At 59.4% G+C, this 57671-nt stretch carries 44 protein-coding genes and 1 tRNA gene (1 of these 45 running past the window's edge); 24 read left to right on the forward strand and 21 right to left on the reverse strand.

Annotated elements, in window-relative coordinates; genetic code table 11:
• The first annotated feature begins 388 nt into the window (after positions 1-388).
• Positions 389-1279, forward strand: coding sequence for a tetratricopeptide repeat protein (locus tag ACYQ11_RS15425; protein ID WP_459924703.1), 891 nt, complete (start codon positions 389-391; stop codon positions 1277-1279).
• A 25-nt stretch (positions 1280-1304) separates the two neighbouring features.
• Here the strand turns inward: ACYQ11_RS15425 and ACYQ11_RS15430 are convergent, their stop codons facing one another.
• Positions 1305-1964 (reverse strand): TetR/AcrR family transcriptional regulator, encoded by a 660-nt coding sequence (locus ACYQ11_RS15430; protein ID WP_459924704.1) that lies wholly within the window; start codon positions 1962-1964, stop codon positions 1305-1307.
• Between the two features lie 163 nt (positions 1965-2127).
• A complete protein-coding gene (locus ACYQ11_RS15435; protein ID WP_459924705.1) occupies positions 2128-4206 on the reverse strand; it encodes a methyl-accepting chemotaxis protein in 2079 nt (692 codons plus the stop codon).
• A 462-nt stretch (positions 4207-4668) separates the two neighbouring features.
• Between ACYQ11_RS15435 and ACYQ11_RS15440 the strand changes: the two genes are divergently transcribed.
• Both ACYQ11_RS15440 and ACYQ11_RS15445 read left to right on the forward strand, forming a co-directional pair.
• Positions 4669-5679, forward strand: coding sequence for an SGNH/GDSL hydrolase family protein (locus ACYQ11_RS15440; protein WP_459924706.1), 1011 nt, complete (start codon positions 4669-4671; stop codon positions 5677-5679).
• A gap of 281 nt (positions 5680-5960) precedes the next feature.
• On the forward strand, positions 5961-6713 hold the full coding sequence (locus ACYQ11_RS15445) for a DUF6160 family protein (RefSeq protein WP_459924707.1): 753 nt from the start codon (positions 5961-5963) through the stop codon (positions 6711-6713).
• A gap of 38 nt (positions 6714-6751) precedes the next feature.
• On the opposite strand, the gene ACYQ11_RS15450 is transcribed toward ACYQ11_RS15445, so the two are convergent.
• The 3 genes from ACYQ11_RS15450 to ACYQ11_RS15460 all read right to left on the reverse strand — a co-directional run bounded on the left by ACYQ11_RS15450 (position 6752) and on the right by ACYQ11_RS15460 (position 9605).
• Entirely contained in the window at positions 6752-7420 is a 669-nt protein-coding gene (locus ACYQ11_RS15450) for a lysophospholipid acyltransferase family protein (protein WP_459924708.1), read from the reverse strand.
• A gap of 144 nt (positions 7421-7564) precedes the next feature.
• Complete coding sequence (locus tag ACYQ11_RS15455; protein ID WP_459924709.1) at positions 7565-8359, reverse strand: DUF547 domain-containing protein; 795 nt, start codon at positions 8357-8359, stop codon at positions 7565-7567.
• 37 nt (positions 8360-8396) lie between these two features.
• Positions 8397-9605, reverse strand: a complete 1209-nt coding sequence (locus tag ACYQ11_RS15460) for an EAL and HDOD domain-containing protein (RefSeq protein ID WP_459924710.1) — start codon at positions 9603-9605, stop codon at positions 8397-8399.
• A gap of 653 nt (positions 9606-10258) precedes the next feature.
• On the opposite strand from ACYQ11_RS15460, the gene ACYQ11_RS15465 reads away from it, so the two are divergent.
• Both ACYQ11_RS15465 and ACYQ11_RS15470 read left to right on the forward strand, forming a co-directional pair.
• The gene (locus ACYQ11_RS15465; RefSeq protein ID WP_459924711.1) at positions 10259-10753 is read left to right on the forward strand and encodes a 4Fe-4S dicluster domain-containing protein; all 495 of its coding nucleotides are present in this window, start codon (positions 10259-10261) and stop codon (positions 10751-10753) included.
• Positions 10754-10760: 7 nt separating this feature from the next.
• Positions 10761-11618, forward strand: coding sequence for a CoB--CoM heterodisulfide reductase iron-sulfur subunit B family protein (locus ACYQ11_RS15470; protein WP_459924712.1), 858 nt, complete (start codon positions 10761-10763; stop codon positions 11616-11618).
• 9 nt (positions 11619-11627) lie between these two features.
• Here ACYQ11_RS15470 and ACYQ11_RS15475 read toward each other — a convergent pair whose 3' ends face one another.
• From ACYQ11_RS15475 to ACYQ11_RS15485, 3 genes are all read right to left on the reverse strand, one after another.
• Complete coding sequence (locus ACYQ11_RS15475; RefSeq protein ID WP_459924713.1) at positions 11628-14870, reverse strand: AAA family ATPase; 3243 nt, start codon at positions 14868-14870, stop codon at positions 11628-11630.
• Between the two features lie 36 nt (positions 14871-14906).
• Positions 14907-16148 (reverse strand): exonuclease SbcCD subunit D C-terminal domain-containing protein, encoded by a 1242-nt coding sequence (locus tag ACYQ11_RS15480; protein ID WP_459924714.1) that lies wholly within the window; start codon positions 16146-16148, stop codon positions 14907-14909.
• Positions 16149-16307: 159 nt separating this feature from the next.
• Positions 16308-17126, reverse strand: a complete 819-nt coding sequence (locus ACYQ11_RS15485) for a formylglycine-generating enzyme family protein (protein WP_459924715.1) — start codon at positions 17124-17126, stop codon at positions 16308-16310.
• Between the two features lie 309 nt (positions 17127-17435).
• Here ACYQ11_RS15485 and ACYQ11_RS15490 point away from each other — a divergent pair, with 309 nt between their 5' ends.
• The 7 genes from ACYQ11_RS15490 to ACYQ11_RS15520 all read left to right on the forward strand — a co-directional run bounded on the left by ACYQ11_RS15490 (position 17436) and on the right by ACYQ11_RS15520 (position 28027).
• Positions 17436-17900 carry an EVE domain-containing protein gene (locus tag ACYQ11_RS15490; RefSeq protein WP_459924716.1) on the forward strand — a complete coding sequence of 155 codons (465 nt, stop codon included), beginning with the start codon at positions 17436-17438 and terminating at the stop codon, positions 17898-17900.
• Complete coding sequence (locus ACYQ11_RS15495; RefSeq protein ID WP_459924717.1) at positions 17897-19369, forward strand: efflux transporter outer membrane subunit; 1473 nt, start codon at positions 17897-17899, stop codon at positions 19367-19369. The genes ACYQ11_RS15490 and ACYQ11_RS15495 overlap by 4 nt, the downstream gene beginning before the upstream one ends.
• 16 nt (positions 19370-19385) lie before the next feature.
• Positions 19386-20585 (forward strand): efflux RND transporter periplasmic adaptor subunit, encoded by a 1200-nt coding sequence (locus tag ACYQ11_RS15500; RefSeq protein ID WP_459924718.1) that lies wholly within the window; start codon positions 19386-19388, stop codon positions 20583-20585.
• Entirely contained in the window at positions 20582-23692 is a 3111-nt protein-coding gene (locus tag ACYQ11_RS15505; protein WP_459924719.1) for an efflux RND transporter permease subunit, read from the forward strand. Before ACYQ11_RS15500 ends, ACYQ11_RS15505 begins: the two co-directional genes overlap by 4 nt.
• A gap of 145 nt (positions 23693-23837) precedes the next feature.
• Positions 23838-25109 (forward strand): ABC transporter substrate-binding protein, encoded by a 1272-nt coding sequence (locus tag ACYQ11_RS15510; RefSeq protein ID WP_459924720.1) that lies wholly within the window; start codon positions 23838-23840, stop codon positions 25107-25109.
• 13 nt (positions 25110-25122) lie between these two features.
• Complete coding sequence (locus ACYQ11_RS15515) at positions 25123-27438, forward strand: ATP-binding protein (RefSeq protein WP_459924721.1); 2316 nt, start codon at positions 25123-25125, stop codon at positions 27436-27438.
• Positions 27428-28027: a response regulator gene (locus ACYQ11_RS15520; protein WP_459924722.1), complete on the forward strand. Its 600-nt coding sequence runs from the start codon at positions 27428-27430 to the stop codon at positions 28025-28027. The genes ACYQ11_RS15515 and ACYQ11_RS15520 overlap by 11 nt, the downstream gene beginning before the upstream one ends.
• Positions 28028-28309: 282 nt before the next feature.
• Here ACYQ11_RS15520 and cyaB read toward each other — a convergent pair whose 3' ends face one another.
• Complete coding sequence (cyaB, locus tag ACYQ11_RS15525; RefSeq protein WP_459924723.1) at positions 28310-28828, reverse strand: class IV adenylate cyclase; 519 nt, start codon at positions 28826-28828, stop codon at positions 28310-28312.
• A 287-nt stretch (positions 28829-29115) separates the two neighbouring features.
• Here cyaB and ACYQ11_RS15530 point away from each other — a divergent pair, with 287 nt between their 5' ends.
• Positions 29116-30477: a B12-binding domain-containing radical SAM protein gene (locus ACYQ11_RS15530; protein WP_459924724.1), complete on the forward strand. Its 1362-nt coding sequence runs from the start codon at positions 29116-29118 to the stop codon at positions 30475-30477.
• A 66-nt stretch (positions 30478-30543) separates the two neighbouring features.
• Here the strand turns inward: ACYQ11_RS15530 and ACYQ11_RS15535 are convergent, their stop codons facing one another.
• Positions 30544-32448: an FAD-dependent oxidoreductase gene (locus ACYQ11_RS15535; protein ID WP_459924725.1), complete on the reverse strand. Its 1905-nt coding sequence runs from the start codon at positions 32446-32448 to the stop codon at positions 30544-30546.
• Positions 32449-33133: 685 nt separating this feature from the next.
• Between ACYQ11_RS15535 and ACYQ11_RS15540 the strand changes: the two genes are divergently transcribed.
• The 3 genes from ACYQ11_RS15540 (at position 33134) to ACYQ11_RS15550 (ending at position 36427) form a co-directional block, all read left to right on the forward strand.
• Positions 33134-34738, forward strand: a complete 1605-nt coding sequence (locus tag ACYQ11_RS15540) for a hypothetical protein (protein ID WP_459924726.1) — start codon at positions 33134-33136, stop codon at positions 34736-34738.
• A gap of 279 nt (positions 34739-35017) precedes the next feature.
• On the forward strand, positions 35018-35197 hold the full coding sequence (locus ACYQ11_RS15545) for a hypothetical protein (RefSeq protein WP_459924727.1): 180 nt from the start codon (positions 35018-35020) through the stop codon (positions 35195-35197).
• A gap of 12 nt (positions 35198-35209) precedes the next feature.
• Positions 35210-36427, forward strand: coding sequence for an NAD(P)/FAD-dependent oxidoreductase (locus ACYQ11_RS15550; RefSeq protein ID WP_459924728.1), 1218 nt, complete (start codon positions 35210-35212; stop codon positions 36425-36427).
• A 108-nt stretch (positions 36428-36535) separates the two neighbouring features.
• On the opposite strand, the gene groL is transcribed toward ACYQ11_RS15550, so the two are convergent.
• The 3 genes from groL to ACYQ11_RS15565 form a co-directional block, all read right to left on the reverse strand.
• Positions 36536-38164, reverse strand: coding sequence for a chaperonin GroEL (groL, locus tag ACYQ11_RS15555; RefSeq protein ID WP_459924729.1), 1629 nt, complete (start codon positions 38162-38164; stop codon positions 36536-36538).
• Positions 38165-38180: 16 nt separating this feature from the next.
• Complete coding sequence (gene groES, locus ACYQ11_RS15560) at positions 38181-38471, reverse strand: co-chaperone GroES (protein WP_459924730.1); 291 nt, start codon at positions 38469-38471, stop codon at positions 38181-38183.
• A gap of 678 nt (positions 38472-39149) precedes the next feature.
• Positions 39150-39236: transfer RNA gene (locus ACYQ11_RS15565), tRNA-Leu, on the reverse strand.
• Positions 39237-39398: 162 nt separating this feature from the next.
• Here ACYQ11_RS15565 and ACYQ11_RS15570 point away from each other — a divergent pair.
• From ACYQ11_RS15570 to fmt, 3 genes are all read left to right on the forward strand, one after another.
• Positions 39399-40340, forward strand: a complete 942-nt coding sequence (locus ACYQ11_RS15570) for a bifunctional riboflavin kinase/FAD synthetase (protein WP_459924731.1) — start codon at positions 39399-39401, stop codon at positions 40338-40340.
• Between the two features lie 93 nt (positions 40341-40433).
• Positions 40434-40949 carry a peptide deformylase gene (gene def / locus ACYQ11_RS15575; protein WP_459924732.1) on the forward strand — a complete coding sequence of 172 codons (516 nt, stop codon included), beginning with the start codon at positions 40434-40436 and terminating at the stop codon, positions 40947-40949.
• 2 nt (positions 40950-40951) lie between these two features.
• Positions 40952-41887: a methionyl-tRNA formyltransferase gene (fmt, locus tag ACYQ11_RS15580; protein ID WP_459924733.1), complete on the forward strand. Its 936-nt coding sequence runs from the start codon at positions 40952-40954 to the stop codon at positions 41885-41887.
• A gap of 238 nt (positions 41888-42125) precedes the next feature.
• On the opposite strand, the gene efp is transcribed toward fmt, so the two are convergent.
• Together efp and ACYQ11_RS15590 are read right to left on the reverse strand one after the other, a co-directional pair.
• Positions 42126-42689: an elongation factor P gene (gene efp / locus ACYQ11_RS15585; protein ID WP_459924734.1), complete on the reverse strand. Its 564-nt coding sequence runs from the start codon at positions 42687-42689 to the stop codon at positions 42126-42128.
• Between the two features lie 24 nt (positions 42690-42713).
• A complete protein-coding gene (locus ACYQ11_RS15590) occupies positions 42714-43496 on the reverse strand; it encodes a phosphoribosylanthranilate isomerase (protein ID WP_459924735.1) in 783 nt (260 codons plus the stop codon).
• Positions 43497-43755: 259 nt separating this feature from the next.
• Between ACYQ11_RS15590 and guaA the strand changes: the two genes are divergently transcribed.
• The 3 genes from guaA to ACYQ11_RS15605 are packed head-to-tail and all read left to right on the forward strand — an operon-like array spanning position 43756 to position 46477.
• A complete protein-coding gene (gene guaA / locus ACYQ11_RS15595) occupies positions 43756-45288 on the forward strand; it encodes a glutamine-hydrolyzing GMP synthase (RefSeq protein ID WP_459924736.1) in 1533 nt (510 codons plus the stop codon).
• 6 nt (positions 45289-45294) lie between these two features.
• On the forward strand, positions 45295-46035 hold the full coding sequence (locus ACYQ11_RS15600; RefSeq protein ID WP_459924737.1) for a hypothetical protein: 741 nt from the start codon (positions 45295-45297) through the stop codon (positions 46033-46035).
• A 37-nt stretch (positions 46036-46072) separates the two neighbouring features.
• Positions 46073-46477 carry a hypothetical protein gene (locus ACYQ11_RS15605; protein ID WP_459924738.1) on the forward strand — a complete coding sequence of 135 codons (405 nt, stop codon included), beginning with the start codon at positions 46073-46075 and terminating at the stop codon, positions 46475-46477.
• Between the two features lie 16 nt (positions 46478-46493).
• Here ACYQ11_RS15605 and ACYQ11_RS15610 read toward each other — a convergent pair whose 3' ends face one another.
• The 6 genes from ACYQ11_RS15610 to fadR form a co-directional block, all read right to left on the reverse strand.
• Positions 46494-47387 carry an adenylate/guanylate cyclase domain-containing protein gene (locus ACYQ11_RS15610; RefSeq protein ID WP_459924739.1) on the reverse strand — a complete coding sequence of 298 codons (894 nt, stop codon included), beginning with the start codon at positions 47385-47387 and terminating at the stop codon, positions 46494-46496.
• A 96-nt stretch (positions 47388-47483) separates the two neighbouring features.
• Positions 47484-48533 (reverse strand): endonuclease/exonuclease/phosphatase family protein, encoded by a 1050-nt coding sequence (locus ACYQ11_RS15615; protein ID WP_459924740.1) that lies wholly within the window; start codon positions 48531-48533, stop codon positions 47484-47486.
• Between the two features lie 18 nt (positions 48534-48551).
• A complete protein-coding gene (locus ACYQ11_RS15620) occupies positions 48552-49244 on the reverse strand; it encodes an FHA domain-containing protein (RefSeq protein WP_459924741.1) in 693 nt (230 codons plus the stop codon).
• Between the two features lie 172 nt (positions 49245-49416).
• Complete coding sequence (locus ACYQ11_RS15625) at positions 49417-51729, reverse strand: hypothetical protein (protein WP_459924742.1); 2313 nt, start codon at positions 51727-51729, stop codon at positions 49417-49419.
• A gap of 303 nt (positions 51730-52032) precedes the next feature.
• Complete coding sequence (locus tag ACYQ11_RS15630; protein ID WP_459924743.1) at positions 52033-53568, reverse strand: glycerol-3-phosphate dehydrogenase/oxidase; 1536 nt, start codon at positions 53566-53568, stop codon at positions 52033-52035.
• Between the two features lie 23 nt (positions 53569-53591).
• Positions 53592-54281, reverse strand: coding sequence for a fatty acid metabolism transcriptional regulator FadR (gene fadR, locus ACYQ11_RS15635; protein WP_459924744.1), 690 nt, complete (start codon positions 54279-54281; stop codon positions 53592-53594).
• Positions 54282-54458: 177 nt separating this feature from the next.
• Between fadR and ACYQ11_RS15640 the strand changes: the two genes are divergently transcribed.
• Together ACYQ11_RS15640 and ACYQ11_RS15645 are read left to right on the forward strand one after the other, a co-directional pair.
• The gene (locus tag ACYQ11_RS15640; protein ID WP_459924745.1) at positions 54459-56009 is read left to right on the forward strand and encodes an FGGY-family carbohydrate kinase; all 1551 of its coding nucleotides are present in this window, start codon (positions 54459-54461) and stop codon (positions 56007-56009) included.
• A 19-nt stretch (positions 56010-56028) separates the two neighbouring features.
• A protein-coding gene (locus tag ACYQ11_RS15645; protein WP_459924746.1) for an FAD-binding oxidoreductase crosses the window boundary here: on the forward strand, positions 56029-57671 show its 5' portion. Its footprint extends 58 nt past the window's final position; the window shows 1643 of its 1701 coding nt (coding positions 1-1643); its start codon is at positions 56029-56031; its stop codon lies off the right edge, out of view.

A 57671-nucleotide genomic window follows, 5' to 3' on the forward strand; every position in this document is an offset into this window, starting at 1 on the left:
GCCCCTCACCTTATAGACACATCGACAAAGCCATAACCAACCCAATGTCATTTTTTTAAGACCATGATGGGCACGCTTTGCTTTGCCCATCAACTGGACAACGATAATATTTTTAAGTTAATGGCATTGATTACGCGGTTGAAGAGTCTCTGGAACTGGAACCAAGTGCATAACCAGAAAGTCGAATTTCAGACGGCTTCGTAACATGTTCGAGATCAAGGCTTGCGAAGCCCGAGGAATGAGGCGTAACGCAGATATCGGACATTTTACGAAGCCGTCAAGACTTGCAAAAAAAGCCGATTGATGTCATATGCCATGGCATCAATCGAAAACGCTCCTCGCTCGAAAGACGGGGTGATAAATCAGATTCTTTTCAAGCGAGGTCCTGATGGCGACAAACCACAAACAGAACGTCAAGAAGGCGAAAAAGCAGAAAAAACGCCGGGAAACCCTTAAAAAACAGTCCCGGCCGCGTCCGGCCGAGAGGGTCAAAAGCATTGATGAGGACGTGGACCTGGCCCTTGCCATGATCGAGGAAGGGCATCTGAAACCGGCCGGTGAGATATTAACCCGACTCCGGCGAAAACATCCCCGTCATCCCGTCGTGGCTTACGGACTGGGGGTTCTGGCCTTGTGCCGCGATCAGTTTGCTGTGGCGGTGGAACGGTTCGAAGAGGCCGTCGAGGGTGATCCGGATTGCATGGAAGCCCATTTCAACCTGGCCGTGGCTTACCAGGGCACCCACAACCTGCCGGGCATGGTCCTCGCCTACCGGCACGTGTTCGACCACGGAGAGCCCGACAGTGTGATGGTCATCAAAGCGGCGGAAACCCTCAGCCGATTTGAGCGCACGCTTCGGGAAAAGGAAGGGGTGGGCCTGGCCGAATTCCTTGAAGGGCACGACCATTTTCATCGGGGTCTCGATCTCATGAGCGCCGGAGATTGTGACAAGGCCCGGGAGGCCTTTGTCCAATCGCTGGCGGTCCACCCCCGATCTGTTCAGGCCCTGGGCAATCTGGGGGTTTGTCTGGCGGTTCAGGGCAGACACGCGGAAGCCCTGAATGCCATCGACCAGGCCCTTTCCATCAATCCGGATTACGAACCGGCCCAGGTGCACCGGGCGGTAATCCAAAATCTTAAGGAAGGCACGCCTCTGACCACTGAGGTGAGAATCGCGGATTACAACGAGGAGTATGCCAAAAAAGGCCGGTCCTACGTAGAAGACATACCGGGTTCAGTCACGGAGGCCGGATCCCGTTCGGGCGATCCAACGCCCTGAACGCCCGGCTGTGCCGGTCTCCTGTTCACCGGGCGGCCGTTCCCCCGACCAGAGGGATTCCCGCCTTGAACACGTCGACAATGTAACGCACCAGCTTGCGGACCGTTTCATTTCGGTTTTCGTTCTCTTCCTGGGGATGGTTCCTGAAAAACATGATGGCCCCGAGCACCGAGGCAAAAAAGGCCCGGGAGGTGGTCAGATCCGGCTCGTTGACGCCGGACATCCGAAGCACACGGGTTACCCGGTCGTACAATTCGTTTCGGAAATCGTTGAACTTGGTCAGCAGGTGCTCGGGCATGTTGGCCTCGGTGATCAAAAGACTGATCATCTGAAACGTGGCCTCGCTGTTCATCAGATGACTGAGCATCCGATCCGCCAGGGCCTCCAGGGCCTGCTGGTCGGTATTGCCGCCGGCTGCAATCACATTTTCTTCGAGGATCTGGTCGAGATGGGACAGATCGTGGAGAAAGGCTTCGAGAAACAATTCCTCCTGACTGGGGAAATAGCCGTACAGCGTGGAGGTGGAGACCCCCACTTCCCTGGCGATGTCCGCCATGGAGGTTTTGGTAAAGGTTTTCTTTTCGAACAGACTCAGGGCCGAATCCAGAATGATCTTCTTTCTGAGTGCCCGTTCGTTTTCCCTGAATTTCTGAAATGTTTTTTCCTCTTCCACAGCGCCTCGCATCCGATCGTCCATGGGACGGCCAGGAGCCGTCCGGTCAAAAGGAGGGGCTGACCGAAGCCCCCCCCGTTATTGTTACGTGCATGGACGCTATCCTACTCTATTCCGGGCCGCTTGGCAATTCATGTCATGGAAAAAACACACCACTCCGATGCATCGGCACCTGTCAAACCGTGAACGCACCGACCTTGCCGGACAACTGTCGGGCAAGCCCGGTCAAGGTCCGGGCGCACTGATTGATCGTGTCGCTGTGCGTGAGAATCTCCCCCGAAGCTCTGTCCACATCGCTGATTTCATTTGAAATATCCGACGCGGCATCGGCACTCCGGCTGATCGTTTCATTCACGTCCTGAATTCCCTTGGAGGCATGCCCGATGTTCAGGGCGATTTCACGGGTGGCGGCGGACTGCTCTTCCACCGCCGTGGCAATGGTGGCAATGATATCGTTGATCTCGTTGATGATCTCAGAAACCGTGCCGATCTCATCGACAGATTCCCGGGTCACCGCCTGAATGCCGTCGATTTTCTTTTTGATTTCCTGGGTGGCATCGGCGGTCTGCCGGGACAGTTCCTTGATTTCACCGGCGACCACGGCAAAGCCCTTGCCCGCCTCACCGGCCCGGGCGGCCTCGATGGTGGCGTTCAGGGCCAGCAGATTGGTCTGGCTCGAAATGTCGTTGATCGCCTCGGTGACCTTGCCGATGTCGATGGCCGCCGCCCCGAGCCGGTTCATTTTTTCAGAGGCTTCCGCCGACCGCGTGACCGCCTTGCGGGACACCTCCCTTGCTTTTTCCGAATTCCCGGCAATTTCGTTGATGGTCGATGTCATTTCCTCGGTGGCGGCCGCAACCATGTTGATATTGGACGAGGCTTCCTCCATGGCCTGGGCCACGTGACCGATGTTATCACTCATGCTTCCGGCGGCGGCGGCGACCTTCTCGGTCCGGCTGGTGGTCAGCCGGGTGCTTTCGACCATTTTGCCGGCGACGGCAAGAAGCTCGGTCGATGAATCCCCCACCGACCCGGACGTGGTTTTCGTGTCTTTGATCAGGTCCTGGAGTTTTTCCATGAAGGTGTTGAACCATCGGGCCAGATCGCCGATCTCATCCTGCGCGGTCACCCTCAGACGTTTGGTCAGGTCCCCTTCGCCCTGGGCGATGTCCTTCAACCCGTCCACGACCCGATGGATGGGTTTCAAAATCACCGTGGCGGCAATGCTGTAGACGATGGCAAACACCAGGGCAAGCGCAAGGGCCCCGATCACAATGCTTATGTTTCTGATCCGGTGAACCCCCTTGAGCACCTCGTTCAGGGGGATGCTGACGCCGAAACTCCAGGGCGTTACGGTCCGACCCACGGTAAAGGGCGTGTAGACGAAGATGGACTTCTCGCCGTTCACGCGTGAGGGACGGACTTCGGTATAAAGTGTTCCGTTTTTAACGGCCTCGATCACGCCGCTGCCGTAAGGTTTCTCCGGAAGGTCTTTGATGTTTTTTCCCATGCGCCCGGCATCGGGATGGGAAACGAAAAACCCGCCATTGGAGATGAAAAACCCGTACCCCGACCCGTAGGGTTTGACGGCGCCGACCACCTCATAAAACTTGTCCATGGAAAAATCGATTCCCGCAACCCCCACGATCCTGCCCTTGACCCGGATCGGCACGCAGACCCCCACCAGGGTGATGTCTTTCCCGTCATAATTGAACACCGTGGGTTCATTGAGAAAATCCCTGCCCGTGCGAAAGGGAACCCAGTACCAGGCGCCCACAGGATCCGATTCGTCCTGCATCCCGGTGACGTCCAGCTTGATGCTGCTGCCGGATTTGTGCCAGTAAGGCTGGTAAAGACCGTCGCCGTCACTGCCCGGCTCATTTTTGAATTCGGCATCCCGTCCGTCAAAGGCGTTGGGTTCAAAGGCGGCCCATACCCCGTAAAATGCGGGGTTCTCTTCCATCAGACGTTTCATCACGGCATTGGCCGTCGCCCGGTCCGGCACGGCGTCCCCGGCCTTGATGCCTTCAAGGGTATGGGCCAGAGACCGGGCCACCCCGCTGGCCAGATCCAGCTCGGACTTGATCAGATTGCCGTAGCGATAACCGATTTCCACGGCCAGGGTCCGGGCGTCCTTTTCCGCATTGGCCGTGGACGCACGGGTGATGTAGAAAATGGTGACGACAAAGGCCAGAACGACGGCACCGCACACGGAAAACAGCATTTTTTGCTTGAGCGACAGTTGTTTGAACATAGGCACCTTTTCATGATCATGGTTAAGGGTCGAGGCGATCTCACCACCTGCCGCACCTCCGTCAGTCTGTCCGGCACGCGCCCCGAAAGACGGGGACGGGCACAGCCTTTTGCCGCCCTGGGCAGCGGTGCGTCATGGCGGCGAAAGACAAAACGGCGATGTACGGTGAGAGGATCGTTTTTTTGAACAGAAAAGAAAAATAATTCGCATTTTAACACCCCTGGACAGGGTCGTAAACAGTTTAGATCGTTACGATGAAAAAACAGGAAACGGGCCGACGGACCGTGATTTCGATGCCGTTGCCTTTTTCGCTCAATCGGAACGGTATGTCGGCCCCAAAAACGGCCCGGTCTGCCCGCGACAATAATTCCTGTTGCGTTACGACAAAGATCGTGTATAAATCACAGCATATTGCGGCCCGGCAAGGGCTTTATGTCACACATTCAATCGTTTGGGGGAACCATGCGCACATCGACCGCGACCGTCCGTATCAGCATTCTGAGCACCTTGATCGTCCTTCTGGCGTCTGTCGCCACAGCCGATTACGATACCGTGATCGCCTTCGGCGACAGCCTGACGGACCACGGGGGATTGAACGCCCTTGTGCCAAGCGCCCCCGAGGTCTGGTCCAACGGCGACACCTGGGTCGAGTATTTCGCCGATGAACTTAACGCCGCACTCGATAACAACGCCATCGGCGGGGCCATGACCGAAGGCCACGAAGACGCCGGCATCCAGGCTCAGAATCCGAACCTCGGTCTGACAGGACAGGTGGACACCTACATCGCCGGGGGGCCCGCCTACGTGCCGTCCCGGACCCTTTTCACCATCCTGATCGGCGGCAACGATCTTCTGGAATTTCTCCGGGGCGAATCCTGGACCGACAACCCCATCGCCCTGCTGACCGACGCCATGTCCAATATCCAGACGGCCGTCACCGATCTTTACGACGACGGCGCGACGCATTTTCTGATTCTCAACCTGCCGGATCTTGCCGCCACGCCCCGGTTCAACGCGCTGCCCCCCGACGATATCACCAGCGTCCGGGCGCTGACCCTCAATTTCAACACGGCCCTCGTCACCCTGGTCGGCAACCTTCGAAACAATCTGTCCGGGGCGACCATTCATTATTTCGACACCTACGCCTTCGTCAACGACATGATCGCGGGAAGCTATTTCGCAAACAGCGAAGACAGCTGGTTGACCCTGGACGGTACCTATATGCCCACCGGAGCCACTAACGGCCCCGAAGCGGATTACCTGTTCTGGGACGCCATTCACCCGATGACCCGGGCCCACGAATACCTGGGCAGCCGGGCGGCCCGCAGCGTCATGGCCGCCGAGGAGGGGGATGACGATTCCACCTGTTTCATCACCGGGGTGCTTCATCGGTCCGTCGCGACACCCTCATCGGGCATCGTCCTGGTTCTGATGGGGCTGACCGCCCTTCTCTTCGGGAAAAACCGGCCCTGAAGAAAAAAATACCCGGACGGGTCAATTTTGGGTGGACAACACCATGAAGTCTGCTAAGATGGAAGCGTTTGAAAGCGCGTCTAATGAACAAAACAAGCAGTGCCCGGCCCACACGGCCGTCATCTTACGAGACACGATCAAAAACCAGACGAAACATCACGGTTTCACGGCCCGGCCTGCCGCCCGTTGACTGGTATCATTGTTCTGATAGCCATGGGCGGGCAGACGTTTGAGAGCCAATGCCGTGACGGTTCGGTTCATCCCCTGCTGCGGAGGAAACAATGAAAAAGAGAATCGTGACCCTGGTCCTGCTGTCATCACTCGGTTTCTGCCCGTCCCTGTCGGCCATGTTCCTGATGACCGATTCGGAACTGCAGTCCGCCGTCGGCCAGGCCGGGGTAAGTCTCCAGTTCGATCACATCTACTATGAGCAGACCGTGGGGTCCATCGCCTACACCGACGACAACGGCACCACCGGTGAACCCGGCACGGTGGAGATCAGCGATACCCATATGATCAAAATCTACGACGGCATTATTTCAGCTGCCGATTACGCCGCCAAGTTCCAGGCCGCCACCGGCGTGGCACCCTGGGCCGCCTGGGACAAATTTTCGCCCCTGGTGATCGATGTGGGAACCTGTTCGACCCTGTCCGCCATCGTCGACAACAACCTGGCCACCCTGACCCTGTCCGAGCGCAGCGCCATCATCGACGCCGTCACCATGTCTCCGGATCTGGAAAGCGCCGCCGAACTTCTGGTCAGCACCGGCACCGCAGACGCGATGGATGAGGCCACAACCTTTGTCAAGGCTTTTCAATCCGTAACGGATCCCAATGCCCCCATTCCGAGCCAGACCTTCACCGGCGTTGTGGCAGGCCTGCCCACCCTGATGATCAACACCTCGTTCGAGGAATTTGATGTCGGCGTGGCCAAGGAAGGTGCCATCAACGACGGTAAAAAATTCATCCGCGTCAAACGGGAAGCCAACGTCATGGTTATCCTGAGCGGCACCGCCGAAGTCGCGGCCCATTAACGGACGGGGCGGTCGATCAAACCGCCCACCCTCCTTTTTCAACTCATCCGTGATTTCAGTTTTTCCGACTCCACGTACATAACGGCGTCCAGGGATTGACGCTGGGCCTCGAAGTCTTCGGTGGACCCGGCCTTGTCGAAGCGGATCATATCGCCGTATCTCAAAATCACCCGTGAAAACGGTTTGGGCAGCATGAACCGGTCCCAGCTTCTGAAGTACCAGGCGTTATCCGATGCGATATAAAAAGGAACGATGACGGCGTCCGCCTCCCGGGCCATGCGGATGATGCCCGGTTTCACCTTGAAGGCCGGACCCTGGGGACCGTCGACGATATGGGCGGCCAGGCGGTTCTCCTTTACATGATCGATCATCATCTCCAGCGCTTCCTTGCCGCCCCGGGTGGACGAGCCCCGGACCGTGACCCAGCCGGTTCGATTGGCCACGGCGGCGATGATCTCCCCATCCCTGCTCTGGCTGATCATCAGGCCGGGTTTAAAATGTCGGTAGGTCCTGAAATAACGGATCGCCGAAAAAAACTGCTGGTGGTAGACGCACAGGATCACCCGCCCGCCCTGGCGATAATACGCCTGCCAGGGGGCCTCGTTTTCGACGCGCAGCCGGAACAAAAGGGAATAAAGACGGATGAAACGATACAGGAAACCGTGCATCAACGGGGAATAGTACAGTTTTTTCTTAAGGGCTCTCATGATTCTCCTCATTTAAGGGGTGTCCACGCCGCGGGGTGTGCGGATCAAAGGCTATCTGTCATCGTCTTCCGGCCAACACCGGCGCCCACGACTTTAAACAATATCACAGCGGATGTAAAAAGAATTTTTTGGTCCCCGCGCGGCTCAGCGCCCGTTCAGGGACCAGTCGTAGGAAAGAAACGAAATGCCGACGGGATCATGGAGCAGATCCAGTGAGTCGCCGGGAAAGGAAGCGATCGCATCCGCATAGATTCGCACAAAGGCGTCCAGACTACCGTATCTCGCGCTGAAATCAGACGCGTACCATTGAAACAGGGCGGACAGTTCAACGCGTTTTTTTTGCGGGTTGAACCGGTTTTTCTCTCGATCGGCCAGGAAACCGACCAGCGAGGATTCAAGCAGGTCGCCGATGTTTTCATGGGTGACGGCATCCGTCGCGAGATGCGGACAGCCCCGGGACGCTCGAAACAGCAGAAGGCGGAGCCGGGGATCGGGCGCATCCCCGTCAAGGGCCATAAGACGGTGTTCGACCCCGTTCAACGACAGGGTGCCGTCCAGAAGAGGAATAAATTCAATATCAAAGGGGTCGGTAAACCATCCCCCGATATCCTTGATGGATTCCACCGGGTAATGATCGAGAACGAGACGGATCACAAAAACGTTGTAGGCGTTGATCAGAAAGGCGCGCCTTCGGTTCAGGCTCCAGGCGTCAAAGGTTTCCCGGCTGACCGATGTCATCTGATCCATGAACGTACCCATCAGGGCCCTGTCGTTTTTCATCCCCTCATAATTGACCCGGAAACCGCCCGGCCCGCCGGCCGGGGTCACATGCTTTTTCAGAAGAATGTCCCAGAGTCCGTGATGATGATCAAAGGCCTGGGCGGGGCCGGACAGAACACAAAGTATGATAACGGCCGTTATGGTCAGAATCTTTTTCATTGTTATTCCTCGTTGATTACGCGACCAAATAACCGGGTTACAGGTTTCTGAGGGCATCAGCCCAGGCGACGGAGTCCTTGTACAGATCCGGCAAAACGGTCATATCGAAGCCCAGTTTCCCGGCCAGGGATTCCACCTGCTCCCACTCCCCCGTCTCGAACAGAACCGACAGCCGGAGGAGTCCGGCCAGGGGCCCCCGCTGATAAATCAGGGCCTCCTTGATCGTTTCGGATAATGGCAGGGTATTCATGATCTTTTCCATGGGCTGGTCCAAAATGGCATCGATCAGCGAAAAAAGGCCCAGGGTGAACAGCTCCTGATGGGTTCCCGGTTTTCCGCCAAGGTCCCCCAACCGTTCGCAGAACCGGCCCCGCACGCAGGAAGCAATGGCCAGCTCCGGGGTTCGGCTTGCAGAAAGATTCGCCATGATGATCACGGAGACGAAGCGCCGGAGTTCCTGCTGCCCCAGATAGACCAGGGCGTTCTTGATGGACCGTATCTCCTGAACCCGCTTGAAAAAAGCAGAATTGATATAGCGCAACAGCTTGTAGGAAATGGACACGTCCATGGAAATCCGGCGGGTCACCCGGTCAAAATCAATGTCCGGGGTGTTCACTTCCTTCATCATCTCAAGCAACGTCACGGCCCCGGCGGGGACTTCCCGGCCCGAGACGATTTCGGGTTTGCAGAAAAAATAACCCTGAAACAGCGAAAATCCCATATCCCGAGCCGTCCGGAAATCGTCCCAGGTTTCAATTTTTTCCGCAATGAGACGGACCTTTCGGGGCAGCGTTCCGATCTTTTTCCGGATCTCATCGATGGGGGTGGCCATGAAATCGACCTTGACGATGTCGACCACATCGAAAAACCGCTTCATGGAAGGATCGAACACATAATCATCCAGCGCCAGCAGATAACCTTTCTTTTTCAGGGCGGTGCAGGCCGCCATCACCTCGTCGTCCGGCTCGATGGTTTCCAGGATCTCCACCACCGTGTCCTGGGCCGGAAACATCAGAGGGACCAGATCCACCAGGAGTTTGCGGGTGAAATTGATAAACACGTTCCGGCCGCCGGACAGGGTATCGAGCCCCAGATTGAGAAAAGAACTGGACAAGACCGAGGAGGTCGCATGGTCCCCGTCGATTTTGGGCATGTAGTTGTCCATGCTGTCCCGAAACAAAAGTTCGTAAGCGAACACAGCGCGTTTCCTGTCGAAAATCGGTTGCCTGGCCACATAAATCTGCATCGCTCATTCCCTTTGGGCATCTTGTCGTTTGATCTGTCAACGAACGGCCCGACAGGCGGTTCATCACGGTCCGCCCATCATACGCCGTCATCTTTGGCCTGTCAATAATCCCGCCTCGCAGGGCAGTCGTATGGAACATCTGCAGGGCTCTTATCCGTCCCGATCGGTATCGCCATCGCTGTCGAAACGCTCCGATACCTGTCCTCGAAGAAGTCTGGGGCTGTCGTTTTCGTGGACAAGCGCTTCATGGGTTACCCGGCCTCCGTCCCGAACGCCTGTCTCACCAACATCCAGAGACAGATATGTCTCGCAGGACACAGGCCGATCCGAGGGGGGCGCCTGTTTCAGCATCATTGCCCACGGCAACCGCCACGCCGTCCGGCCGTTAAAGGTACAAGGCACAATTATTGCATTTTTTTTGAACACCTGTTTCCAGGGGGATGATCGTATCAACCATGACGTCCCGTGCGCGAACCAATGTTTTGTGTTGTGGTCTGTTCGATTTTCATGTATTGTGCCAAATCTCCCAACAGGGTAGACAAACAGGCTTCAGCCTGAATTTGACCACCTTCCTTGTTTTACAGGTGGTATAAATGTGAGCATGGAAAGAAGGTATCATGAAAGCATGTGATCCAAATTTCGCACAGGAAATCATGGAGAAATCCAAGACCAATGTGAAGAGCTGTTACAGTTGCATGACCTGTTCGAGCGGGTGTCAGTTTCAGCACATCATGGACGTCAAACCCCACGCCGTCATCCGGATGGTCCAGACCGGGTTCAGGGACGAGGCCCTTTCCGCCTCGGGACCCTGGCTGTGTGTGGGATGCAACACGTGCAGCACCAACTGTCCCAACGCCATTGACATCCCCGCGGTCATGGACGCCCTGCGCCAGACCTCCATCACCGAAAAACGCCCCATTCCCGAGCCCAACATCCTGAACTTTCACTCCGCGGTGCTCCATTCGATCAGGCGTTACGGAAGAACCCACAAACTTGAAATCATGATGCGATACAAACTGGTTCAGCGCGATCTGTTCAGCGATGTGGACCTGGGCCTCCGTATGCTGGCCAAACGCAAGCTTGACCTCACGGCATCCAAAATCAAGGAACTGCCCGAGGTCAAAAAATTATTCAACAAGGCAGGTTAGTGTTTCGATGAGCATCGCCAACCCCATAGACGTGTCCTATTTCCCCGGATGTTCCATGAAAACGTCCGCAAAAGAGAACAACGAGTCGCTCAAGGAATTCTTCAAGACCATCGGCGTCAGACTCGTCGAACTCAACGACTGGAGCTGCTGCGGCAGCACCTCGGCCCATTCGGTAAACACCGATCTTGCCCTGGATCTGGCCACCCGGAACCTGGCCATCGCGCCGCCGGACAGGCCCCTTCTGGTGTCCTGCCCCAGCTGTACCCTTCGTCTCAAGCAGGCCCATCTCCATACCAAACACGACCCCGAACTCCAGGACCGCTTCAGAAAAAAATGGGGCAAACCCTTCAATCCCAATCTGAAGGTCATCCACTATTTTGAACTGCTGGAAGAGATGGACTTTGTCAACATGGACAAGGACATCAAAAAACCCCTGACCGGCCTCAAGTTCGTCCCATACTACGGCTGCATGCTGGCCCGTCCCCCGGAAATGCGCCGCGAAAAAAACTACCACAACCTTCTGGAATCCATTCTGGCGTCCCTGGGGGCCACCCCCCTGGACTGGGGCAGCGGCTCCCGGTGCTGCGGCACCTTTCTGTCGGTGGCCAAGCCCGACGCCATCACCCCCATCGTCAATGAAATCATCCAGAACGGTATCAACACAGGGGCCGACTGCCTGATCACGGCCTGTTCCATGTGCCAGCTGAACCTTGAGATCCGCTGTGACCTGAAGCACCAGATCCCCACCCTGCATTTTTCCGAGGTCCTGTCCCTGGCCATGGGAACCAACAAGTACAAACGGTGGTTCCCCCGTCACCTGGTGGATCCCACCCCCCTGTTGACCCGACTGGGCCTGATCGACTGACCTATCCCGTCAGGCCCCCGTGCACCCCGGCCCGGAAAGCACGCTTTTCCCTCCGGAAACCGGGGTGACGGTGATCCGCACGGGAATGCGCTCGTTCAGGGCAGGAACATGGGAAATCACCCCGATCAGCTTGCCGTCGCCGTGCAGGGCCGAAAGCGCGTCGAGGGCCGTTTCCAGGGTATCCTCGTCCAGACTGCCGAACCCCTCGTCCAGAAACAGTGAATCCACGCGGATATTCCGCCCGGCCATGGCCGACAGCCCCAGGGCCAGGGCCAGGCTGACAATGAAGCTTTCGCCGCCGGACAGGTTCCGGGTCGACCGGATGTCGCCGGCCTGGTAATTGTCGATGACGTTCAGAGAAAGGGGCTGATCCTCATCGCGGATCAGGAGGTAACGGTCCGTCATCTTTTCCAGCCTTCGGTTGGCCTGGGCCACCAGCCGTTCGAAGGTCAGGCCCTGGGCAAAATTACGGAATTTTTTCCCGTCGGCCGATCCGATGAGGCCATGAAGCCGTTCAAATCGTCCACATTCCTCCCGCCGGGCCTCGACGGCGGCCTGCTTTTCGCGGATCCGTTCCCGGGCCGACGCATTTTCCGACAGCCGGTGTCTGAGGCCGACCAGCACCTCTCTGACCTGTTTCAACTCATTGTCGACCTCGACACGCAGGGGGTTCAGCTGATCGAGGGTCAGGGGGGTGAGACACCGGGCGTTTTCCGTCGCCAGGCGTTGTTCCCGATCCGTCCGACGGGCCGACAAAGCGGTGCGCCGCTCATCCAGACGCCGGGCATGAACCCTAAGGGCGTCTTTTTCCGTTTGGGAAAGTCGGGCGGCGGTAAAGGCCGTCTCATCGGAAAAACCGGCGCGTCGCAGCGCCGTCTGAAATTCGGTGTCAAGGGCGTCCAGCTCACCACGCCTCGTGCCGATCCGCTCATCCAGCGCCTTCATGGACACCCGGACGGAATCGAGGCGCATTCGTTCCTCGTCATGGGCGGCCCTTTCCCGCTCGTCCAGCCGTTCGGCCCGGGTCAGGGCCTGATCAAGCCTAAGGGCCTCGGCATCCGGATCACGTTCACCGAACATCTGCGTCCGCTCGTGACGAAGCCCGTCGACCTCGGACCTTAACCTGACCAGACGGTCCCGTTTGTCGGCCAGGGCGGCGGAAAGGGTCTCAAGCACGGCGGCACGTTTTTCCAGATCGCGGTCCAGAGCGACCAGCTGCTTTTCCAGCGCCTCCCGCCGGGCCAGATGATCCCGCCACCGTGTCAGACGGGCTCTCAAGTCACTCTGAAGGGCATCGGGGTCCATGGTGTCCGGCGTCACATTACGGCTTGCCAGATTCTGCCGGATCACCCCGGTCAGATGGGCCTCGCGTTTTCCGAGATCATCAATCATCCGGTCAAGGTCGGCCAGGGCCGTTTCAGCGACGGCGACGGCATGGCCCGCATCGGCTTGGCGTTTTTCACTGTCCGAAAGCCGTTTGCCCGCCGCCTGTTCCTCGGCGGCCAGGGACGCGACGACCCCTTCCAGATCCTCGGCCTGACCGATCAGTCGGGTCAGACGGGCAATGGCCGTCTCCGTCTCGTTTTGCGGAGGAACATTTCCCCGGGCGAAAGGGTGATCCGTCGACCCGCACAGGGGACAGGGGCTGCCGTCCGAAAGACGGTCCCTTTCGGACGCAAGGTCGGCGATGGTTCTCAGAAAGGCCATTTCCCGCATCAGGGTGTCCTTTTCCGTTCGATACTCCCGAAGCAGTCGACCGTCGAGCAGCGCGGCCAGTTCGTTTTTCCGATCGACCAGGCGGCGTCCGATGTCCAGAACCTCCCCGCGTCGTGCCTGTCGATCGGCCACGCAGGCGTCTTTCCGTTTCAGGGCAACATCACAGGCCGCCCGGGCAGCATCGCGCCGGACGACAGCCTCCGAGATCTCCTGCCGCATGTCCCGAAGACGGCCAAGCTGTTCCTCGATCCCGGCCAGCCCGTAAGCCAGCCAGGCGTCGTCGCCGTGTTCATCCAGATAACCGTCACGTTCGGTCAGTTCCTTCTCTGTCTTACGCCGCCGGTCGGTTTCCTGCCGAACCAGGGCCTGCTCCCTGTCAATGCGCGCCTCATCGGCCCGGCATTCGGCGTCGGCCTGGTTGACCATCCGGATCCTGTCGGCCAGCCTCTGATCCAGGGCGCGAACGGACTGGATCACCGGCGACATGGTTTTAACGGCGTCCCTGGCCGTCCGAATCTCGTCCCCGGAACGGGTCAAGGCCGAAAGATGACGCTTAACCGACGCCTCCAGATCGGGCAGGGACCGTCGAAGCGACTCGAGCTCCGCGCCGTCGGCGTCCTGTTGTTTCCGGTGCGCCGTCAGTGTGGCGTAGAGACCGTCCAGGACGGCCGCGCCCTCGGCCCTGACCAGGCGTTCCCGTTCGGGCCGGAAGGCTGCCGTTTCGGCATCCAGGGCCTCGGCTTCGGCGTTCAATTCGCCAAGCTCGCGCTTCAGGGTTTCGATGCGGGTCAGCCAGGCGAGGGCACCGTCGATGTCCGCCAGCCGGGCGGCCAAAGCTGTTTCCCGGGCCCTTTCGGAGTCAACCTCCCTGCCCAGAGCGTCCTCGTCTTCGGGGCTCAGCATCACGATCCCCGCCGTTTCGGCCTGAAGCCGGGCAAGGGCCTCCTTTTCCTCCCTCAGGCGTTCATGGACCCGGCAGGAAATCCGGGTATAGATGTCGGTACCGGTGATCTGTTCGAGAATCCGCGATTTATGCTCCACATCGGCTTTCAAAAAGGTGTCGAAGGCCCCCTGGGCCAGCAGCATGGACCTGGTGAACCGATCGAAATCCATGCCGGTTTTTTCTTCGATCACATCGAGAACCCGGCTTTTCATTGTCTCGATGGGTTTGCCGGTCAGGCCGTCGCTGATTTCATGGCGGGCGTCGGCCAGGTTGCCGTCGGCCTTTTTCCGCGCCCGGTGCTGGTAAAAATGGCAGCGGTAACGACCGGCCTGGGATTCAAACAGCACCTCGGCAAAGCATTCCCCGGTCTGCCGGGTCATGATCTCGTTGCCGCCTTTGGTGATACGGCTGAGTCGCGGGGTGGCCCCGTAGAGGGCCAGACAAAGGGCGTCGAGAACGGTGGATTTGCCCGCGCCGGTGGGACCGGTCAGGGCAAAAATTCCGGCCGATGTATAGGCCGGATCGGTAAAGTCGATGCACCACTCCCCCTGAAGGGAATTGAGGTTTTTGAATCGGAGTTCAAGAATCCGCATGATCCGTCCCAATGCCGTTTAAAACGGAGGTTTTTTTCACGAGGCGTTCCGGTCGTCGTCGTCCAGAGATCTTAAAATTTCCCCATAGGTTTCGGCCAGGAGATCCCGGTCCTCTCCCTCGATGCCGTGGGCGTCAAGGCAGCGGTCGAACACCTCGTTCACATCGAGGTCGTCGAGCCGCTCGTCCTCGGACAGGGTCTGCATCACCCGGTCCGTGACCCGCCGGTTCCGGATTCTCCGGATCTCCAGGTCGCTGCCTGACAGGGCCTGCGCCAGGGCGTCGCGCACATCGCCCGCCGATCTCAGCCCGGTGTAGTCGATTTCAAGCCAGGCCCGACTGCCGTCCTCCTTGAGCCGGCCTATGGCCTCAAGAAGGTGGTCCAGATTGCCCGACAGACGCAACAGGGGCTGAAAACAGGGCACCGGGACCAGGCGGATTGACAGACCGGGCGATGCTGTGCCCGTCTCGACGATCACCACGCTTTTCTCCCGGCGGGCCTCTCCAAAGCCCATGGGAATGGGGGACCCGCTGTAACGGATATGCTCCGCCCCGCCCACGACCTGGGGCACGTGCAGATGGCCCAGGGCCAGGTAGTCGATGGCCGCCGGGAACACCTCCGGCCCCACATGGACCAGGGAGCCGACATACAGATCCCGGACCCCGTCGCCGTCCACGGTTTTCCCTCCGGCGGTGAACAGATGACCCATGGCGATGATGGGAATCGCCTGTTCGGACAGATCCCGCCGTTTTCGTTCGGCGGCGGCCGCCACCTCGGCATAGTGCCGGCGTATCCCCGCCGTCATCTTGATGTTTTTTTCATCGACGCTCTCCCCCGGATCCACCAGGCGGATATCCCGGTCTCGAAGGAAGGGCACGGCACAGACCAGGGCGCCGGGAGCTTCCCCCCCCTCGTCCGACAACACGATCACCTGATCGTCCGGCGAATCGGTGATGGCCCCGATTACATGGACGTTCAGCACCCGGAGCAGTTCCTTGGGCGCATCGAGAAAGGTCGGGGAATCATGGTTCCCGGCGATGATGACCACATGGCGGCAGTATCCGCCCGACACCCGGCACAAAAACCGGTAGTACAGTTCCTGGGCCCTGTTGCCCGGTGTACCGGTATCGAACACGTCGCCTGAAACCAGCAACGCGTCGATCTTTTCGGCGCAAAGAAGGTCGGCCAGCCAGTCGAGAAAAGCCTCAAACTCCTCGTAGCGTTTCCGTCCGTAAAGCGACCGGCCCAGATGCCAGTCCGATGTGTGAAGAAATTTCATGACGACCGCTTCATCCTCTGCGGGTTGATGACACGCGCCCTTCGCCCCTTCAAAACAAGCGTATCACTTTGCTGTCCGGCTGCCTGTGGACCGGAACATCCCTTATACCGACCCGGCTAAACCGTTGCAACGATATTCCGCCGTTTACGAAAAAGGCTCTCAGGGCTGCACGTCGAGTACGAGACGAAACCCGTTATGGGGGCTTTTGAGACCGGGGAAATGCCTCCCCCGATAGGCGGACCGGCTGTGCCGGGCTTCGTCGTACCAGCCCCCGCCGCGCAGGATACGGTAGGAGCCGCAGGTTCCGCCCCGGGGATCGGTCACCGAAAAGGGAGGATAGGTGTCGTAGACATCCCGGCACCATTCGTTGACATTGCCGTGCATGTCATAAAGGCCCCAGGCATTGGGCGGAAACGATCCCACCCTCATCGTCGTCCTGCGGAAAAGACCGCCGTCGCAGACGGCATTCTGCCCGTTGACATTGGCCTGATCCGTGGACAGGCAGGCGCCGAAGGCAAAAGCCGTCAGGGTTCCCGCCCGGCAGGCGTACTCCCACTCCGCCTCCGTGGGAAGACGGTAGGCCTCCCTGCCGTCCATGCAATTGAGTTTCCGGATAAACTCCTGGACATCGTTCCAGGACACGCATTCCACCGGCCAGTCGTCATGGCTCCGCAACAGATCGGTGAAGCGCGACGGATTTTTCCCCGTCACCTGTTTCCACTGGCCCTGGGTCACTTCCGTGGTTTGCATGTAAAACCCGCGGGTGAGGGTCACGGTATGACGCCCCTCGTCCCCATCCCGCCCCGGCTCCGATGGCGGGCTGCCCATGGCAAAGGTCCCCGGGGGGATGTAGACAAAGGTCATGTTCAGGTCATTGGTGACGGCCGGCCGTTCGACCGCCGATGCCCGAACCGCAAAGAGAAGACAGGCCGCCGCCAGACAGGCCGGCACGATAACCGCCGTGATCCATCGCGCCATAACACGTCCCGGGTGAAAACGTTTGTAAGAGCCCCTCCAGGCGACCGGATGCGCCCCCGACGCACATGGTGTTCACCCCGCCGGGTAACGGGTGTTTTGTCAAACGAAAGGCCGCCGCCGTTTTCCGAATGCATAACATATGCTGAACCATTGGTAAACATTCAAAAAAATCATGGACTTCATAAAAAAACGTGTCGAAAACGCCCCGTGATGGGTATGATATTCCTCTGATTTTTTAGTGCGTTTGTTTCGACCTTGTGTTACGACGTAACGACACAATCATCCGCATCCGGCGATTGGGAGGTAATCATGAACCACTGGCTGATGAAAAGCGAACCCGACGCGTTCTCCATCGACGACCTGAAGGCCCGGCCCGATGCAACCGAGCCCTGGGACGGGGTTCGGAACTACCAGGCCCGCAACATGATGCGGGATCAGATGGAACCGGGCGACCTGGCTTTTTTCTATCATTCCAACTGTAAGGTTCCGGGCATCGTCGGCATCATGGAGATCGTGCGCGGGGGCTACCCCGACCCCACGGCCTTCGACCCGTCAAACCCCCATTTCGATGCAAAAAGCGACCCGGCCCGGCCCCGCTGGTTCATGGTCGATGTCCGGTATGTCCGCCACACGGACCGGGTCATTCCCCTGTCCGAACTCAAGGACGACCCGGCCCTTGCCGCCCTGCCCCTGGTGCGCAAAGGCAACCGTCTGTCGGTAATGCACGTGTCCGACGCCGCATGGCGTCACATCCTGTCGATGGAAACGAAATGACCCTGTGCCGACGAATTGCCGCCCTGACCGCGGTTGTCCTTTTGTCCGGCTGCGGGGCCATGTTCACGCCCAAGGCCCGGCCCCCGGTCGCCGACACCCTGCCCGGGGCCTATTCCCTTTACACCGACGGCGATCCCGGACCCGGGCCCTTCTGGACGGCCTTCGGCAGCGAGGAACTCAACAGGCTGATCGACGAAGCCCTTTCCTCGAGCTTCGATATCCGGACCGCCCGGACCCGGCTCAATCAGGCCGACGCCGCCCTGCGAAAGGTCGGAGCCGACCTGATCCCGTCGGTCATGGCCGAGGCCGGAGCCGCACGCCGACGGACACGGACCGAAACGGACGGCACCCCGGCCCGCACCGTCGACAGCCGGTCGTTTTCCGCCGGCCTGACCGCCGCCTACGAGCTGGATGTCTGGGGACGCCTTTCCGCCTTGCGAAAGGCCGAGTTCGCGAATTACGAGGCGGCCCGGGAAGATCTGGACACGGCGGCCCTCACCGTGGCCTCGGCCGTGGTCACCACCTGGATCGACATCTTGTCGGCACGACGGCAAATCGCCCTTCTTGCCGAACAGATCACCATCAACCGTCAGCTTACGGATCTCCAGGTGTTCCGGTTTTCCCAGGGCAAGGCCTCGGCCCTTGAGGTGGCCCAGCAGCGTCAGGTTCTGGCCGCGGCAAAGGCCCGCATGCCCCGGCTTCAACTGGTCGAAACCCAGAGTCTCCAGGCCCTGGCCTTTCTGCTGGGACGGTCCGACCCCCGGAGCCTTTCCCTTTCCCCGGGTGATCTTCCGGCCCTGATTCCCCTGCCCCCCACCGGACTGCCCGCCGACCTCCTTTCGACCCGTCCCGATGTGCGGGCGGCGGGACTGAAGCTTCAGGGCGCCGACTTCCGCATCGCGGCGGCCCGGGCAAACCGCCTGCCGTCGCTGACCCTGTCCGCCGGGATCACCTTTGCCGCCGACTCGACCGACCTGGTGTTCCAGAACTGGATCGCCGGCCTGGCCGCCGGTCTGACCGGCCCGCTGTTCGACGGAGGCGCCCGAAAAGCCGAGGTGGACCGGCAGCGGGCCCTGGCCGACGAGACCCTTACCGCCTATGCCAAAACCGTGGCCCGGGCCATCCGGGAGGTTGAAGCCGGATTGTCCGCCGAACAACGCCAAAAGGAATACCTTACCCTTCTGGCCGCCCAGCTCGACGCCGCCCGCCTGACCATGGCCGGGGCCCGATCCCGGTATCTCAACGGCCAAAACACCTATCCGGATTACCTGACGGCCTGGTCCGGGGTCCAGGACCTGGAAATGCGGCTCATTGACGAAAACGCCTCACTGATCCGCAACCGCGTGGCCCTGTACAAGGCCCTGGGCGGAGACTGGGCCCGGACCCTGGTCCGGCATCCCGACAAGAACCCGGCGGACACCGGCGGCGATTCACACCCTGAAACGGCATCAGCACCCGATGCCGACTGATCACACCGTGGAGCACATGATGACGACCGAGCACCCCGACCACCGCACCCGATCCGTTAAGACCGCCCGTGTTTTGATCCCGATCCTGTTCATCGCCGCCGGGGTTCTGGCCTTTGTCGTTTTCAAGGCGTCTGCCCCAGCCATCGTCCGTACCCCGCCCAAACGGGAGATTCCCCGGGTCCGGACGATGACGGTGCAATCCGGCGACGTCACCGTCACGATATCCGCCATGGGCACGGTGATTCCCTTCCGCCGGGTGACCGTCAGATCCCGGGTGTCCGGCGAGGTCGCACAGGTCTCAGGCGCCTTTGTTCCCGGCGGACGGATCGACCGGGGCGGCCTGATTCTTCGCCTGGACGACACCGACCATCTGATCGCCGTGTCCCGTGCGCAAAGCGCCCGGGACAGCGCCCGTGCAGCCCTTTCTCTCGAAGAAGGAAACCAGGCCGTGGCCCGGGAGGAGCTCCGCCTGCTGGCCGACCTTGGCACCGCGCCCGCCGAACCCTCGGAGCTGATTCTGAGAAAACCCCAGCTCGACCAGGCCCGGGCCGCCCTTGCCGCTGCGGAAGCCGAACTCCGTCTGGCCGAACTCAACCTGTCGCGAACCCAGATCACGGCCCCCTTCAACGCCCTGGTGCTGGACCGCCAGGTCAACCTGGGATCCTATGTCAATGCCCAGGACAGCCTGGCCACCCTGGTCGACGCCGACACCTTCTGGGTCGAGGCCGCGGTACCCATAGACGACCTGGCCCGGTTCGGCTCAACACCCGCCGAAGGCGCCCCGGCGCGCATCCGGTCCCAGACCGGGGCAGCCGAGTTTCCGGCCGCAGTGGTCCGGACGGCCGGAAACCTCAGCGGTACCGGCCGCATGGCCACCGTGATCCTTTCCGTAAAAAATCCCCTGGGCGACGGGACACACCGCCTTTTCATCGACGATTACGTATCGGTCTCCATCGAGGCAGGCACCCTCACCGGCGTGTGCGCCCTTCCCCGATCCGCCCTGCAGGACAACGACACGGTCCTTATCTACGAGAATGACCGCCTTTCCATCCGGCCCGTGACGCCGGTGTTCAGGTCGGGTGAGACCGTCTACATCGGCGAAGGCCTGAATGGCGGTGAATCGGTGATCCTTTCCGGCCCGGCCCATCCGGTGGACGGCATGGCCGTGGAACAAGCAGGCGTCGCAGACATGCCCGAGTCGGAGGACAAACGATGAAACAGGGCAAGTCCCAGCACGGCCCCCTGGCCTTTATGGCGGGCAACCAGGTGGTGGCCAACCTCCTGATGGCCCTGTTTCTCGTCGGGGGGGTCATCCTCTTCGGCCGCCTCAAACAGGAGGTCTTTCCCGATTTCACGATTGACGTGGTGACCGTCACCGTGCCTTACCCCGGCGCCAGTCCCGATGAAGTGGAAAGCGGCATCGTTCTGGCCGTGGAAGAAGCCGTCGAAGGCATAGAGGGCATCGACCGGATCACGTCCATGGCCCTCGAGGGTGTGGCAAGCATCTCCGTGGAGGCCATGGACGGCACCGATATGGCCCGCCTCCGCCAGGAAATCACCAGCGAGGTCGACCGCATCACCACCTTTCCCGATGAATCCGAAGACCCCCAGGTCGCCCTGGCCGCCCACAAGCGCGGGGTGATGACCCTGGCCCTGTCCGGCGCCGCCTCCGAATTGACCCTGCGGGCCCTGGCCGATCAGGTTCGCGATGAGCTTTTGTCAAATGAATCGATCACCCAGGTCGACCTGACCGGGGTCCGGGACCTGGAAATCACCGTGGAAATGGCCCAGGCCGCGCTGCGCCGCTTCGGCCTCACCCTGGAGGACGTGGCCGGAACCCTTTCCCGGGCCTCGGTGGACATGGGCGGCGGCCGGCTGAAAACCCCGGGCGGGGACATTCTGGTGCGGGTCAAGGACCGCCGCGACGAGGCCGGTCAGTTCGCACACATTCCCCTTCTGACCGGGCCGGACGGGTCCCGAGTCCTTTTGGGCGACGTGGCCCGGGTCCGGGAGGGGTTCGAGGACAGCAACGTCTGGGCCTCGTTCAACGGCAGCCCCGCCGTGATGATCGATATTCACCGGGTGGGCGACCAGACCCCCACCGATGTGGCCGACGCCGCAAAAAAAACCGTCGAACGCCTGAACCGGTCCCTGCCCCGGGGCGTTTCGCTGACGATCCTCCAGGATTATTCCGACGTCTATATCCAGCGGGCCGAGCTTCTGGTGAAAAACGCCTGGCTGGGCCTGATCCTGGTGTTCGTGTGCCTTGCCCTGTTTCTGGAAATCCGGCTGGCCTTCTGGGTGAGCCTGGGGATCCCCATTTCCTTCCTGGGGTCTTTTCTGGTGTTGTCGGCCGCCGATTTTTCCATCAACATGATCAGCATGTTCGCCTTCATCGTCACCCTGGGTATCGTGGTCGACGACGCGGTGGTGGTCGGCGAAAACATCTACCATTACAGGCAAAAAGGATTGACCCTCTTCGACGCCGCCGTGGCCGGGGTCCGCGAGGTGGCCATGCCGGTGGTGTTCAGCGTGCTGACCAACATGGTGGCCTTTCTGCCGATGATGTTCATCCCCGGCGTCATGGGCAAGATTTTCAAGGTCATTCCCGTGGTGGTCACCGCCGTGTTCGCGATCTCGCTGATCGAAAGTCTGTTCATCCTCCCGGCCCACCTGGCCCATGGCAGGCGCACCTTATCCGTGTTTCCCTTTCCCCTGATTGAACGGTTCCAGAAACGGTTCAGCCTGGCCTTCGAGGATTTCGTGAGAAACGCTTACGGAAAGACCCTGGAGCGCATGCTCGCCCGGCGTTACAGCGTGACGGCCTTCGGCATCGCCCTGATGCTCGCGACCGCCGGGTATGTTTCCTCGGGCCGCATGGGCATGGTGATGTTTCCCGTGGTGGAATCCGATTTCGCCTACTGCGCCGCCACCCTGCCCTACGGGAGTTCCAAAGAGCGCCTGGCCGACGTGGAGCGGCGTCTGGTCGACGCCGCCGCCCGGGTTGTTGACGAACACGGCGGGCCCACCCTGTCCCGGGGCATCCTGAGCAACGTGTCCGACAACACCGTCACCGTCCGGCTGTTCCTGACCGACGCCGAAACCCGGCCCCTGCCCACCGCCGCCGTCACCCGGCTGTGGCGATCCGCAGCCGGCAGACTGACCGGCCTTGAAACCATCCGGTTCGAATCCAACATGGGCGGTCCGGGTTCGGGCAAGAACCTGACCGTCATGCTCAGCCACCGGGACAAGGACATTCTCGAAGCCGCCGGGGAGGACCTGTCCGAACAGCTGGGCTCCTTTGCCGGCGTTCAGGACATCGATGACGGCTCGGCCCGGGGCAAGCGCCAGTACGACATCCGCCTCAAACCCCTGGGCGAACGCATGGGCCTGACCTCCCGCAGCGTGGCCCTCCAGATCCGACACGCCTTCCAGGGCGCCGAGGCCCTCAGACAGCAGCGCGGACGCAACGAAATCACCGTACGCGTCAGCCTGCCCGAAGAAGAACGGGCCACCGAAGCGACGCTGGAAACCCTGATCCTCCGGACCCCCACCGGCGAAGTGGCCCTTAGCGACGCCGTGTCCCTGACCCAGGGCCGGGCGTACACCGCCATCACCCGCACCGACGGCAGGCGGGTCATTTCCGTGACCGCCAACGTCAGCCCCGCGTCCCGAACCGAGGCCATGCTGGTCGAACTGAAAAAAAACCTGCTGCCGGAGCTGATCAGACGCCACCCGGGCCTTTCCTTCAGTTTCGAAGGGCACCAGGCGGAAATCCGCAAAAGCATCGGCTCCCTGATCACGGGCCTTTCCCTGGCCCTGTTCGGCATTTTCGCCCTTCTGGCCATTCCTTTCAAAAGCTACGCCCAGCCCCTGATCATCATGGCCAGCATTCCCTTCGGCATGATCGGGGCCGTCCTCGGCCATGTGCTGATGGGCTATTCCCTGTCGGTGATCAGCCTGTTCGGCGTGGTGGCCCTGGCCGGGGTGGTGGTCAACGGCGCCCTGGTGCTGATCGATTTCACCAACCGGCTGGTCGCCCGGGGCGCATCTCCTGCGGCGGCGGTCCGGGACGCCGGCATCCAGCGGTTCCGTCCCATCCTGCTGACCACCCTGACCACCTTCGGCGGGCTGACGCCCATGATCTTCGAAACCTCCCGCCAGGCCCGGATGATGATCCCCATGGCCATCTCCCTGGGGTTCGGGGTGTTGTTTTCGACCCTGATCACCCTGGTTCTGGTCCCGTCGTTATACCTGATTCTCGAGGATGTCCGGCAATGGCGGCAAAAAAATCAACTTGACTCATCATTGTCCGACGGGTAGTATTTTGAGCGTTCACGACGACACTGAAATCATGACTCACGGCAAGGTCTTGACGTCCATTCCCCTCTGATACCGAACGGTTGCACGTGAAGCAGCCCGCCATGGGATTGACCCGGACATCACCTTGGCCCAAAAGGAGATCCCTGTGATACATCCAGGCCGGGCGGCCCCCGTATTGACTGTTTTTCTTCTCTGTCTGATCCTGACCGCCTGCCCTCAGGCTCCGCCGGAATCCCTGGACGTGACCCTGGCCCACGACAAAGGCAATCTTCCGATGTTTCAGGAAAATTTCATCAAACAGGGCGAAACGGCACGAAAGGCCATTGGTGTGGGGATCCATGCGGTGCCCTCGATCACCCCGGATCTGTTCCGGCATCAGATGATGGCCGGTCTGCCCACGGATCAGGCGCCGGAGCTGTTCGTCTGGTGGTCTTCATTCCGCGCCAGGGAACTGGTTGACCACAATTTCGTCACCGACCTGACGGACGTGTGGGACAAATACGCCGACGATTATTCCCCGGACATGCGGGCCGCCTTCACCGTCGACGGCAAGGTTTACGGCTTTCCCTACGTGGTCGAATACTGGCCGGTCTGGTACAACCGAAAGATCTTTGACCGCCTGGGCCTTCACGCCCCGACCACCTGGCCCGAATTCATCGCCGTCTGCGAACGGTTGAAGGCGGCGGGAGTCACACCGATTCTTTCCTCCCTCCAGAATTCCTGGCCGGCCTTCATCTGGTTCGAGGAAATGCTGATCGGTGAGGATCCGGCCCTGTACGAAGGCCTGTGCCGGGGCACCACGGCGTACACCGATCCCCGGGTCATCAAGGCCTGCCGGGTGTGGAAGGGCATGATCGACAAGGGGTACTTCACCGACCCCTCGGTCAACATGCTGACCAACGGCGGTCACCTGTGGAACAGCGAATCCTGCGCCATGACCCTTTGCGGCACCTGGTATTATTCCAGCGTGCTGACGGCCCAGGGCGTCGACGAGAAGGACATCGGCTGTTTCATTCTGCCCTCTCACAATCCCGCCGCCGGAAACAACATCGTCTTCGAGGTGGGGCCGATCTTCACCGCAAAAAACGCCCCCCATGCCGACGCGGCCCGTCGCCTGGCCGACTGGTGGATGAGCCCCCGGGGGAACGCGTCCTTTGCGACGGTGCACCAGTCCTGCCCGGCCAACCGGAAGGCCGATACGGACTATCTGCCGCCGATCAAGCGTGACCTCCTTGACCGGATCCGGGCCGACGGTTACCGCCTGCTGAACCGCTACTGGGAAGCCACCCCAACACCCATCAGCGAAGCCGCCGTTCTCAAGCTCGGTGAATTCATCCTGAAGCCGGACAGCCTGGAGCAGGTGCTTTCCGACATCGAGACCATCGCCGAAGCCCACCGTGCCGGAGAAACCCCATGACCGGAAACCGTCCATGAAACTCCGCACGCGCTTCATCATCGCCATCGCCTCGGTCCTGACGGGATTTCTGGCCATCTCCGGCCTGACCCTTTTCCTGATTGTCGGTATCGACCGCCTGAATCAGGCCGACACCATCTGCCACCGTACGGTCATGGCCCTCAAACAGCTGCAGCTGACCACCGCCCAGCTTCTGACCACCCAGGAACTGGACAAGACCTTCACATCGTGGAAACAGGCTCACCGCACCTTCGAAGAAGAACTCGAACAGCTGAACGCCTGCCCTTACATTCGGGATTTTTTGGCGGACCAGGACAAAGAGGCCACCATCACGGCCATGAACACCTTCTGGGGATTCACCCGCACCCGGACGGCCCGCCTTGAAAGGGATCTGACCGCCATTCTCAGCCGTCCCAATCCCTCACGGGACGGCCTGATCTACCAGTATGCCGACACCCGGGACCACGCCCTGCTGGAGATGCGGAACACCATCGACAGCGCCCTCTTGTTCCTTGAAGCGGATTTCGAAATCAAACTCAACCGACTGATCACCATCGTCGAGAAGGAAAAATCCGGGCATTTCAGGCGGCTGACCGGCCAGATCACAGGGATCGGGCTTCTGATCGCCGTGATCGTTTCGACGATTCTGGTCACGTTTCTGACCCGCCTGAGAACCTATCTGGCCAGGCTGCACCACACGATGAACATCATCGGCCAGGGCGATTTTTCCCGCAAGCTCCATATCCCGGGGAACGACGAACTCAGCCGCATCGCAAGCGCCATCAACGCCACCACAGACGCCCTGTCGGACATGCACGAGCAGTTGAACCAGCGGGTCGAAGAACTTTCCCTGGCCAAGGAGAAAGCCGAGGCGGCCAACCGGGCCAAAAGCGTGTTCCTGGCCAACATGAGCCATGAAATCAGGACCCCCCTCAATGCCGTCATCGGATTCAGCGAACTTCTGGCGGCCCAGGTGACCGACAAAAAACAGAAAAACTGGCTGACGGCCATACGGACGGCGGGCAAAAGCCTGCTGACCCTGATCAACGACATTCTGGATCTGTCCAAAATCGAGGCCGACAAAATCCACATCCGGGTGGCCCCCTGTAACATCCGAACCATTGTCTTCGAGGTCGAGCAGGTCTTTTCCATTCAGGCGTCCCGCAAAAAACTGGCCCTTGCCGTCGACATCGACGAAACCCTGCCTGAGGCCCTCCTTCTGGACGGCGTCCGCCTGCGGCAGGTGCTTTTGAATATCGTGGGCAATGCCGTCAAATTTACGCGGGAAGGCAGGATCATCCTCTCGGTCCGCCGGATACCCCGGCCCGGATCAGACCGGATCGACCTTCGCCTGTCCGTCGCCGACACAGGCATCGGTATCCCCGAAGGCGACATCGACCGAATTTTCGAAGCCTTCGAGCAGAGACCCGGCCAGGACGCCGGTCTTTACGGAGGAACCGGCCTGGGACTGGCCATCACCCGGCGGCTGGTGGAAATGATGAACGGCAAAATCTGGGTCGAAAGCCGCTTGGATCAGGGCAGTCTCTTCCATATACTGATCCGGGATGTCAGGCCCTCATCCGAGGCCGTTCCTCCGCCGCCGTTGCCCTTCTCACCCCACCGCATCCAGTTCGAGACGTGCACGGTGCTGGTGGCCGACGACATGGAATCCCAGCGGACCCTGCTCACGTCCCTGCTCAGTCAGCTGAGCCTCACCCCCGTCACGGCCGAAAACGGCCGGGAAGCGGTGGATCGGGCCCGGAGTCATAAACCGGCGCTGATTCTGATGGACATCCGGATGCCGGAGATGGACGGGACCACCGCCACGCGCCGCCTCAAATCCGACGCAGCCACCCGTCATATCCCCATCATCGCCGTCACCGCCTCGTCGACCGACGCCGACGCCCTTAGGGACAGAGGGTTTGACGATCATCTGCCCAAGCCCATCGATTTCGATGCCCTCTTGACCGTCCTTTCAAGGCATCTGAAGGTCAGGTCCATGCCGTCGCCCGACGCCTGCCCCAGAGCCGGGACTCTGCCGCCCAGGATTCTGAGCCGCCTTCCCGCCGTTCTCCGGATTCTCGAAAACGAGATCACGGACCTCTGGGAGTCTTTTCGTCACCAGCAGCCCATGGACGCGGTCAAGGCCTTCGGCGAGCAGATTCAATCTTTGGGCCGGAGTCACGAGCTGGATATTCTGACGACTTACGGCGACGACCTGGTTTTTCATGTCGAGGCCTTTGATGTGGCCCAGATGCAGGCGGCCCTCGACGCCTTTCCCGCACTCATCCAAACCCTCAAAACCCATTCAGGAGAAACCCATGACGACTGAGTCGCCCGAAACCCCCTTTTCCATTTTGATCGTCGATGACGAGCCCAAAAACATCCAGCTTCTGGGCAGTCTGCTCCGGGAAAGAAACTATCGGGTGGAATTCGCCCTGAACGGGGCCAAAGCCCTGGCCTGGCTGGATGAAAAACCCTTCGACCTGGTGCTTCTGGATATCATGATGCCGGACATGGACGGTTACGAGGTCTGTCGCCGCATCAAGGACAATCTGACCATCCGGCACATTCCCGTAATTTTTCTGACGGCGAAAACCGAAACCGAGGATATTGTCAAAGGTTTCGAGGCGGGGGGGGCCGACTACATCACCAAACCCTTCAAAACACCGGAACTGCTGGCCCGGGTCAAGGTCCATGTCGAAATGAAGATACTGCGCGGGCTGATCCCCATCTGCGCCAACTGCAAATCCGTCCGCGAAGACAACGGCGCCTGGGGGCGCATCGAAGCCTATATCCAGAACCACTCCCAGGCCCTGTTCACCCACACCCTCTGTCCGACATGCGCCGACGCCATGTACGGCCACGAATCCTGGTACAAGTCCCGGCGCAGCGTGACGGGGGATGAGGAGAAGGAGTGACGGGGGTGTGGGGGTGTGGGGGTGTGGGGGTGTGGGGGTGTGGGGGTGTGGGCACGGACCACGGACATGCACGGACAGACACGGACTTACACGGACCACGGACGTACACGGACGGCGCTAAGCACAATACTCATTTGACAGATACGTCTTCACCCTGCGCCCATGCCGGCAGTCCGTGCCAGTCCCTGGTCCGTGCCAGTCCGTGGTCCGTGCCTGTCCGTGGTCGTCCGTGTCTGTCCGTGGTCCCTGCCCACCCTGCCCACCATGCCCACCCTGCCCACCTCACCCCAAAATCAACTCCAGATAAGACCGCCGCTCGAATCGATCCAGACCGATCCGTCCGGCAAGGGTCAGCAACTCCTGTTCAACGGCTTCAAGGTCGTCGCCTTTCTTTTCAAGCTCCACAAAGGATCCCAGCCCGTCCACCTGATCAAGGCAGACGGTGATGCCGTTCAGATCAAACCCTTCGCGGGTCTTGGTGACGGTCCCCGAGGCCTTAAACCCCAGAAGCTCCAGAATGTCTGACGCCTCGTCGCCGTTATCGACGCCGGTTTCCTTTTCCACCCGGGCCTTGGACGCCCGGCTGAGCTTGGGGCCTTTGTAGGTGAGGGTCACGGTCTCCCCCACCCGACGAAGCCGAAGGGCCTCGTCGGTCCGGCTGAAATCCCTGGCCGGATGGTTGTAATACCGGTCTTCTTCCCGGCAGGTGTTCCGGTATACGGCGCCCAGAGTCTTAAGGATGTCCCGGACCGGGGCAAGGTCCGGGCACCAGGCTTTGATTTCAATTTCAAGATCGTTCATGGTCCGCCTGCAATGAGGGTTGAAGGTTCCGCCGAGGGTTCCGGCGCCCGTGAGGGTCTGTCTCCTGATATCAGACTTCACCGGAAACCGCCAGCGCCGGCTGGTTTGAGAAGTCGTTTGCAATCCGTCTGTACATAAGGTAAAGTCCCCATGAATTCTTTGCCACCATCGATCCCGACCTGACGTTCCACCCCCTCGGGACACCGATCGCACTCCCTGACGATACAGGCGTCAAGGATTACTCCCGCATCGCCCGCAGGCGATGCGATCAGCTCTAAGGATAGTCCATGAAACCATACAAAATCGCCCTGGTCGAGGCGGTGTCCGACCTGACCCACGTCTACAGCCGCACCTGCCTGCCCCGGGTGGGCCTGGCCACCATCGCCGCCCTGCTCGATCAGAACGGCTATGCCTGCGACCTCTGGCTGAACCCCATGACCGACGCGGAAAAACAGCAGCTGGCCCACTATGACCTGGTGGGCGTGGGTTCCCTGTCCAGCACGATCCGGGAAGCCTACAATCTCTGCGACGAGCTGAAACAAAAAGGCGTCACCGTGGTCATGGGCGGCCCCCACGCCTCCTTTCTGCCCGAAGAAGCCCTTGGGCACTGTGACTACGTGATCCGGGGCGAAGGCGAGGCCCCCTTTCTCGCCCTTGTGAACGCCCTTGAAAAAGGGGAAAATCCGAACACCATCGCGGGGCTCTCTTACAAAATCAACGGCAGCGGATGCCGGCACAACGACCGAAGCGACTTTCTGGATCTGTCCACCCTGCCGTCCCCGAATTTCACCCTTTCGCCCCAGATCGGCCGTGATGAGATTCCGCCCATCGTGATCACGTCCCGGGGCTGCCCCCACGACTGCTCGTTCTGCAGCGTCACACCGCTTTTCGGGCGCAAATACCGGTTCAAGACCCATGAGCAGGTGATCGAGGAACTGCGCCCGGTCCAGCATCGCAGTGTCTGTTTCGGTGACGACAATTTCGGCGCCAATCCTGCCAGAGCCAAATCCCTGCTCCGGGAATTGATCAAACAGAAGGCCGTGCCCCTGCGCTGGTCCGGACAGATCTGCGTCAACGCCGCCAGGGACGAGGAACTTTTGGATCTGATGGAGGAAACCCGCTGCCGCATCGTCTATGTGGGCGTCGAATCCGTGGATCCTTCCACCCTCAAAAAATACGGCAAGGTTCACAACGTGGATGCGGTCCGGCAGTGTGTGGAGAATCTTCACAAACACAACATCGGCATTCACGGCATGTTCGTGGTGGACAGCAAGGATTCGCCGGAGGCCCCGAAGAATATCGTGGACTATGCCATTCAAACGGACATGGACACCATCCAGGTATTTTCGATCACCCCGTTTCCCGGCACCCGGGCCCACACGGAAAACAAGGACAACCTTTTGCACAGTCACTGGAACCGTTACGACGGCATGCATGTGGTGGCCAGGCCGGAACAGTGCTCGGCCTATGAGATGCAGAAAGCCATCGTCGATCAGATGAAACGGTTTTACAGCCTGCCGCGTGTGATGACCGCCTACCGGCGCAAACGGGGCTGGCGGGTATCCTACCGTATGGGCGGCAATATCCTGCTGCGGCGATGGATCAAGGAAAACGCGGATTATATGGAAAGTCTCAAAGCCTATGGCTGATGACGGTCGTCACGGGCGGTTCCCCAAAAACCCGGAAACCGCCCGTGATGATCGGGGCACGGCGCATCAGACGCTCGCGACAAGGATCCGGTAGCATCTCAGGCACCGGGCGGCTTCGATGCGGGCCTGAATCGGTGAAAAGCCTTTTTCGACTTCCTGGAAATCATGAATCCGGACCTCGGGATCGACGACGGGTTGTTCTTCCCGGACGGTGCCGCCGGAAAACGTAAACGCGGGCTCATGGTCGAACACCCTGCCGTCGCTCACCAGATGTTCCAGCACATCCCGGTCGGACGGGCGGCATGCGCCGGTCTTCAGATACTGATCGATGAAGGAGGCGGCCTGTCGGCCCGCCGAAAGGGCCGCGATCAATGAGGACGGTCCCGTGGCGCAGTCGCCGCCGCCGAAGACCTCGGGCCGGGCGGACTGAAAGGTGGCCCCGTCGACGATGAGGGTGTTCCAGGACGTCACGCAATCCTCCCCCGAAATCACCTGATTGACCGCGCATTTCTGACCCACGGCGGGAATCACCGCATCACAGTCGATGACATACTCGGAACCCTCGACCGGCACGGGCCGGCGGCGTCCGCTTGCGTCCGGTTCGCCCAGACCCATGCGTTGGCATTTCAATCCCGTGACCACCCCGTTTTCGGCCATGATTTCAAGGGGCGCCACCAGGAAATGGAAGGTCACGCCCTCTTCTTTGGCTTCACGGATTTCATGGTGATCGGCGGGCATTTCCGCCTCGGTGCGGCGATACAGAAGATTCACGTCCAAAAACCCCAGACGACGGGCCGTACGCACACAGTCCATGGCCACGTTGCCGCCGCCGATGACCACCACCCGTTTGCCCTCAAGAGGTTTTTCTCCCCGGGCGGCCCGGGCCAGAAAATCGACGCCCGGCATAAAGCCCTGATAGCCGGAATCCTCACCCGTGCAGCGCATGGCCGAGGATTCCGGGGCGCCCGCGCCCAGGAAAACCGCCTGGTAGCCCTGATCCTCCAGCTCATCGACGGTAACATCTTTGCCCACTTTCACCCCGTACCTGATCTCGGCGCCCAGGGCCTCGACCAAGGCGACCTCGTGGGCAATCACGTCCCGGGGCAGCCGGTAGGAAGGAATGCCGTAGGCCGCCATGCCCCCCGGCCCTTCCTGGGCTTCGAACACCGTGGTCGTATACCCCAGGCGTCCCAGATAATAGGCGCAGGACAGCCCGGCGGGACCGGCTCCGACAACGGCGATCTTTTCCGGTTTCTCCGGCTTTCGGGGCTCGTCGATGCGCAGGTCGCCTGCTTGTTCCCGATCGGCCAGAAAGCGTTTGATGCCCCGGATGGCCAAAGGGGCGTCCAGGGAATTTCTGCGGCAGTTCTCCTCACAGGGCCGCACGCAGACCCGCCCGATGGTTCCCGGCATGGGGCAGCCGCTCCGAACCACGGTCATCGCCTCGACCCATCTACCGTGTTTCACATGCTCGAGGTAGGCCGGAATGTCCACATGGGCCGGGCAGGCGTTGATGCAGGGGGCCGTCAGAAGGCTGTCATAGCGGCCCCGTTCCACCTGTCTTTCGCCCGTGAGAACCGCCTCGACGTCCGATGCGAAAAAATCCAGAATGTCATGGACCGGCTTGGCCACGGTCCGGCCGATATCGCAGCGGGCGGACAGTCCGATGTAGGTCGACAGAACCCGGAGATCGTCCAGATCCGAGGCAGCCCCCCTGCCCTCGCAGATGCCCGTGATGATTTCCCGCATCCGGGCCGTTCCCTCGCGACAGGGCGTGCATTCCCCGCAGGATTCATCGGCCACCCGCTTCAGATACGCTTCGAGCAGGGCCACCTTGTCCACCGACGGGTCACGGATGATGATCCCGGCCCAGCCGATCAGGGCCCGGGGCGCCCGGTCCGCAAATTGTTTTTCCACGGCGCCCGCAAGCGTTTCGCCGTTTTCCCATGTGTTGACATCCGAAACGTTCATCGTCCTGCCGTCTCCTTGTATGGTCTTGTATCTTCGAAGAAAACAAGCTGATGTCATACCGAAGATACCGGCGAATTTCAAGGTTTATGTCAATTCCGACACAAGGATCCAGGGTGATCGCATGTTTCATATCCTTGAAGAAAAACAAAAACGGCCTTCGTGAGAATCTCAGCGGATTGATCTCCGATCAATCCCGTTGACTTAAACACGTCATCCGTGCCGGCAAGAAATACACCGCTTGAGCAAACGACACCCTCTCTGTGACTTTGTGTCTTTGTGAGAAATCACTTGGACCGCCCCCTTCGGAGACGCCGGTTTAATCGCTCTCACAGAGACACAAAGACACAGAGAACGCCGGACATGCCGGCGCATGTCGCACGGCAACGCTCCTGTGGGCATCCCATGCCGTGACGGAAAAGAGCCCCGCCCCTTTTCCGTCATAACCAAACCATTCAACCACCCGGTCGCTGCGCGCCCTGAAGGACACGAAGGGAATGGGGGTTGTCAATTCCTGACACACGGCATATCATGAGCCGCTCCCCACAGGGCATGACCCATGGGTCGTGCGGGATAGACATGCGATTGCCCTGCACAAGGATCAGGACGGTTGAGATTTTTTCCGATCTGTGATTTATGTATTTTTTTATCGAAACCAGCCACCCCAACGTGAAGGAACCTTTGCGCCATGAAGCTGAAAACCTGTGTGAGCCCTGCCGGGCGTTTTGTCTATGGTCTTCACCGGCCTTTTTTTCATATCGAAAACTTCAGGAAAAACGACGGCATCCGCAGTCTGGGCCGGGATGACGATGGGAACGAAGCGGTCAACACGCGGAATTTCCCCACGTCCGCCGTCAATGAGCCCCGGGCCGATGTGATTTACGAGGTTCACAACCCCTTTCCCTTCCGGGGGGCCACCTTCATCAATTCAGTCTGGGCCGATGCCAAAAGCAAAAACCCGGAATCCATCACCCTGCCCCGGCCCAAACCCATGAGTTTTTCGAAAAGCCTGGGCGAAGTCGCCGATCTGGACCGTGTCTTTGCCGCCCTTCCCCAGCCGGTTCTTCTGACCATCGCCTCAGAATCCACGGATCCTGCGGAACTCATCCGACTGGCCCGTCTCTGCTGCACCGTTCAATATCGTGACGGCGTCCCAGACGGCCTTTTGTTCGAAAAAACCGGCCAGGGCCACCTCGTGCCGGTGATCCGGAACCACGAGCTGTTCGAATCCCTGGTCAACAATCCCTGTCTTCCCCAAGACCTGCGCGAGGTGATGGTGCTGCGTCCGGGCATCCAGGGCGGCAGCGAGATCGTGGGGGAGTACGAAAACACGGAGACCGGGGTCCACGTCTACGAATACCTGCGGCGAAACAGTTACATCCCCTGGGGCCATTTCGCGGCCAACATGGCCGAGGACTCGCCCCGTTACGACATGGCCGGGACCCGGGAGGAAGACATCCGGGGCCTTCGCTTTCTTTACTACCAGCGCACCTATTCCCGGGTGGGGGCGATGCTGGGCCTCACCGGCCTCAGCGAACGGACACCGTCATCGGAAAAGGATCTGGAAGACCTTCGCCGAAGAATCATGGACACGCTCATTGCCGGAAAGACCGGCCCCCTGATGTATAACGCCACCCTCTGGGGATGGAACTACGGGTTCCATTTCACGGCGTCGGGCTACAACCTCCACGGTTCCCACCAGCAGATTCACCAGCAGTACGCCCTGATCCCCAGAGAGATCGACGGCTTCAGCAGTTTCGACCATTCGGTCGAAAGGATTCCCACCTACGGGTGCGGGGATCAGGTCCACGCCTTTATCACGGACTACCGCAGGAAAACGGGTCAGGATTTTTTCACCGACTACATCCGGGCCATCCGAAGCAACGCCCGCATGGACGTCCGTGATCCGGATCGGTCCTCGCTGGTGGTCTACGAAGACGAGCACGTGATGCTCTTCGTGCCCAAGGCCCAGACCTCCCAGTGGGAGCTGAACCTCATGCCCAAACAGCCCCTGGCCCATATCCTGGCCACGGACCATGCGGTGCGTCGTTCCCTGGACACCGCCATGTGGCGGGCCATGACCCTTCTGACCACCCTGGGGGCCCGCATGATCACCTGCATCGAGTTCTCCGGGCGGTTTGACGCGGCCGAATGCGGCCAGCACCTGCTCTACGCCTTTCTGCCCAAAATCCCCTACTCCATGGGGGCCTTTACCGAAGCCCAGCTCCGCTTCATCTGCGGCCACTACCCCGAGGATTTCGCCGCGGCCTGCCGCAGTGTTCTAACATCCTGACCCAAAGTGGAACCATAGCGCCACCATGACGCAACGGTGGCGCTATGATTTGCATATCGTAGCGCCACACGCAACTCCGAAAACCATGACGCCCGTTGCAACCATCCGGGGCAGACATATCGGGCATGCATGATTGCCAAGGAAATCAAAGGGGATAAATCCTGTGCCCCCGCACGGGTCCTGCCCCCGGGTTGGCCTTGCCCGTTATTGGCACGTTTCATGAAAACCACTGCAATATCAAACAGCATCGGAGAGGGACGCCTCAGGGGATCGGAACCCTTGGCTACCATCAAACAACATCGCAAAACAGACAAAGGCAAACACATGAACAAAGGCGAAAAACTAATTGTCATCGGGTGTGGCGGCGCCGGCGGACCGGCGGCCATGTTGTCCAAAAAACTGATGCCGGAGGTCGATGTAACGATTATCCGTAAGGAAGCAAACTTCATTGTCAGATGAGCGCTGCCCCATGTGGTGACCGGTCTGGTCACCCCCGAATCCATCATCAACAAGGACAGCATGCTCGAAAATGCCGGGATCAACGTCATCGTCGATGACGTGACCCATGTGGATCCCAAACAAAAACAGGTCACCCTGGCGAAAGGAAAAACACTTTCCTATGACAAGCTGTTTCTGGCCACGGGCTCCAGTGTTTTCAAACCCCCGATGACGGGCATCAACCTTGACGGTGCGATGGGATTGCGTAACCTCGAGGACGCCGGAACCATTATCCAGTATTTCGAACGGCACAACCCCAAAAAAATTGTCTTTCTTGGGGCAGGGTTCATCAGCATGGAAATGGCGTCGATCCTTATGACCCACTACCCCGACCGATACGACATCAGCCTGGTCGAACTGGCGGATCATCCCCTGCCCCTGATGCTCGACGGCGACATGGCCGCAGAGGTGACGTCATACGTCCGACAAAAAGGAATTCATATCCTTACCGGGCAGACCGTGACTGAAATCCTTGGTCGTGACGGCCGTGTGTGCGGTGTCAAATTGAGCACCGGAGAAACGCTGGATGCCGATGTGGTATTCATCAATGTCGGGGTTCGCCCCAATCTGGAACTGGCAAGGCAGATCGGCCTTGAAATCGCCGACTTCGGGATCACAGTCAATGAATACCAGGAAACCTCCGATCCGGATATCCTGGCCGGAGGCGACTGCGTTCAGAAAATCAACGTGATCACCGGAAAACCGGACGCCGGGCGCCTGCGCGGGCCGGCCGTCATGCAGGGCCGTCTCGCGGCCAAGCGCCTGGCCGGATTTAACGTGGCCTATCCCGGTGTGATCAATGCCGGAGGATGCCGGATGTTCGACATGGCGATTTCCTGTACCGGGTTGAACGAAGCGACAGCCCTGCGGGAAGGGTACGACATCATCACCGCCACGGCGGAATCACGCACCAAACACGGAATGATTCCCGGCATGACGCCCTGGAAGCTCAAGCTGATCTTCGATCGGAAAACGACCCGGCTGATCGGCGGCCAGATCGTCGGCTACAACGTGGCACCGGCCCGTGAGATCGATGCGGTGACCGCCCTTATCCTGGGCCAAAAAACCATCACGGATCTGACCACATTCACGGCGGCCTGCAACCCGGACATCTCCTCGGAACCCAGTGCGGAGCCCATTGCCGTCGCCGCTGAACAGGCATTCCAGAAATGGATTAAACGCAGACAATAAGCGGGCCGACGGTCTTTCCCGACCAATCCGGCAACGCTGAGGCATCAAACAAAAAAAACCGCCGGAGCCTTCCGACGGTTTTTTTGTGAACGGGTTGGTCATGAACAATCAGTACATGTCCTCATCCATCATGTCCGGGGTCATGTCGGCTTTTTTCTTCTTTTCCGGGGCGTCGGTGATCATGGCCTCGGTGGTCAGCATCAGACCGGACACGGAAGCGGCGTTCTGGACGGCGAAACGCACGACCTTGGTGGGATCGATGACCCCGGCTTCCAGAAGGTTTTCAAAGGTTTCGCTCTGGGCGTTGAACCCGAAATCACCCTTGCCCTCCAGCACCCTGTTGACCACCACGGAACCTTCAAGGCCGGCGTTGACGGCGATCTGACGCAGCGGTTCGGTCAGGGCGTGCTTGAGGATGGTCACCCCGCTCTTTTCCTCACCCTTGGCCGCCACCTTGTCCAGGGCCTTGAGGCAGCGGATCAGGGCCACGCCGCCGCCGGGCACGATGCCTTCTTCCACGGCGGCACGGGTGGCGTTCAAGGCGTCCTCGACGCGGGCTTTCTTTTCCTTCATTTCGATTTCCGTGGCGGCCCCGATGGTGATCACGGCCACCCCGCCGATGAGCTTGGCCAGGCGTTCCTGGAGCTTTTCACGGTCGTAGTCCGAGGTGGTGTCCTCGATCTGGGTGCGGATCTGTTTGACCCTGCCCTCGATGGCGGCACGGCTTCCGGCACCGTCGACCAGGGTGGTGTTGTCCTTGTCGATCTTCACGGTCTTGCAGGTGCCCAGATCATTGAGGGAGATATTTTCCAGTTTGACGCCGATATCCTCGGACACCACCTGGGCGCCGGTGAGGACGGCAATGTCTTCGAGCATGGCCTTGCGGCGGTCACCAAACCCGGGGGCCTTGACCGCAGCCACCTTCAGGGTGCCGCGAAGCTTGTTGACGATAAGGGTGGCCAGGGCTTCGCCGTCCACGTCCTCGGCGATGATCAGGAGGGGTTTGCCGGACCGGGCCACGTTCTCCAGAAGGGGCACCAGATCCTTCATGCTGCTGATTTTCTTTTCATGAAGAAGGATATAGGGCTCGTCAAGCAGCGCTTCCATCTTTTCCGCGTTGGTGACGAAATAGGGCGACAGGTAACCCCGGTCGAACTGCATGCCCTCGACGATGTCAAGGGACGTGTCCATGCTCTTGGCCTCCTCGACGGTGATGACCCCTTCCTTGCCGACCTTTTCCATGGCTTCGGAAATCAGCTTGCCGATGGTTTCGTCGCTGTTGGCGGAAATGGTGCCCACCTGGCCGATTTCCTTCTTGTCCTTGATGGGTTTGGACAGTTTCTTGAGTTCGGCGACCACCGCCTCGACGCCCATGTCGATGCCGCGTTTGAGGGCCATGGGGTTCATGCCCGCCGCCACCAGCTTGTTGCCTTCACCGTAGATGGCCTGGGCCAGAACCGTGGCGGTGGTGGTGCCGTCACCGGCGGTATCGCTGGTCTTGCTGGCCACCTCCTTGACCATCTGGGCGCCCATATTCTGAAACTTGTCTTCCAGCTCGATCTCCTTGGCGACACTGACCCCGTCCTTGGTGACCAGGGGGGAGCCGAAAGATTTGCTCAAAACCACGTTGTTGCCTTTGGGGCCAAGGGTCACCTTCACCGCATTGGCCAGTGCATTGACGCCCTTTAACATGGATTCACGAGCCTGTGACCCGTAGATAATCTGCTTTGCACTCATCACTCATCCCTCCTGATTATTTGTTGATCACCGCCAGAATGTCCTCTTCACGCATGAACATGTGTTCCTCGCCGTCGATCTTGATCTCGGTTCCGGCATACTTGGAAAAAAGAACCGTGTCCCCTTCCTTGACATCCATGGGAATCCGGTTGCCGTTCTCGTCGCGTCTGCCGGGGCCAACGGCCGTCACCTTTCCCTGCTGGGGTTTTTCCTTGGCCGTGTCGGGGATGATGATGCCCCCGGCCGTTTTGGTTTCCTCGTCCATACGCTTGACGATCACCCTGTCATTGAGCGGTCTGATGTTCATGGTTGTTCCTCCGCTTGAAATTTGATGTTTATAATTTCACCGAACTACCGGGTTCACGGCGGCCCGTCCCGGTCGGAACGGCCGCCGATATCCTCTGCCTCGCCCATGGCCGCGGCGCAGCCCGTCCGTGCCGGAGAAACCGGAAATCCATTGTCGGAACACGCTGTCCGACGGTTTTTCCGAACCGGCCACGGCAGCATCGGCCGCCCTTATCACCGTTACCATGTCTGTATCGTTGGAGATGAGACCCGTTGGCCGTCAGAAGGCCGGGCCCTGAAGGCCCGCCCCGCAGTCCCTCCCTCGTCTGTCAAAAAATCGGGGGGAAGATGGGCCGGCCGACATACCCTTCGCGGCACCGGGGCCGCATGGAATGAAAAAATATAAAACAGGCCGGATTCCTTTCAAGGGGGAGCCATAAAAAAATATGCCCGGTACAAAAAAATCTCAATGGATCCTTATATATAGAAGAGCTGCTGAACCGCTATGTCGACCTGCTGACCCCTGAATCACTCAGCCCCTACATCGGGCCACACATCATGAAAGAGGTGGAACGTGTCTCCTTCGCCGCGTGAGCTTATCCGCCACATCCTCGATGAAATCGACTTTATTCAAAGCCTGGCCCCCAAAAAGCAAAACCCCTCAGAAAGCGTGACTTTCTGAGGGGTTAATTTTTTCAGGTGGTGCCGAAGGCGAGACTCGAACTCGCACAGCCATACAGCCACTAGACCCTGAACCTAGCGCGTCTACCAATTCCGCCACTTCGGCAATGTGGGCTTGTGTATATCAGCGTTTTTTGATCGGATCAAGAGATTTGTTTAAAAAAATCATGTCCGGGTGGGACTTATAAAAACGTTGATTTCAAAGCAAAAAGGACTTATAAATCCCCTTGGTTTTTTTGTCAAGACAATATGTAAGGGTTTGAATTATATGAAACTGATCGAAGATCTTGAACAGATCACGGAGCCGTTTGAGAAAGCCGTGATCACCATCGGCAATTTCGACGGGGTCCACAAGGGACACCGGGCCCTTCTGGATGCGGCCATCGAAAAAGCCCGGGCCATCTCAGGCACCTCCGTGGCCGTCACCTTCGAACCCCATCCCATCCGGGTGCTTGACAAAGGCAGCCATCCGCCCCTGATCACCATCTACGAGCAAAAGGTCGAACTGATCGAAAAAAGCGGGATCGACGTGCTGGTCAGCATCCCCTTCACCCGGGCGTTTGCCGCCATGGAGCCCCAGGACTTCGTTGAAACCCTTCTTTTCAAACGCCTTGGCATGGCGGCCATCGTGGTGGGCAAGGATTATTCCTTCGGCAAAAAACGGCAGGGCAACATCGCCATGCTTCGGGCGTTTGGCGAGAGGCTCGGGTTCGAGGTGATCATTCCGCCCTGGGTCACCACGACCGACGGGAGCGGACGCATCAGCAGCACCAGGATCCGGGAGCTGGTCCGGTCGGGGGACGTAAAACACGCCCCGGCGCTTCTGGGACGTCATTATCAGATCCGGGGCAAGGTGGTTTCCGGCCGGGACCGGGGGGGGAAACTTCTGGGTTTCCCCACGGCCAACATCAATCTTCGCGACGAACTTGCACCGGAATCCGGGGTCTACGCCGTGACCGTCGAATGCAGTTACGGCCGGTTCAAGGGGGTGGCCAACATCGGATACAGCCCCACCTTCGACGACCACCTGTTCACCGTCGAGGTTCATATTCTGGATTTCAAGCACGATATCTATCAACAGGACATCCGGGTCAATCTGATCGAAAAACTGAGGGACGAAAAGAAATTTTCAGGCATCGCCGAGCTGTCCGAACAGATCCGCAGGGACATCGAGAAAGCCCGGACGATTCTTGAAAAAATTATGGATTGATTAAAAAGATCGGACGTTTTACGATTCCGTCACGATTAACAAGGTGGTCGGGGCTCTGACGGGCCTTGCGGCCACGAAAGGCAGACAGTGCACATGGCCATTCGCGACATCATCACCTACCCCAACCCCCAGCTGCTGAAACCCTCGGACACGGTCACCGACTTCGGTGAAGAAACCCAGACCCTGATCGAAGACATGGCCGACACCATGTTCGAGGCCCCCGGAGCGGGCCTGGCCGCCGTCCAGGTCGGGGTCAGCAAACGCATCATCGTGGTCAACAGTACGGGCGACGGCGACGACGCCGAAAAATCATGGTACGCCCTGATCAATCCGGAAATTCTGGAAAAAGACGGGGTCTATATGTCCGAAGACGAAGGCTGCCTGAGCGTGCCGGAACTCCGGGCCACGGTCAGACGCTCGTCCCGGGTGGTGGTCAAGGCTCAGGACCGCAACGGTGAGCCCGTGACCATGGAAGTCGACGGATTCCCCGCCGTGGTGCTTCAGCATGAAATCGACCACCTGAACGGCATTTTGTTCATCGACCACCTGAGCGTCCTCAAGCGCAATCTGTACAAGACGAAAATCAAGAAGCTGATGAAGGGAACCTGACCATGGCCCCCTCCGTCGTTTTCATGGGAACCCCCGATTTTTCCGTCCCTCCCCTCAAAGCCCTGCACCGTCAGGGATATGACATCCGGCTGGTCGTCACCCAACCGGACCGGCCCCAGGGACGGGGACGGAAAATGATCGAAACGCCGGTCAAGCAGACGGCGCTTGCCCTGGGCCTTCCCGTGCTCCAGCCCCTTCGGATCAACGAGGCGGAGGTGGTCGACACCCTGCGGAGCCTGGCCCCCGATTTCTTCGTCGTTACGGCCTTCGGGCAGTTTCTCTCAAACGAACTGCTAAGGGTGCCCGAAATGGGCTCGGTGAACATTCACGCCTCCCTGCTTCCGGCCTATCGGGGAGCCTCTCCCATCCACCGGGCCATCATCAACGGGGAAAGTGAAACCGGCATCACCACCATGCTGATGGATCAGGGAATGGATTCCGGGGATATTCTGATGCAGGCCGCCCTCGCCATCCGACCCGACGATACGGCGGAAAGCCTCCACGACCGGTTGTCGGCCTTGGGGGCCGAGCTGATCATCGACACCTTGAACGCCATGGCGGCCGGATCGCTCACGCCCCGCCCCCAGGATCCGTCCCGGGTCACCTTCGCCCCCATGCTCAGTAAGGAGGACGGGCACCTTCCCTGGACGCGGACGGCACGGGAACTGGACTGTTTTGTCCGGGGCATGACACCCTGGCCCGGTGCCTTTACCTTTTTTGACGACAAACGCCTGAAGATTTTTGCGGTGGAGGCCATAGACAGCACATCGAAGGCCGAACCGGGAACGGTTCTCGAGAGCGGAAACGGTCGTCTGGTTGTTCAGACCGGCCGGGGCGCCCTGTCCATTCAGGAGATCCAGGGCGCCTCGGGCAAACGGCTGCCCATTGCCGATTTTTTGAGGGGGTTTTCCATTCCCGCCGATCGTCGGTTCACCTGATCAATCAACCCCCGCCCCGGAATCGGCTTTTCTATTTAGGGGTTAAGGGGTGCATCCAATACCATACCCTTAACGTCCCGATGGGCAGGCTTCGCTTTGCCCATCCTGCGGGCGAAACACGGCCCTGCCCATCAACACGACAACGAGATTTTTTAAGGGAATGCACGCTGAACACGCCCGGCGGCATTGAGGCGGTGAGGCCCCCTAAAGGGCCCCAGTTCCGCGACGGCCATGGAAATTACTCCTTGACGCGCTCCGAATAGGCCCGGGTGCGGGTGTCGATCTTGATCACCTCGCCCTCTTCGATGAAGGGAGGGACCTGGACTTCGAATCCGGTTTCGACGATGACGGGCTTGGTGCTGCCGGTGGCCGTGTCGCCTTTGGCCCAGGGATCGGCCTTGACGATTTTCAGGTTGACGAAATTGGGCAGGGTCACGCCGATGGGACGGCCGTCGAAGAACAGCACCGAGCACACCGTATTCTCCTTGAGCAGATCCACGCAGTCCGCCAGTTGTTCCTTGGTCAGAAATTCCTGCTCGTAATTGGCGTTGTTCATGAAGCAGTAGTTGTCGCCGTCGAAGTACAGGTATTCCATGTCCTTTTCTTCCAGGCTCGCTTTTTTCAGCTTGTCTCCGGAGCGGTAGGTCCGCTCGAACTGTGAGCCGGTGATCATGTTCTTGAGTTTGCATTTGTACAGGGCCTGACCCTTGCCCGGCTTGACGAACTCAAACTGAACGACCACGTGGGGGGCGCCGTCGATTTCAACTTTGATGCCTTTTCTGAACTCTCCTGCTTCAAACATAAGGTGTCTTTCCTTTAATCATTATTATACTGTCATGGTTTTATTGATGGACTCAGCCGCCCGACGCGCTTCGCGGACAAAGGTGCGGACCTTGTCCGGATCCTTTTTGAACCGGACGGGTTTCCCGCTTGGATCCACCGCATTGGTCCGGGTGCAGCTGTCGACCCCGGCCGGACGGGTGGCCACGGCGGCCTCGAACACGTTGTCTGGTGAAAGCCCTCCTGCCAGTATCACAGGAAGGCGGCTTTGTTCAACCAATTTTCGGGCCATGTCCCAGTCGCAGGTCAAGCCCGTGATCCCCACGAACCCTTCGACGGGCTGCTCGTCCGCTTTTCCGCCATCGGTCACGATCAGGGTGTCGGTCAGAAAAAGGTCACTGACCGGTTCGAACAAAAGGGCCAGTTCCAGGGTGGGCACCCGATGGGCCAGGCCGGTCTGGGCAATGGGGATCGACCGCATGATCCGAACGCCGGGAAAGCGCTGTTTTACCTGTCGCTGAAGATCGATCAGCGTCTCACAGATGCCGTTGATATCCGGAGGCCCGGGCAGGGATTCGCACAGATGGATGATGTCCGGCTCGTACCAGTCGATGACCCGGGCGATCAGATCCGCATCGGAGAAAAGCGGGATCAGGCTGCTTTCCACCGACCGGCTCCGGGCCAGGCGAATGGTGTCGCGGATCGCCGGCACCTTCCAGTCCGTCGCCGACACCAGGACAGACCCCAGCCGGGAAACGCCCAGATCGATCAGCGTATCGGCCTCGTCCGGCGTCTGGATTTCATAGATCTGGACCTCAAGATCCGGCATGGTTTCCCTCCCCTGTCAAACGGGTCCGCCGGCCTGTGAAACCCGCGTGATTCCCGTCAAAAAGAACCGTAATCATTTTAAAATCAGTTGACATTTTCCGCAGTTTTTACCATATTCATCGTGTTTTGGCAAATTGATAAAGGTCTGATTTGACGCTTCGAAACGGCAGTCATCGTTCCTCAGATATGCCATCTTACGTACCATTTTGACATGATCCGCAGGTCCTTCTGCCACACACGCAACCGTTTTGAGGCTTACCATGATATTGATCATCGATTTCGGCTCACAATTCAACCAATTGATCGCACGGCGGGTCCGGGAGCATCAGGTTTACTGCCAGATCATCCCCCCCGCCATGCTCACCGAGGCCTATATCCAAGACACCCGACCCGAGGGGATCATCCTTTCCGGGGGGCCTTCGAGCATTTACGGGGAAAACAGCCCCAAGGTCGACCCGGCGGTCTTCAACAGCGGTCTGCCCGTTCTGGGAATCTGCTACGGGCTTCAGTTCATGGTCCACGCCCTTGGGGGAAACGTCCGGCGTTCCGAGAAACGGGAGTACGGATTTGCCGAACTGATGATCGCCGATCACGGCGACCTGTTTGCCGGAATCGACCAGCAGACCCAGTGCTGGATGAGCCACGGCGATTCCATCACGGACCTGCCCGAAGGCTTCGCCGTCACCGCCTCCACGGCCAACACCCGGGTGGCCGCCGTGTCCTGCCCGGAACGCCGCCTTTACGGACTCCAGTTCCACCCGGAAGTCGAGCACACCCTCAAAGGCCGGGACATTTTATCGAACTTTCTGTTCACCATCTGCGGCTGCAGGCAAAGCTGGACCATGAAATCCTTCGCCGAGCAGGCCATTGAGGACATCAAAAAAACCGTGGGCGACAAAAAGGTCATTCTGGGCCTGTCGGGCGGTGTCGATTCCTCGGTGGCCGCCCTTCTGATCCACAAGGCCATCGGCCGGCACCTGACCTGCATCTATGTGGACAACGGCCTGATGAGGAAAAACGAAAGCGCCGTTCTCAAGGAAAGCCTGACCCGGCATCTTGACATGAACATCCGGTTTGTCGATGCCTCAGACGACTTCCTCGGCCCCCTTGACGGCGTGACGGACCCCGAGAAAAAACGCAAGATCATCGGCAACGTGTTCATCGACGTGTTCGACCGGGAAGCCGCCAAAATCGAGGACGCCGAATTCCTGGGTCAGGGCACCCTCTACCCGGACATCATTGAATCCCAGTCCGTCTTCGGGGGTCCTTCGGATGTGATCAAGTCCCATCACAACGTGGGCGGCCTTCCGGAAAACATGAAACTCAAACTGATCGAGCCCCTGAAATTCCTGTTCAAGGACGAGGTCCGGCAGCTGGGTCTTGAAATCGGCCTGCCCGAAGACCTGGTCTGGCGTCAGCCCTTCCCCGGTCCGGGCCTGGGGATCCGGATCATCGGCCCCATCACCCGGGAACGCCTGGACGTGCTGCGGGAAGCAGACGCCATTCTTCTGGAAGAGGTCAAGAAATCCGGCTATTACAAAAAACTCTGGCAGAGCTTTGCCGTGCTGCTGCCCATCAAGAGCGTGGGGGTCATGGGCGATCAGCGGACCTACGAAAACACCGTGGTCATCCGGGCCGTCACCAGCAAGGACGCCATGACCGCCGACTGGGCCAAGCTGCCCTACGAGGTCCTGGGACGCATTTCCAACCGGATCATCAACGAGGTCAACGGGGTGAACCGGGTCACCTACGACATCACGTCCAAACCTCCGGGAACCATCGAGTGGGAATAAACGATTATGGATAACCACACGGACGACAATTTCGTTTTCGGTTCAGACGAGGGCGACACCTTTGCCGACAGCCTCCAAAGCGCCCGCATCGACAAACTGAACCAGAAAATCACCCTTTTATCGATTCTGATCCCTCTGATCCTTGCGGTGGTGTTCGCCTTTCTGTATCTGGACCTGAGAAACAAGGTGATGACGGTCCAGGATTCGGGGGCGTCGGAGGTCCGGAAAACCGCCGAGGACCTGAAAAAAGACATGGAAGCCCTGACGGCTGCCGGAGTCGCGTTTGAAAAACGCCTGGCCGGCAAAATTGCGGACCTGGAAAAAACCATGGCCCCCCTTCAGGAAAAAATCAAAAAGATCGAAAAGGATGTGTCCTGGCTGGGCACCGTCAAAAGTGACAAAAAATCCCTGGACTCGGAAATCAAAACCCTGACCGAGGCCCAGGACGATCTGAAAAAGGGTCTGGCCAATCTGGGAACCCAGAACGCCAAACTGGTGACCATCGCCCAGGAGCTTCAAAACCGGACCAAAGGCATCCCTTCCCTGGAAACGGCCCAGGCATCCCTGAAGGCCGATGTGGATCAACTGAAAAGCGCCATGGTCGACAAAGAGGAACTGGCCGCCGACCTGAAAAAACAGAAGGTGTTCTACCAGCTTGAAATACAAGCCCTTTCGACCCGTATTGACAAGAAAATCCAGGCCCTTGAATCGTCAATTCCCGCCGGGAAGCCCCAGGCGGCACCCTGACACACCCATCGTCCGCCTGTGACGATGCCGACACGCCATGCTGATTTTCGATGACACATATACCTGGGAAGGACCCGACGGGGGAGAGCAGTCGCTCTGGCTGCTTACCTGCCATCTGTGGATCATCGACCTGTCGCTGAGCAGGCCCGATCTGGTGTTCATTCGCCCCAAAATCGTGGTGGCGGCGGACCTGTCCGAGGGCCCCCGGCGCAAGATCTGCGCCGAAACCCTGGGGCGGCAGATCTACCGGGACTTCCGCCTGGACATCAGGCGGACCCTGTGGGTGGAATACGATCCCGCCCTTCCCGGCAAAATGGCCGTGGCGGTCTTGAAACCCAAATACCATGACGGGCGTGAAACCATTTACGCCATCCAGTGGCGTCATCTCATGAAAACGGAACGGGATCTGATCCGGCGTTTCATTCCGAGGCTTTCGATCTGAGGACGGTCGGCAGGGCTTACTTGCGGGTAAAACGGACGGTTTCGGGAGTGTCTACCCCCGATTCTTCTCCAAACACCAAAAAACCCTGGGGAGGCAGGACGGCTTCGCCCCGTTTAAGAAAACGTTTCTTCTCTTTCTGATCAATCACATAGGTCCCGTTGGAGCTCTGGTCGATCAGCACGAATTTTCCCCATCGGTATTCGATGCGGGCATGGGACCGTGACACGCGCTTGTTTTTCAAAATGAAATCATTGTGCCCCTGGCGGCCGAAGGTGGCCACCGGATGGGTCTGGTCGACCAGCTTTATCTGGTCTTTGGTTCTAAGCTCAAGGGTATAGCGCAGGGCCTTTTTGTCCATGTTCTTGTCGACGATCATGGTCAGGTCAAGCTGTTCCCAGATGTATTCGTAATACCTTATTTCTTCGCCCTTGCCCTTGACCACCTCGGTATCGATATAGGTGGTGTGATGCCTCTCGTTGGGCGGCAGGGTGTTCAGGGCCTCCTCGCTGATCAGGATCTGCCGCTGCTTGGCCATACCGACCAGACGGGCCGCCACGTTGACCACATCGCCGAAAATGTCTCCCCCTTCCACGATGACCCGGCCCCAGTGAATGCCGATATAAATGTTGGGAGACCCCACCTCCGGCGCATCCTTGACCGGCATGCCGTCGAGAATCTGATGCATCTCCTTGCCGGCTGAAACCGCATCTTCCACCGTTCGGAAGGTGCACAGCACTTCGTCCCCGATTTTCTTGATGACCAGCCCCCGATGCCTCGCCGTGATCTCCGACAGGATCTTGAGCCAGGTTGAAATCTGGAGCTGTGCGCGCTTGTCACCCAAAATATCGTACAACTGGGTGCTTCTGGCGATGTCGGCAAATAAAACAGCCGCTGAAAGGGTTTTACGCAAGGGTCACTACCTTTTGATTATAGGGTCGTCAATCACGTTCACCGATAGTATGTAATTGTCCTTAGCGTGTCAAGGGCAAGCCCTCATTCGGACCGTTTAGCGTACCGTAAAATCAGCATATACGGGCAAATGATCCGAGTATCCGCCGCCCAGGTGCCGGCCCCGCCCCCGCCGGGACATGCGCCAGCGGTCAAGACGGTTGTTTTGAAACAGATAATCGGGCATGAACCGGTTGAATGTCCGGACCCGGTAATCGATGCCCCGTTTGTCGAACAAGGCCTTGGGAACGAGGATGTGATCCATGGAGCCTTTGCGTCCGAAAAAATTGTGGGACCAGCGCGTCGAGGGCGGCAGCTCCAGCCACAGATTGTACAGACACGACTCACAGCCTGGTCGAATCAGGTCCTCCCGGGTCGTCAGCCGTCCATCAACAAGGGTCTTCAGCACATGGTTGATGCCCGTTTTCCCCAGGGTGTCATTGAGCTTTTTATGGGTCGCAAAGGTCCGGTACTCGTCGTAGTCGGCATTGAGATCCCCGACAATCACATAATCCGTTTCAGGCGGAAGGGCCGACGTTTCCGCCGCAAGGGCCGACGCACTTTGCATTCGGGCGCTTTCGGGCGCGTTTTTCGATTTCCAGTGATTGACATAGACGATCAGAAGACGGCCCCGCACCATGAGCTCGACCTTCAAAATCCCCCGTTTACGCCCGCCGGCCACCTGCATCTCATGCTGCGACCGCACCGGAAACCGTGACAGGAGCGCACATCCCACGGCCTGCCCCGGGGTTTTTGAAAAGACCCGGAAGGCGTAACGCCGGTTGTGTTCGGCCAGTGCATCCTGAAGGCCGTCAAGGGCAAGGTCCGATTCGACCTCCTGCAGGGCCGCGATATCGGCATCGAGATCCGACAGGACCCGGGCGATCTGCCGGTATTTGATCCGGGCCATGGTTTCATTCCAGCCCGAGGCCCCGTCCGGAACATATTCCGGGTACTCCGTGCCCTGTCGCTCTGAGTCGAACAGGTTTTCCACATTGTAGGAGGCGATCCTGAGCGTCGCGGCTTCGTCGGCATACCCGTGGCCGGCCTGAAAAAAAACGATCGATAGAATGATCCAGGTCCAGGGCCCGACGACTCTGCCCCGCAATACCGCCGCCGCTGTCATTTATCTGTAAAAAAACTGGAGTTCCGTGGCGCCGATCCGAATCACATCGAACTCTTCGAGCAAAACCGGCGTCCGGATCACCTGATTGTTGACTTTGACCTTGGTCAGTCCCCCATAGTGGCTGATGGCGAACCCCTGGGGCGTGCGACTGATCAGGGCGGCGGTTTTTCCCACCATGAATCCCTGGACAACCACGTCGTTGGCGGGGTCTTTTCCGATTTTGATGAGGTTGCGGTTCAACTCGATTTTCCCCTCGCCTCCCTCGATAAAGTTCAGCATGGCCTGGCGGGTCTCGTCTTTGACCGAGCTCATCGCCTGACGGATCAGGTCCCTGTGGGCATCGGTGTTCATGGCCATGGTCTGATCCATGCCGCTGTCCTGCTCCACCGAAAGACGTTCCCCCTGGCCCAGCTGAAACAACAGGGTGTGCTTCCCGATACTGACCACGTCCCCGTCGCTGAGGGTCACGGACGTGACGGGTTCCCCGTTGATATACGTGTGGTTTTTGCTTTTCAGGTCGGTGAGCAGATACCCGTCACCCGTGGGATCGATCTTGGCGTGACTGCCGGACACGGTCAGGTTGGCGATCACGATATCGTTGTTTTCCCTTCGGCCGATACTGATGGATTTCTCCGGGGCGAAGGAATAGGTTTTGATCACATTGTCCTTGAACTTCAACGTCACAATCGGCATGCGGCTTCCTCATTATCACGACGACGTGTCCGGCCCGCCCTTCGATGACGGCAGTACCTTGTTTGAACGGTCCCGGAACCACGGCGGATCTTGTTCAGGAGAGCAAACCGGATCGGCGGCCGTCGCGATCAGGCGCTCCACCGGGCTTGCCTGGTCTCACACAGTCATTTTTCTATATGGTCGCTTCGTACGAGGCATCGGTTTCGCCATCGGCTCCGGCGGTTTCGGTCTCTTCGGAAAACTCCCCCCAAATCTCTGTATACATGGTAGTCAGTACGACATTAAACATCACTTCCATGATTGTGGCAACAGGAATTTCCGTCCGCGATGATTTCATCAGGTCAAGGGCGGCGCAACGCTGTTCATAAGCGGTTTTCATCGTTTCCAGCTCCCGGAGGAACCGGACGATGTCGGCTTTCCGACTGAGCCTGTCTCCGTGGTCGGTCTCACATTTTTTGCGCATGGAGGCAATCCGTGCCGCCGAAGACGACAACAACGACTCCTTGTTCTTTCTGCTGGTAAACAGCGCCTGCCCGTTGATTTTCCTGATCATGCCCCGGGCAAGCACCTTTTGGGCATCAACCATCCGGCTGAGAATAACGGCCTTGTCCTTTTCCAGGACGATCACGAGAACATGATTGAGAATCCGCCGGTTCTTGTCGATTTTTTCATGGAATTCGTCCACGGCGCTTTTCCAGAACATCCGGCTGACATGCTCGGTGATCGAGGCCAGATGTTCCCCGTCACTGATCGGCGTTTCCATGATCCGTTTGATTTCAGGCAACAGCATGGCCGTTTTTTCGAACAGGGTTCCGCCGGTGACCACCTTGAAAATCATGGCCACGGTCGCATACCAGTCCTGAAGATGGAGAATCCGCTTGAGATCCCCGTAGACGGCGACGATCAGTTCATTGGGAAACAGATGAGACGGTGTCGCATACTTGGGCGTCCCGCCCAACTGGGGCTGCATGATCTCCTCGGTGGACTCCTTGCCGAAATCCACGGCGGTTTCCACATCGATGAAGCCGATGGAAAACTGATCGGGGCTGCGGAGAAACAAGGGGTACTTGTCCAGATCACCGGCGATCAGCAGGTTGTCCGGTTTCAGGTCCCGCATGGCCACCTGCTTCCGGCCCAGCCAGATGAGCAGGCCGATCAGATTGGTCACGATACTGCCCATCTCGGCCTTGAACCGGGCGATGGTGGAGGTGTAGATGTATTCCCGCACCACCCGCCGGTAACTTTCAATGGACACGCGGTTATCGATCATGGATTCCCGGGACAGGGCGTTCAAGTCCTCGATGAAAGCCTGGGACAGTTCCCCGGCGGATTCGATGCGCCCCCGGCCGGACAGATGGGTCAGAAACCAGCCTTTCATGGTGTAGGTCGGCAGGGAGGTGGACACCCCGTACTGGATAAGCAGGCGATTGATTTCCCGCTCATACTCGTCGTAGATGTTCCGCATCTCAAAGCCGATGTGGGCGTTGTGCCGGCCGTAACGGCCCTCGAATTCATAGGTATCCCAAATGATCTGGGGCTGCCCCAGAATTTCACGGGGCATGGCGTTGTCCATATCGTGCATTTCCGTCAGCACGCTGCTCAGAAAGTAATACCGTGAAAGATCCATGAAAAACACGAACGATCCCTGGATCTTGAGGTTTTCCTGAAGCTGGGAGTTGGCGGTCAAACGTTCCACATAGCCCTTTTCCATGGTTTTCGGATCCGGGGCTTTGGTTTTGGCCTGCTGGGAAACCAGGCGTCCAAGGATGACCGACACCCTGGGAATGATGCATTCCTTGGGCGACAGACGCCGGGCGATCCTCATGTCGGCCTTGATGCAGGATAGATATTCCTGAAAATCGGTGATCGGTTCCGGGGGAATCTTGACCACCAGATGGTCGTCGAAAATCACGTAATAGCAGATGCTCTTGCTGACGCCGTCATCCCCCAGGGGACCGATGGTCATGCGCCGCGACACCCAGTCCCCCTCGTGAAAGACACTGAGTTCATACACCCGGTTGGGCCAGACGTTGATGGAGCCGATCACCTGGAACTTCGCCGGGGCCGATTTCATTGCACCCAGCTGAATTTTAAATATGTTGAGGAAGAACCGGACCACCACATCCCGGTTGTACTCCCCGCCGGGAGGGGCTTCGGCGGCCGGCGAAGGATGTCTGTCTTCTTTCTCGGCATCGGGCTTTACGAAGCATTCCTCTTTTTCCGGTTCTTTTTTTCGCGAAATCCGGTTGATACCCGCCACGCCGAGAAGAATCAGAAACACCCAGACGGGAATGGCCACAATCATCTCCCGGGTGATATGAACCTCCGGAAGGACCCGCCTCACCCCCGTTTCAAGGCCGTGAAAAATGCGGTCGAATCCCTGGGCCAGGGCCGTGGCCACCGTGTCCGCCGTTTCCGGCGACAGAATCGTCAAGGCCAGAACGCCCAGGGACGCAAGCAGAATTTTCAGCAGTGTTTTCTTCACATCCGATGCCCCGCGGCGACTGCTCGGTCAGATTGATTCCTCGATCAGAACCCCACCGTTTCCTGACCGACGAATTCATACCGCATACGTTTCGTATCTGCGGATGAACATGCAAGCTAATCATTGGAAAAACAGACAAAATACGATCGGTTGATCAGTCATGACCATAAATGAAGCGGCACTGGGGTGTCAAAAGATTTTTTGCGATCTAGAAAAAAATCCGGCCTGATTGCCGATCAGGAATCAGGCCGGAGAAAGGTGTTGGCAGCCGGGACGTTCACGGCGCGGATCACGGATAAGCTATCAGGACGGAGGGGCGTAGCAGGCATGCCAAAGCGCACGATAGTCGTCGATTTCCCTGTCCCACCGAGCCCCGTCCCAGGGAAGCACCGGTTCACACAGACGCCGGATGCGGGTCATCTCCTTTTCCCCGCCACCCTCGAGCAGCAGGCCGATTCTTACCCGCCGGAGCAGCAGATCGTCCAGATGGCGGATCTTTTCCGATCGTGCACCGTGAACCAATTCGGCCCAGAGGGTCCGGGTCCCGGGGATGGTGTCAAGATCCGCCGATTCCGCCGAGGACAGGATCCGGGCCGCCTCCCTGCCGTGGCGGCCGACCAGCAGATCCAGTTGTTCCCGCGACAGGTGATCGAAACAGGCGGGCAGCTCGACGGCGTCAAACACCGGCTCGCTTCGTCCGCCACGCTCGCCGGGTGGCAGAAAGGGACGGGCCGCCGAAAGGGTGTCCCAGGCCAGGGCCCGGAACGTCGTCAGTTTCCCGCCGGTGACGGTCACCAGTCCGGCGTCGACCCAGATCACGTGTTCACGGGATTCCTTGTCCGCCGCAACCTTTCCCTCGCTGACCACGGGACGGACACCGGCAAAACTTGAAACGGCCGAGGCAAGGGACAGGTCCGCCGAGGGGAACACGGCCTTGAGGCTGTCCAGGATATACCGGGCCTCGGCAGGACTGATCGACGGCTCACGGTCAAGGGGCGCGTCGTGATCAAGGTCGGTGGTGCCCACCAGCACGGCCCCTTCCCAGGGGATAGCAAAAAGGGCCCGCCCGTCCTCTTTATTGAAAAAGCTGACCGTGGACCGGATGGGAATCAGGCTTTTCGGAAACACCAGGTGGCTTCCCCTAAGGGGACGCAGATGCCGACCCTTTTCCGGTGAGGGATGAAGGGCCTCGGCCCAGGCCCCGGTGGCGTTGATCACAAGGGGGGTTCGAATCTCCCGGCTTGCGCCGGTTTCCGTATCTTCGACCACAAGGCCCCGGACCGCCCTGCTCCGGGACCGCTGAATCGAGACGGCCCGGGTGTAATTGAGCGCCAGGGCGCCGTGGGCTTCCGCTTCGGCGATCAGACGAAGCACCAGCCGTGCGTCGTCGACCTGGGCATCGGTAAAGCAGAATCCCCCCCGAAGTCCGGCAGCGCTCACCAGGGGTTCGATCCGCCGGAAGGCCTCCTTTCCGAAATAACGGTGACGCCAGGCCCCGGCAATGATATCGTAGATGGTCAGACCGGCTTCCATCATCCATCGTCCCGGTTTGCGCCCCTTATAGATCGGCAAAAGAAATTCCAGCGGCGTGACCAGTCCCGGCGCCTCACGCAACAGCCTTTCCCGCTCGTTGACCGATTCGCGGGTCAGGGAGAAGTCCCCTTCCTTCAGATAGCGGAGACCGCCGTGGACCAGCTTGGACGACCGGCTGGAGGTTCCCCAGGCAAAATCCTTCTGCTCGACCAGAAGGGTTTTCAATCCGCACCGCACCGCTTCGCGCAGCAGACCGGCCCCGGTGATACCGCCGCCGATGATCACCAGATCCCATGAGTCATCCATCGTTTGAAGTGTCGTTGCCGTATTCATGAGGTCAGCACCTTCCACAGGTCGAGGGCCTCGTTCATGACCCGGTCCACGCAGGCTTCCACGCCGTCTTTGTCGCGCCGGGCCACATGGTCGGCAAGCTCCCGGTAATACGCCATGGACATGGCCCGGGCGTTGGGATCGGCAAAATAACCGGCCCCCATTTTCCGGAACAGAAAATCAAAGTCGTTCATGAAAATGCGAAAAAAAGGATTGTCCGACAGACCGGCCATCAAAAGCTGGAGGTTCCAGTCATAGTCCGTGAAGGCGTGGGCGTCGTCGGCAAGGGTTCGTGATTTGGAAAGATAGGCTTCCAGATCCGCAGGATGGTGTTCAAGGGCCATTCCGGCCACCCTGGCCATCATGACGCACCGCAGGTTCAGAAAATGCTCGACAAACCGAAGGGGAAGCTCGTCCCCGAACCGAGCCAGGGTGGACAGAACCCCCGCCCCGCCTTCGCGCATGTAATCCCGGACCAGGGTCGGTTTCCCGTGCCGGATGGTCAGCCATCCTTCCCGGGCCATTTTCTGGAGGGTTTCCCGGAGGGTGGGCCGTGTGACCCCGATCATGTCCGCCAGCTTCCGTTCACCGGGCAGCGCGGTTCCCGGCGGAAACTCGCCGTTCAAAATGGCGGTCAGCAGGGCGTGTTCCGCATGCTGCGCCGGTTTCATCAGTTTTTCCGTAATCATGGTTCCATCCTCGGAATCCCGGGAAACCCCGGCCCGTCAAGGGCCTTCGGTCGACGACGTCGACCGTTCCAAGGTTTTCCGCGACCCTTGCCTGAAAATTGTTCTTTTCTTCGATCGCCGAATCTGGTAAGAGGTCATACCACTGGATAATGATCGTGTCAAGACCAAGGAGTGACCATGGGAGAAAACCTCTTATCGATCGACTGCGGAACCCAGAGCCTCAGAGCCCTGATTTTTTCACCGGAAGGGACGTTGCTCGATGCCGAAAAAATTCTGTACGATCCGTATGTCAGCCCCCGCCCGGGCTGGGCCGAACAGGATCCCGACATTTTCTGGAACAGCCTGGTCCGGGCCTGTCGAAGCCTGAAGTCCCGGTCGCCGAAGCTGATTGATGCCGTCTGCGGCATCGGCATCACCAGCCAGCGGGCCACCATGATCAATGTGGATGACGCGGGACGGCCCCTGCGTCCTGCCATCACCTGGCTGGACCAGCGCAAGGCCGACGACCGGTTTCCCGGCCGGAGCCTGATTTACCCGCTGCTCAAACTCAAGGGCCTGGACCGGGTGATCTCGCGGCTTTACAAGGACGGCAAATGCAACTGGATCAGACAGAATCAGCCCGACATCTGGGAGCGCACCCACAAGTATCTCCAGGTTTCCGGCTTTCTCAATCACTGCCTGACCGGAGAGTTCAAAGATTCGGTGGCGTCCCAGATCGGTCACATTCCCTTCAATTACCGGAAGATGGCCTGGTGCGGCTCCCTCGAACCGGCAAGCCTGATTTTTCCGGTGGAGCCCGACAAGCTTCCCGAGGTGGTTGTCCCCGGCACGATGATCGGCCGGATCACCGGCACGGCGTCGGAGGCAACCGGCCTTGCCGCGGGACTGCCCGTCATCGCCTGCGGGTCGGACAAAGGGTGCGAAACCATAGGGATGGGCGTCCTGGACATGACCATGGCCAGCTTGAGTTTCGGGACCACGGCCACGGTCCAGACCACCAGCCGCAAGTATTTTGAAGCCATCCCCCTGATGCCGCCCTACCCGGCCCCGGTTCCGGGGCACTACAATCCCGAAATCGAAATTTTCCGGGGATACTGGATGATCACCTGGTTCAAAAACGAATTCGCCCACAAGGAGGTGGCCCGGGCCGAAAAAAACGGGATCGCTCCGGAGGCCGAACTGGATCGCCTCCTGATGCAGGCCCCGCCGGGCGCCATGGGCCTGGTGGTCCAGCCTTACTGGGGACCCGGTCTCAGTCATCCCGACGCCAAGGGCGCCATGATCGGCTTCGGCGATGTCCACACCAAGGCCCACGTGTACCGGGCCGTGATCGAGGGACTGGCCTTCGCCCTGCTCGACGGGGTCCACACCCTTGAAAAACGCGGAAAAACCGTCATCCAAAAGCTGGCGGTGTCCGGCGGCGCCTCCCAGAGCGATCAGATCTGCCAGATCTCGGCGGACATCTTCAACCGGCCCCTTGTCCGGGGCAAAACCACCGAAACGTCGGGACTGGGGGCGGCCATCATCACCGCCGCCGGCACGGGGCTGTTCGAATCCGTGGACCGGGCCATCGGCAGCATGGTGGCCTACGACACCGTGTTCGAACCCCAGACCGACCACGCCCACATTTACCAGGCCCTTTACGAAAAGGTCTACCGCAACATCTACACCGCCCTTCGGCCCCTTTACAAACATATCCGGGACATTACCGGTTACCCCGAATCCTAATGAAGGAGACCCCAACGTCATGAACGAAAAGACAAAAGCCTTTCAGCCGGACTGGAGAGACGGCGCACCCCTTGACAAATCCTGGCGTTCGATTTTTAAATGGGGGGCTCCCGACGGGGTCAAACACCCCAACCCCGGCCTTTACGCCCTGCTCAAGGAACGTTTCGGCCTGCAGGACAAGGATTTCACGACCCGGACCCTTGAGGGAGACGAAACGGTGGACCTTTCCGGCAGCCTGCCCCCCCGTCTCAGCGAGGCCCAGGTCAGCGCCCTTGCGGCCATCGTCGGCAGGGAGAATGTCAACAGCGACGACTACAACCGGGTCCGGTTTTCCTACGGAAAAACCATGGAAGAAATATACGACCTGAGAAGCAGGGCGGCGGACCTTTTGTGCGATCTGGTCGTTCATCCCCGGAGCGTCGAGGATGTGGAGGCCGTGGTCCAATACGCCGACCGGGAAAACATTCCGGTCTACGTCTACGGCGGCGGCAGTTCGGTGACCCTGGGGGTCCGACCCGTCAAGGGCGGCATCACCCTGGCGATGGGCACCCACATGAACCGGATCCTTTCCATTGATGAAACCAACCAGACCGTCACCGTGGAAAGCGGCATCCTCGGCCCGGCCCTCGAAGAGGGCCTGAACCATGCCCCCGAAAGGTTCAACACCCGCCTTTCCTATACCTGCGGGCATTTCCCCCAGTCCTTCGAATTCTCGTCGGTGGGCGGCTGGATCGTCACCAAGGGATCGGGCCAGAAGTCATCGTATTACGGAGACGCCTGTGACCTTCTGGTCAGCCAGGAGGTCGTCACCCCCAGGGGAACCCTCTCCACCCATCATTATCCGTCCACAGCCACCGGGCCTCTGGTCAATGACATCCTGAAGGGCAGCGAAGGGGCCTTCGGCGTGCTGACCCGGGTCACCCTGAAAATCTTCCGTCACATGCCTGAAAACATAAAACGGTTCAGCTTCATCTTTCCGGACTGGGACCGGGCCGTCTCGGCCTGCCGGGCCATTTCCCAGGGCGAATTCGGCATGCCCTCGGTGCTTCGGATATCCGACGGCGAGGAAACCCTGGTGGGCTTGAAGCAGCACGGCATCGAAGGGGGGCTGTTGGACCGCATCATCACCGCCCGGGGCTACCGGGCCGGTGAACGCTGCCTGATGATCGGGCACACCGAAGGGGAAAAGGGATTTTCGCAAAACGTCTACCGGAATGTCAGACGTATCTGCAAGGCCTGCGGGGCCATGTCGCTGACCGGCTACCCGGTCAGAAAATGGGAAAAAAGCAAGTTCAGCGATCCCTACATGAGGGAAGACCTGAACGATTTCGGCATCACCATCGACACCCTGGAGACCGGTGTGACCTGGGACCGCCTTCATGCCGTCCACAGAGGCGTCCGGGCCCTGATCACGGAGCGTCCGAAAACCGTGTGCATGACCCACTGCTCCCATTTCTATCCCCAGGGGACCAACCTGTACTTCATTTTTCTGGGACGGTTCGAGAACAGGAAAGCGTACAAGGAATTTCAGGAGCGCATCATCGACCGGATCGAATCCTGCGGCGGATCCCTCAGCCACCATCACGGGGTCGGCAAGATGATCTCGCCGTGGATGGAACGGCATCTTGGCCCGGAGCAGATGGCGGTGCTCAAGGCGCTCAA

Source organism: Desulfatiferula olefinivorans (assembly GCF_054657895.1).

Coding starts and splice junctions, on each gene's coding strand:
- ACYQ11_RS15445 (WP_459924707.1), top strand. CDS start 5,961: ATGAAAAAGAGAATCGTGACCCTGGTCCTGCTGTCATCACTCGGTTTC.
- ACYQ11_RS15535 (WP_459924725.1), bottom strand. CDS start 32,448: ATGAACGTTTCGGATGTCAACACATGGGAAAACGGCGAAACGCTTGCG.
- ACYQ11_RS15480 (WP_459924714.1), bottom strand. CDS start 16,148: ATGAAATTTCTTCACACATCGGACTGGCATCTGGGCCGGTCGCTTTAC.
- ACYQ11_RS15450 (WP_459924708.1), bottom strand. CDS start 7,420: ATGAGAGCCCTTAAGAAAAAACTGTACTATTCCCCGTTGATGCACGGT.
- ACYQ11_RS15640 (WP_459924745.1), top strand. CDS start 54,459: ATGGGAGAAAACCTCTTATCGATCGACTGCGGAACCCAGAGCCTCAGA.
- ACYQ11_RS15490 (WP_459924716.1), top strand. CDS start 17,436: ATGAACCACTGGCTGATGAAAAGCGAACCCGACGCGTTCTCCATCGAC.
- efp (WP_459924734.1), bottom strand. CDS start 42,689: ATGTTTGAAGCAGGAGAGTTCAGAAAAGGCATCAAAGTTGAAATCGAC.
- ACYQ11_RS15570 (WP_459924731.1), top strand. CDS start 39,399: ATGAAACTGATCGAAGATCTTGAACAGATCACGGAGCCGTTTGAGAAA.
- ACYQ11_RS15455 (WP_459924709.1), bottom strand. CDS start 8,359: ATGAAAAAGATTCTGACCATAACGGCCGTTATCATACTTTGTGTTCTG.
- groL (WP_459924729.1), bottom strand. CDS start 38,164: ATGAGTGCAAAGCAGATTATCTACGGGTCACAGGCTCGTGAATCCATG.
- cyaB (WP_459924723.1), bottom strand. CDS start 28,828: ATGAACGATCTTGAAATTGAAATCAAAGCCTGGTGCCCGGACCTTGCC.
- ACYQ11_RS15530 (WP_459924724.1), top strand. CDS start 29,116: ATGAAACCATACAAAATCGCCCTGGTCGAGGCGGTGTCCGACCTGACC.
- ACYQ11_RS15475 (WP_459924713.1), bottom strand. CDS start 14,870: ATGCGGATTCTTGAACTCCGATTCAAAAACCTCAATTCCCTTCAGGGG.
- ACYQ11_RS15465 (WP_459924711.1), top strand. CDS start 10,259: ATGGAGAAATCCAAGACCAATGTGAAGAGCTGTTACAGTTGCATGACC.
- ACYQ11_RS15515 (WP_459924721.1), top strand. CDS start 25,123: ATGAAACTCCGCACGCGCTTCATCATCGCCATCGCCTCGGTCCTGACG.
- ACYQ11_RS15630 (WP_459924743.1), bottom strand. CDS start 53,568: ATGGATGACTCATGGGATCTGGTGATCATCGGCGGCGGTATCACCGGG.
- def (WP_459924732.1), top strand. CDS start 40,434: ATGGCCATTCGCGACATCATCACCTACCCCAACCCCCAGCTGCTGAAA.
- ACYQ11_RS15590 (WP_459924735.1), bottom strand. CDS start 43,496: ATGCCGGATCTTGAGGTCCAGATCTATGAAATCCAGACGCCGGACGAG.
- ACYQ11_RS15495 (WP_459924717.1), top strand. CDS start 17,897: ATGACCCTGTGCCGACGAATTGCCGCCCTGACCGCGGTTGTCCTTTTG.
- ACYQ11_RS15430 (WP_459924704.1), bottom strand. CDS start 1,964: ATGCGAGGCGCTGTGGAAGAGGAAAAAACATTTCAGAAATTCAGGGAA.
- ACYQ11_RS15520 (WP_459924722.1), top strand. CDS start 27,428: ATGACGACTGAGTCGCCCGAAACCCCCTTTTCCATTTTGATCGTCGAT.
- ACYQ11_RS15460 (WP_459924710.1), bottom strand. CDS start 9,605: ATGCAGATTTATGTGGCCAGGCAACCGATTTTCGACAGGAAACGCGCT.
- ACYQ11_RS15485 (WP_459924715.1), bottom strand. CDS start 17,126: ATGGCGCGATGGATCACGGCGGTTATCGTGCCGGCCTGTCTGGCGGCG.
- ACYQ11_RS15600 (WP_459924737.1), top strand. CDS start 45,295: ATGGATAACCACACGGACGACAATTTCGTTTTCGGTTCAGACGAGGGC.
- fadR (WP_459924744.1), bottom strand. CDS start 54,281: ATGATTACGGAAAAACTGATGAAACCGGCGCAGCATGCGGAACACGCC.
- ACYQ11_RS15540 (WP_459924726.1), top strand. CDS start 33,134: ATGAAGCTGAAAACCTGTGTGAGCCCTGCCGGGCGTTTTGTCTATGGT.
- ACYQ11_RS15620 (WP_459924741.1), bottom strand. CDS start 49,244: ATGCCGATTGTGACGTTGAAGTTCAAGGACAATGTGATCAAAACCTAT.
- ACYQ11_RS15605 (WP_459924738.1), top strand. CDS start 46,073: ATGCTGATTTTCGATGACACATATACCTGGGAAGGACCCGACGGGGGA.
- ACYQ11_RS15440 (WP_459924706.1), top strand. CDS start 4,669: ATGCGCACATCGACCGCGACCGTCCGTATCAGCATTCTGAGCACCTTG.
- groES (WP_459924730.1), bottom strand. CDS start 38,471: ATGAACATCAGACCGCTCAATGACAGGGTGATCGTCAAGCGTATGGAC.
- ACYQ11_RS15470 (WP_459924712.1), top strand. CDS start 10,761: ATGAGCATCGCCAACCCCATAGACGTGTCCTATTTCCCCGGATGTTCC.
- ACYQ11_RS15505 (WP_459924719.1), top strand. CDS start 20,582: ATGAAACAGGGCAAGTCCCAGCACGGCCCCCTGGCCTTTATGGCGGGC.
- guaA (WP_459924736.1), top strand. CDS start 43,756: ATGATATTGATCATCGATTTCGGCTCACAATTCAACCAATTGATCGCA.
- fmt (WP_459924733.1), top strand. CDS start 40,952: ATGGCCCCCTCCGTCGTTTTCATGGGAACCCCCGATTTTTCCGTCCCT.
- ACYQ11_RS15500 (WP_459924718.1), top strand. CDS start 19,386: ATGATGACGACCGAGCACCCCGACCACCGCACCCGATCCGTTAAGACC.
- ACYQ11_RS15425 (WP_459924703.1), top strand. CDS start 389: ATGGCGACAAACCACAAACAGAACGTCAAGAAGGCGAAAAAGCAGAAA.
- ACYQ11_RS15435 (WP_459924705.1), bottom strand. CDS start 4,206: ATGTTCAAACAACTGTCGCTCAAGCAAAAAATGCTGTTTTCCGTGTGC.